The sequence below is a fragment of the Erwinia sp. S43 genome (assembly GCF_016624745.1).
Classification (GTDB): Bacteria; Pseudomonadota; Gammaproteobacteria; order Enterobacterales; family Enterobacteriaceae; genus Erwinia; species Erwinia coffeiphila.
Map to the genome: position 1 here is coordinate 1 of NZ_JACVTX010000001.1, position 57362 is coordinate 57362.

53 protein-coding genes, 1 pseudogene and 1 other annotated feature (1 of these 55 running past the window's edge) are annotated in these 57362 nt (G+C 54.8%); of the genes and pseudogenes, 27 read left to right on the forward strand and 27 right to left on the reverse strand.

Annotation, left to right across the window (positions count from 1 at the left end; genetic code table 11):
- Positions 1-414: 414 nt before the first annotated feature.
- Entirely contained in the window at positions 415-1092 is a 678-nt protein-coding gene (locus IBT47_RS00005; protein ID WP_200544554.1) for a gamma-glutamylcyclotransferase, read from the forward strand.
- A gap of 18 nt (positions 1093-1110) precedes the next feature.
- On the opposite strand, the gene IBT47_RS00010 is transcribed toward IBT47_RS00005, so the two are convergent.
- From IBT47_RS00010 to IBT47_RS00050, 9 genes are all read right to left on the reverse strand, one after another.
- Positions 1111-2553 carry a serine/threonine-protein kinase gene (locus IBT47_RS00010; RefSeq protein WP_200558565.1) on the reverse strand — a complete coding sequence of 481 codons (1443 nt, stop codon included), beginning with the start codon at positions 2551-2553 and terminating at the stop codon, positions 1111-1113.
- A gap of 35 nt (positions 2554-2588) precedes the next feature.
- Positions 2589-3542 (reverse strand): hypothetical protein, encoded by a 954-nt coding sequence (locus tag IBT47_RS00015; protein WP_200558566.1) that lies wholly within the window; start codon positions 3540-3542, stop codon positions 2589-2591.
- A gap of 14 nt (positions 3543-3556) precedes the next feature.
- Positions 3557-4333 carry a PP2C family serine/threonine-protein phosphatase gene (locus IBT47_RS00020; RefSeq protein WP_105594368.1) on the reverse strand — a complete coding sequence of 259 codons (777 nt, stop codon included), beginning with the start codon at positions 4331-4333 and terminating at the stop codon, positions 3557-3559.
- Positions 4330-5496: a type VI secretion system-associated FHA domain protein TagH gene (tagH, locus tag IBT47_RS00025; RefSeq protein WP_200558567.1), complete on the reverse strand. Its 1167-nt coding sequence runs from the start codon at positions 5494-5496 to the stop codon at positions 4330-4332. Before tagH ends, IBT47_RS00020 begins: the two co-directional genes overlap by 4 nt.
- 21 nt (positions 5497-5517) lie before the next feature.
- Positions 5518-6216: a type VI secretion system-associated protein TagF gene (gene tagF / locus IBT47_RS00030; RefSeq protein ID WP_200558569.1), complete on the reverse strand. Its 699-nt coding sequence runs from the start codon at positions 6214-6216 to the stop codon at positions 5518-5520.
- Positions 6200-8245 carry a type VI secretion system membrane subunit TssM gene (tssM, locus tag IBT47_RS00035; protein WP_200558966.1) on the reverse strand — a complete coding sequence of 682 codons (2046 nt, stop codon included), beginning with the start codon at positions 8243-8245 and terminating at the stop codon, positions 6200-6202. Before tssM ends, tagF begins: the two co-directional genes overlap by 17 nt.
- The gene (gene icmH / locus IBT47_RS00040) at positions 8245-9471 is read right to left on the reverse strand and encodes a type IVB secretion system protein IcmH/DotU (RefSeq protein ID WP_370569848.1); all 1227 of its coding nucleotides are present in this window, start codon (positions 9469-9471) and stop codon (positions 8245-8247) included. Before icmH ends, tssM begins: the two co-directional genes overlap by 1 nt.
- Positions 9472-9577: 106 nt before the next feature.
- Positions 9578-10066, reverse strand: coding sequence for a hypothetical protein (locus tag IBT47_RS00045; RefSeq protein ID WP_105594372.1), 489 nt, complete (start codon positions 10064-10066; stop codon positions 9578-9580).
- 396 nt (positions 10067-10462) lie between these two features.
- On the reverse strand, positions 10463-11011 hold the full coding sequence (locus IBT47_RS00050) for a YbhB/YbcL family Raf kinase inhibitor-like protein (protein ID WP_200558571.1): 549 nt from the start codon (positions 11009-11011) through the stop codon (positions 10463-10465).
- A 742-nt stretch (positions 11012-11753) separates the two neighbouring features.
- Between IBT47_RS00050 and IBT47_RS00055 the strand changes: the two genes are divergently transcribed.
- Both IBT47_RS00055 and IBT47_RS00060 read left to right on the forward strand, forming a co-directional pair.
- Positions 11754-13190, forward strand: a complete 1437-nt coding sequence (locus tag IBT47_RS00055) for a YchO/YchP family invasin (RefSeq protein WP_200558968.1) — start codon at positions 11754-11756, stop codon at positions 13188-13190.
- 144 nt (positions 13191-13334) lie between these two features.
- A complete protein-coding gene (locus tag IBT47_RS00060; RefSeq protein WP_200558573.1) occupies positions 13335-14240 on the forward strand; it encodes a bestrophin family protein in 906 nt (301 codons plus the stop codon).
- A gap of 43 nt (positions 14241-14283) precedes the next feature.
- Here IBT47_RS00060 and IBT47_RS00065 read toward each other — a convergent pair whose 3' ends face one another.
- Positions 14284-15351, reverse strand: a complete 1068-nt coding sequence (locus tag IBT47_RS00065) for a porin (protein ID WP_279355978.1) — start codon at positions 15349-15351, stop codon at positions 14284-14286.
- Positions 15352-16203: 852 nt separating this feature from the next.
- On the opposite strand from IBT47_RS00065, the gene IBT47_RS00070 reads away from it, so the two are divergent.
- The 6 genes from IBT47_RS00070 to spy all read left to right on the forward strand — a co-directional run bounded on the left by IBT47_RS00070 (position 16204) and on the right by spy (position 24007).
- Positions 16204-17424 carry an aspartate aminotransferase family protein gene (locus IBT47_RS00070; protein ID WP_200558574.1) on the forward strand — a complete coding sequence of 407 codons (1221 nt, stop codon included), beginning with the start codon at positions 16204-16206 and terminating at the stop codon, positions 17422-17424.
- Positions 17421-18455, forward strand: a complete 1035-nt coding sequence (gene astA, locus IBT47_RS00075) for an arginine N-succinyltransferase (RefSeq protein ID WP_105594378.1) — start codon at positions 17421-17423, stop codon at positions 18453-18455. The genes IBT47_RS00070 and astA overlap by 4 nt, the downstream gene beginning before the upstream one ends.
- Positions 18452-19921 carry a succinylglutamate-semialdehyde dehydrogenase gene (gene astD, locus IBT47_RS00080; protein ID WP_105594379.1) on the forward strand — a complete coding sequence of 490 codons (1470 nt, stop codon included), beginning with the start codon at positions 18452-18454 and terminating at the stop codon, positions 19919-19921. The genes astA and astD overlap by 4 nt, the downstream gene beginning before the upstream one ends.
- Entirely contained in the window at positions 19918-21243 is a 1326-nt protein-coding gene (gene astB, locus IBT47_RS00085; RefSeq protein WP_200558575.1) for an N-succinylarginine dihydrolase, read from the forward strand. The genes astD and astB overlap by 4 nt, the downstream gene beginning before the upstream one ends.
- Positions 21244-21314: 71 nt before the next feature.
- On the forward strand, positions 21315-22346 hold the full coding sequence (gene astE / locus IBT47_RS00090; RefSeq protein WP_200558970.1) for a succinylglutamate desuccinylase: 1032 nt from the start codon (positions 21315-21317) through the stop codon (positions 22344-22346).
- Between the two features lie 1169 nt (positions 22347-23515).
- The gene (gene spy / locus IBT47_RS00095; RefSeq protein ID WP_105595010.1) at positions 23516-24007 is read left to right on the forward strand and encodes an ATP-independent periplasmic protein-refolding chaperone Spy; all 492 of its coding nucleotides are present in this window, start codon (positions 23516-23518) and stop codon (positions 24005-24007) included.
- A 90-nt stretch (positions 24008-24097) separates the two neighbouring features.
- Here the strand turns inward: spy and cho are convergent, their stop codons facing one another.
- The 4 genes from cho to IBT47_RS00115 all read right to left on the reverse strand — a co-directional run bounded on the left by cho (position 24098) and on the right by IBT47_RS00115 (position 28006).
- Complete coding sequence (gene cho, locus IBT47_RS00100; protein ID WP_234471625.1) at positions 24098-24985, reverse strand: excinuclease Cho; 888 nt, start codon at positions 24983-24985, stop codon at positions 24098-24100.
- Positions 24986-25289: 304 nt separating this feature from the next.
- Positions 25290-26117 carry an ammonia-dependent NAD(+) synthetase gene (gene nadE / locus IBT47_RS00105; protein WP_200558577.1) on the reverse strand — a complete coding sequence of 276 codons (828 nt, stop codon included), beginning with the start codon at positions 26115-26117 and terminating at the stop codon, positions 25290-25292.
- Between the two features lie 123 nt (positions 26118-26240).
- Complete coding sequence (locus IBT47_RS00110) at positions 26241-27431, reverse strand: multidrug effflux MFS transporter (RefSeq protein ID WP_200558578.1); 1191 nt, start codon at positions 27429-27431, stop codon at positions 26241-26243.
- Positions 27428-28006, reverse strand: a complete 579-nt coding sequence (locus IBT47_RS00115; RefSeq protein WP_105595006.1) for a TetR/AcrR family transcriptional regulator — start codon at positions 28004-28006, stop codon at positions 27428-27430. The genes IBT47_RS00110 and IBT47_RS00115 overlap by 4 nt, the downstream gene beginning before the upstream one ends.
- Positions 28007-28210: 204 nt before the next feature.
- Between IBT47_RS00115 and osmE the strand changes: the two genes are divergently transcribed.
- The gene (gene osmE, locus IBT47_RS00120) at positions 28211-28546 is read left to right on the forward strand and encodes an osmotically-inducible lipoprotein OsmE (protein WP_200544587.1); all 336 of its coding nucleotides are present in this window, start codon (positions 28211-28213) and stop codon (positions 28544-28546) included.
- 116 nt (positions 28547-28662) lie between these two features.
- On the opposite strand, the gene IBT47_RS00125 is transcribed toward osmE, so the two are convergent.
- The 4 genes from IBT47_RS00125 to hxpB all read right to left on the reverse strand — a co-directional run bounded on the left by IBT47_RS00125 (position 28663) and on the right by hxpB (position 32366).
- Positions 28663-29040 carry a DUF6515 family protein gene (locus IBT47_RS00125; protein ID WP_200558583.1) on the reverse strand — a complete coding sequence of 126 codons (378 nt, stop codon included), beginning with the start codon at positions 29038-29040 and terminating at the stop codon, positions 28663-28665.
- 317 nt (positions 29041-29357) lie between these two features.
- On the reverse strand, positions 29358-30755 hold the full coding sequence (locus IBT47_RS00130) for an L-cystine transporter (protein WP_200558584.1): 1398 nt from the start codon (positions 30753-30755) through the stop codon (positions 29358-29360).
- A 165-nt stretch (positions 30756-30920) separates the two neighbouring features.
- On the reverse strand, positions 30921-31511 hold the full coding sequence (locus IBT47_RS00135; protein WP_200558585.1) for a metal-dependent hydrolase: 591 nt from the start codon (positions 31509-31511) through the stop codon (positions 30921-30923).
- Positions 31512-31694: 183 nt separating this feature from the next.
- Positions 31695-32366, reverse strand: a complete 672-nt coding sequence (gene hxpB, locus IBT47_RS00140; protein ID WP_200558586.1) for a hexitol phosphatase HxpB — start codon at positions 32364-32366, stop codon at positions 31695-31697.
- Between the two features lie 183 nt (positions 32367-32549).
- On the opposite strand from hxpB, the gene IBT47_RS00145 reads away from it, so the two are divergent.
- On the forward strand, positions 32550-33089 hold the full coding sequence (locus IBT47_RS00145; RefSeq protein WP_200558587.1) for a YniB family protein: 540 nt from the start codon (positions 32550-32552) through the stop codon (positions 33087-33089).
- A 23-nt stretch (positions 33090-33112) separates the two neighbouring features.
- Here IBT47_RS00145 and IBT47_RS00150 read toward each other — a convergent pair whose 3' ends face one another.
- A complete protein-coding gene (locus tag IBT47_RS00150) occupies positions 33113-34006 on the reverse strand; it encodes a fructosamine kinase family protein (RefSeq protein WP_200558589.1) in 894 nt (297 codons plus the stop codon).
- 102 nt (positions 34007-34108) lie between these two features.
- Positions 34109-34402 (reverse strand): type V toxin-antitoxin system endoribonuclease antitoxin GhoS, encoded by a 294-nt coding sequence (gene ghoS, locus IBT47_RS00155; protein ID WP_200558591.1) that lies wholly within the window; start codon positions 34400-34402, stop codon positions 34109-34111.
- Positions 34403-34950: 548 nt separating this feature from the next.
- Between ghoS and IBT47_RS00160 the strand changes: the two genes are divergently transcribed.
- The 10 genes and pseudogenes from IBT47_RS00160 to IBT47_RS00205 all read left to right on the forward strand — a co-directional run bounded on the left by IBT47_RS00160 (position 34951) and on the right by IBT47_RS00205 (position 44546).
- Positions 34951-35706: a YdiY family protein gene (locus IBT47_RS00160; protein WP_105594997.1), complete on the forward strand. Its 756-nt coding sequence runs from the start codon at positions 34951-34953 to the stop codon at positions 35704-35706.
- A 301-nt stretch (positions 35707-36007) separates the two neighbouring features.
- Complete coding sequence (gene thrS / locus IBT47_RS00165) at positions 36008-37936, forward strand: threonine--tRNA ligase (RefSeq protein WP_200544602.1); 1929 nt, start codon at positions 36008-36010, stop codon at positions 37934-37936.
- Between the two features lie 3 nt (positions 37937-37939).
- Positions 37940-38491, forward strand: a complete 552-nt coding sequence (gene infC, locus IBT47_RS00170) for a translation initiation factor IF-3 (RefSeq protein ID WP_072166329.1) — start codon at positions 37940-37942, stop codon at positions 38489-38491.
- A 92-nt stretch (positions 38492-38583) separates the two neighbouring features.
- Positions 38584-38781, forward strand: coding sequence for a 50S ribosomal protein L35 (gene rpmI / locus IBT47_RS00175; protein ID WP_010275699.1), 198 nt, complete (start codon positions 38584-38586; stop codon positions 38779-38781).
- Positions 38782-38822: 41 nt separating this feature from the next.
- A complete protein-coding gene (rplT, locus tag IBT47_RS00180; RefSeq protein ID WP_105594995.1) occupies positions 38823-39179 on the forward strand; it encodes a 50S ribosomal protein L20 in 357 nt (118 codons plus the stop codon).
- Positions 39180-39297: 118 nt separating this feature from the next.
- Positions 39298-39422, forward strand: a sequence feature (Phe leader region).
- Positions 39306-39347, forward strand: a pseudogene (locus tag IBT47_RS00185) (hypothetical protein). Its footprint overlaps the feature before it by 42 nt.
- A 78-nt stretch (positions 39423-39500) precedes the next feature.
- Complete coding sequence (gene pheS, locus IBT47_RS00190; RefSeq protein WP_105594994.1) at positions 39501-40484, forward strand: phenylalanine--tRNA ligase subunit alpha; 984 nt, start codon at positions 39501-39503, stop codon at positions 40482-40484.
- A 15-nt stretch (positions 40485-40499) separates the two neighbouring features.
- Positions 40500-42887: a phenylalanine--tRNA ligase subunit beta gene (gene pheT, locus IBT47_RS00195; protein ID WP_200558592.1), complete on the forward strand. Its 2388-nt coding sequence runs from the start codon at positions 40500-40502 to the stop codon at positions 42885-42887.
- A gap of 4 nt (positions 42888-42891) precedes the next feature.
- Positions 42892-43191, forward strand: coding sequence for an integration host factor subunit alpha (ihfA, locus tag IBT47_RS00200; RefSeq protein WP_017802142.1), 300 nt, complete (start codon positions 42892-42894; stop codon positions 43189-43191).
- Between the two features lie 99 nt (positions 43192-43290).
- A protein-coding gene (locus tag IBT47_RS00205) for an IS3 family transposase (protein ID WP_200558593.1) occupies positions 43291-44546 on the forward strand; the annotation gives its coding sequence in 2 pieces (ribosomal slippage) (positions 43291-43651 and positions 43651-44546; 1257 coding nt in all).
- An 11-nt stretch (positions 44547-44557) separates the two neighbouring features.
- Here IBT47_RS00205 and IBT47_RS00210 read toward each other — a convergent pair.
- Positions 44558-45346, reverse strand: coding sequence for a DUF6216 family protein (locus tag IBT47_RS00210; protein ID WP_234471626.1), 789 nt, complete (start codon positions 45344-45346; stop codon positions 44558-44560).
- Between the two features lie 254 nt (positions 45347-45600).
- On the opposite strand from IBT47_RS00210, the gene btuC reads away from it, so the two are divergent.
- From btuC to IBT47_RS00235, 5 genes are all read left to right on the forward strand, one after another.
- A complete protein-coding gene (gene btuC / locus IBT47_RS00215; protein ID WP_200558594.1) occupies positions 45601-46581 on the forward strand; it encodes a vitamin B12 ABC transporter permease BtuC in 981 nt (326 codons plus the stop codon).
- 42 nt (positions 46582-46623) lie between these two features.
- Positions 46624-47169, forward strand: a complete 546-nt coding sequence (locus IBT47_RS00220; protein WP_200558595.1) for a glutathione peroxidase — start codon at positions 46624-46626, stop codon at positions 47167-47169.
- On the forward strand, positions 47170-47910 hold the full coding sequence (btuD, locus tag IBT47_RS00225) for a vitamin B12 ABC transporter ATP-binding protein BtuD (RefSeq protein WP_200558597.1): 741 nt from the start codon (positions 47170-47172) through the stop codon (positions 47908-47910).
- 73 nt (positions 47911-47983) lie between these two features.
- Positions 47984-48442: a C40 family peptidase gene (locus tag IBT47_RS00230; protein WP_200544612.1), complete on the forward strand. Its 459-nt coding sequence runs from the start codon at positions 47984-47986 to the stop codon at positions 48440-48442.
- A gap of 168 nt (positions 48443-48610) precedes the next feature.
- Positions 48611-50050, forward strand: a complete 1440-nt coding sequence (locus IBT47_RS00235; RefSeq protein WP_200558598.1) for a YdiU family protein — start codon at positions 48611-48613, stop codon at positions 50048-50050.
- Here the strand turns inward: IBT47_RS00235 and IBT47_RS00240 are convergent.
- The 6 genes from IBT47_RS00240 to IBT47_RS00265 all read right to left on the reverse strand — a co-directional run bounded on the left by IBT47_RS00240 (position 50047) and on the right by IBT47_RS00265 (position 55946).
- Positions 50047-50826: a heme ABC transporter ATP-binding protein gene (locus IBT47_RS00240; protein ID WP_200558599.1), complete on the reverse strand. Its 780-nt coding sequence runs from the start codon at positions 50824-50826 to the stop codon at positions 50047-50049. The genes IBT47_RS00235 and IBT47_RS00240 overlap by 4 nt on opposite strands.
- A complete protein-coding gene (locus IBT47_RS00245; protein WP_105594986.1) occupies positions 50819-51820 on the reverse strand; it encodes an iron ABC transporter permease in 1002 nt (333 codons plus the stop codon). Before IBT47_RS00245 ends, IBT47_RS00240 begins: the two co-directional genes overlap by 8 nt.
- Positions 51817-52638, reverse strand: a complete 822-nt coding sequence (locus IBT47_RS00250) for a hemin ABC transporter substrate-binding protein (RefSeq protein ID WP_105594985.1) — start codon at positions 52636-52638, stop codon at positions 51817-51819. Before IBT47_RS00250 ends, IBT47_RS00245 begins: the two co-directional genes overlap by 4 nt.
- Positions 52635-53666, reverse strand: a complete 1032-nt coding sequence (locus tag IBT47_RS00255; protein WP_200558600.1) for a hemin-degrading factor — start codon at positions 53664-53666, stop codon at positions 52635-52637. Before IBT47_RS00255 ends, IBT47_RS00250 begins: the two co-directional genes overlap by 4 nt.
- Before the next feature lie 256 nt (positions 53667-53922).
- Entirely contained in the window at positions 53923-54969 is a 1047-nt protein-coding gene (locus tag IBT47_RS00260) for a 3-deoxy-7-phosphoheptulonate synthase (protein WP_105594983.1), read from the reverse strand.
- Positions 54970-55112: 143 nt separating this feature from the next.
- Positions 55113-55946 (reverse strand): pyruvate, water dikinase regulatory protein, encoded by an 834-nt coding sequence (locus IBT47_RS00265; RefSeq protein WP_105594982.1) that lies wholly within the window; start codon positions 55944-55946, stop codon positions 55113-55115.
- A 471-nt stretch (positions 55947-56417) separates the two neighbouring features.
- Here IBT47_RS00265 and ppsA point away from each other — a divergent pair, with 471 nt between their 5' ends.
- Positions 56418-57362 carry the start of a phosphoenolpyruvate synthase gene (gene ppsA / locus IBT47_RS00270; RefSeq protein ID WP_200558601.1) on the forward strand. It continues 1434 nt past the right edge of the window, so only the first 945 of its 2379 coding nucleotides appear in the window; its start codon is at positions 56418-56420; its stop codon lies off the right edge, out of view.

Consider the following 57362-nt stretch of genomic DNA (forward strand, 5'->3'; position numbering starts at 1 on the left):
CCCACACGGACGTGGGCAAAAGGCGCAGCCGCGCAGGACGCGCGTCTGCGGTGGTCCGTGAGGCTGACGAACGAAGTGAAGGTATCGCGAAGCGACGTGAGGACCTGCCCGGCAGGGAACGCTACCCGTCAGCGCAGACGCTTTGGCTGAAGACGATATTACCCAATTCAAATCGCAGACTTCGTTAATGAAGACAACACCTCCAGAATGCCGCCATCCCCGTTTCACATATCAATTTTCATCTGCCTGTCACCACCCGGTCATTTTTTTTCTTTTGTGATCCACCTCCAACTTGAAAGCTGCTGAATAAATGCATAAGGTCAGTAATAATGTTTGATAAAATAACTAAAAATAGTTAAATCGCGGACGGCGAAATCAGCAGGGTGTATTTTGAGCAGTGGCGTGGAGGTAAAAGTGTTAACAAGAGATTTCTTATTAAAAGCTGACTGTAAAACCGCTTTTGGTGATATCGAGGAATCACTGTTATGGAGTGCGGAGCAGCGGGCTGCTTCGCTGGCGGCGACCCTCGCATGCCGCCCTGACCACAGCCCGGTATGGATTTTCGGCTACGGTTCGCTAATGTGGAACCCGGTGTTTGAAGCCGATGAAGCCGCTACCGGTACGCTGGTCGGCTGGCATCGCGCTTTCTGCCTGCGCCTGACCGCCGGACGGGGAACGGCCAGTCAGCCCGGACGCATGCTGGCCCTGAAAGAGGGCGGTGAAACCACCGGCCTGGCCTTTTGCCTGCCGGAGGCAAAGCTGCACGAAGAGCTGGAGCTGCTGTGGAAACGCGAAATGATCACCGGCTGCTATCTGCCTACCTGGTGTGAACTGGCATTGGACGATGGCCGAAAAGTCACCGCGCTGGTGTTTATCATGGATCCGCGCCATCCGCTGTATGAAACCGACTCCTGCCCGCAGACCATCGCGCCGCTGATTGCTAAAGCCACCGGTCCGCTGGGAACGAATGCGCAGTATCTGTTCTCACTGGAAAAAGAACTTAACCAGCGCGGCATCAATGATGACTGCCTGACTGACCTGGCAAGTAAGGTGCGCGAACTCCAGCAGTGCCACAGTGGACTGGCGGGATAACCCCGCCGGATCTGCACATTAATGCGCCGGGTTAATCAACCAGGTTCCGGCGCGGTCGATTTTCAACTGCTGACTGTAGTCGCCTTGCGTACTGTGTACCTGAAGCAAATAGTCACCTGCCGCAAGATTCAGCACGGCGTAGCCACTGTTATTTGGCGTCACCGTCATCGCGTTATTGTTAAGCAACAGCGTATCCCCATTGCTTAGTTTCAGATACACCGTTGCCAGCGCTGGCGCGTCGGCAGCGGCTGCTGTGGCGTCGGCTACGGGAGCGGTTGGTGAAACCTCGTTTACCGGTTGCGCGACGTCAGACTGCGGAGTGCGGTTTAGCATCCACACCACCGTGCCCACGGCAAGAACGGCCAGGGCGCTCAGCAGCAGCAGCGGCTTTGACAAGCGAAGTGGGCGCTTTGCCGCAATGAGTGGTTCAGCGGCGCTGGCTGCCGGGTTTATTGCTGCCACAGGCGCTTCGGTCTCTGTTGCCGGAGCGGGGTCCGCTTCGGGCTGCGCTGTCGGCGAAACTGGCGGTTCGCCAATTGTGCTGAGCAGATCTTCAACGTCAGTCACCGGCAAATTAATCAGCGACGCCAGCTCATCTATCGACTGCGGGCGCTGCGTGGCATCCATCATCAGCGAGCGGTCAATGGCGTTGAGCAGCGGCAGCGAATATCCCTCAGGGCGAAGATCGCTCAGCGGCTGATAGCTGTCCTCAATGCTGCGTACAACGCTAACCGGAGGAGGGGTTCCGATAATCAGCGTATGCAGCACCGCACCCAGGGCATAAATATCGGTCCACGGCCCCTGTTCCGCATCGCTTTCTTCGCAGTACTGCTCCAGCGGCGCAAAGCCCGGTTTGAGCATAATCTCGGTTTCGTCAGAGAGGTTTCCAATCTCCTTGCGGGCAGAACCAAAATCAAGCAGCACCGGCAGCTGGTTTTCCTGGATTTGAATATTATCCAGCGAAATATCCCGATGCAGGAAGCCTGCGCGATGGATGGTGTTGATGGCACCAAACAGCGGCGGTAGCAGTTGACGGATCAATGCTTCGTTAATCGTCTGCGGCTGGCTGGATTGCCATGCTTTAAGCGTCATCCCGCTATAGAACAACGTCCCCATATAGGCGGTGCCATTACCTTCCCAAAAGCGCAGAACGTGCAGCAGTCCGGGGTGGTTAAAACGCGCCAGCAGCCGGGCTTCCTGCACGAAACTGTTCATCCCGGCGTTAAACAGCCGCTGATGACGCTCGGCCCGAAGCATAACGGACAGATCCTCGCTGCGAGTCGCCAGCGAGTTCGGCATAAATTCCTTAATAGCGATAGTGCGTTCCAGCAGATGGTCCCAGGCACGATAAACAATGCCGAAGCCACCGCCGCCAATCACTTCCTGAATTTCGAATTCATTGAAGCGATAGCCCGGCGGAAGCGCTTTGGTCGCATTTTGTTGCTGCTCGTTTGCCGACATAATAAAACTCTCCTAACGTACGCTACGCCAGATACTTAATTAACGGTGCGCCAGGCACCTGTTGCCGGGTCGGCAAGATCGGCATGCAGGGCATCAACCAGCAGCACGTTCACTTTCACTTTGGGATCGATCGTCGCTGACCATGTCTGGCGCAATTTCTCAACCCGCTCTTTAATTTCTGCGGCGTTACTGGCGTCGGTTTTGTCCATCTTAATCAGCAGCGTTCCTTCAAAAGACCAGACGTGAAGCTCAGGAATGAATGGCAGTACCAGCCAGCTGTCCGGCGCATCAGGGCGGCTCACCACCATGCGCTGATTATTCACTGTAACAACGTCAAGTTCGCCCGGGGCAGGATGCAGGTCCCGCAGCGGGTAACCCTGATAAAAAGTGACTTCCAGCGGCAGCGCAGGGTTTTGACCATTCATCAGGCTCATTTCACTGCTGCCCTCCAGCCAGCCGTCGGAGGTACAGGTCATCGATTTCGTTTCGGGGATAAACAGCGACGAGCCGCGATCGTCCCACCACGTACGGAAGTGGCAGCCGCCGGGCAGATCGAAGTAGTGAAGCGGTACGGTGTTTGCCGGGCGGGAGATATCCAGCGGTGCGGCGTTATCGGCGGTGGCTGTGGCGGTGGCATCGGCGGTAATGACCGGCTGCCAGCCACCGCTCTGCAGGGCATTGCCCACGGCCAGTACTGAGCCACGACTGCTGGTCATCTGCCACGGCAGCTCTTTCAGCTTGCCGCACTGGTTGTGCAGAAGCTTTCCGACCTGCGGCAGGAACTTATCGAGTACGACGGATTCAGTGGCTTTTGCGGAAACAATGCGCAGGTTGATCGTTTCCTGGCACCAGGACTGCGGAGCACTGCTGGTAACATTATCAATAAATACGTCCAGCGAAAGGCTGGGAGAGGATACGACCCGGTAATCTTCCGCCCGCGCGCTGGCGGCAGCCATCAGGCTCAGGACAACTGGCAACCAATATTTCATAGCATTCCTTGAAATTAATCGCGCGGTGGTAAAAACCGGGCTGAATCCGTCAGAGAAAAAAGCAAAGTAGTGTCCTGCGGTGACCCATACCAGACGGCCACGGCGCTAAGATTATCCTTTTTTTCACTGCGGTCGATAGCTTTCTGCATTAGAGCCAGCCATTCCTGCGGTGAGTTTACCATTCTTAGTGCCTGTTCCATCTCGGCAGGTGTCAAATTATTCCAAAAACCATCGCTGCACAGCAGAAAAACATCGCCATCTTCCAGCGGCAATACGGCGCTGTAATCGTGGGGCTGAACGCTGTCGGTGCCCAAAGCGTTATACAGTAAATGACTGTTTATTCCCGTATTATCATACCCGGCGTCATGAAGTTGTTGCACCAGACTATGATCGCGGGTCATGTCATGAACCACACCGCGACGAAAATGATAAACGCGCGTGTCTCCGGCGTGGCACCACCAGGCCCGCCGCCCGGGACGATCGATAAATAGTGCGGCAAGGGTGGTACTCATTTTCTTCAGTGCGGGTTCTGCCCGCTGCGCCGCACGGATGGCCTGTTCACAGGCGGCAATCATCTCTTCCGTCTGCAAAGGTGAAAGCGCGTTTTGCCCGGCAGTCTGCGAAAGCAGCGTATCGCGTGCAATGATGGCGGCCCGTTCACCGCCCGGGCTGCCCGCCACGCCGTCGCAGACGACGAACGTACCGAATTGCTCGTTAAGCTGTGTACCGGTGGCGTCCTGATTACTGACGCGTCCACCAATCTGTGACGTGCTGCAAAAGGTGATATTCATCGATCCTCCTCGGCGCTTTGAGAATCTTTGTACTGGTTGACTTCCATTTCATACGCCTGCAAAAACGCCTCGCCAAACAGCGAGTGAAAGTCATCCTCAATATCTCCGGATGTATTCTGATAGTGGCGTAAAAAGTAGTCCCACAGAGCCGCCTTGCGTGATGTGCTGAGGGCCAGTCTGGGGATAGCGCTGTCCTGCCGGGCGTGTTCTTCCAGCCGCTGCGGGTTAAACGACTGGAGCATTGCGGCAATAATTGCCCGAATCCCGGAGGTCATCCCCAACTGATGGGCCTGTAAATCAACCAGCGCGTCGCGCACCGCCTGCTCCGGCGGCATAAACCCCGGCATCTGGCTTTGATAAATCTGCATCAGTACCGTTTTACCGCTGGGCAGAATTTTAAACGGATTGTTTGCCTCATTGAGGATCATGGTCATTTCGGCTTTGACCCCGCGTTTGAGGATTGAACGAGAGGAGAGCAGGGCGACCGTGCCCTGTGAGAACAGGCTCAGCATGCGGCCGGTCAGGCGCATCTGCTCTTCGCTGAGTTCAGCGGTCTGACCGGCCGCTGGCTCCAGACCCATACCTTCCAGTAGTGCATTGAGCAGCCGCTGCTCATGACTGCCATCCCTTGCCGGATCGCCGTTATCACTGTAGCTGGTGGGCAGAGGGTTTATCGCCAGCCTGGCGGCAGCATCGCGTGCGGCGCGCAGTTCAAGCTCTTCCGCACTCGGTTTTTCCTGAACGCTATCGGGTAACATAGCCGGGTTAAGAATCCCCAGTGGATCTTCCGTGCTGCTGCTTTCACCATTAAACAGCAGCAGTGGATCGTCCAGTACCGTACTGTCGTCGGTCCTGTGGGGATCGGTAACCATAATATGATAGTGACCAATCGTTAGCGTATCGCCATGCATCAGCCTGACCTGTTCACCGCGAGCAAGGGAGCGTTCATTATGTATCACCGCGATAACGCTACCTTGGCTGGTCAGACGACATTCCCCGGCGGGGGAAACATGAACCAGCGCCTGTAAACGAGAAATGGTGCGTTCAGGGTCGGGAAGGACCAGATTGTTATCCGCGCTGCGGCCGATGGTGCCACCAGGCGGTGCGAAATCACAGCTTACGGAGACGTCCTGCTCCAGATGGTTTAAAAGAGTAAGTCGCATACTTCTGTTTTCGCCCCCGGATCAGTCAGCCTGGTCAAACATGGGTGGATAAAGTCCGTGGCGGCCCGGATTTTCGGCCAGAGTCGGATGAAATAATTGTGTAAACAGCTGCGCGGTTAAATTACCGCTGTGCTTGTGCGTTACCAGCGGGCAGCCATCATACTGATTCGTCCACCAGTAGCTGGTGTACTGTAGCGGATCGAAACGACGCGAAACCTCCGGCCATGCGAGAGTCGGACTATCGCGATAGCCAATAATCGTGCTGGCGTCGAGTTTTACAGTCTCAGGCAGCGGGTCAAGGTTAGTTATCGCCAGCTCGGTCTCATCGACGCTTTTCTGCTGGTGAACGGCCTGTTGCAGCGCGGTGCCCAAAGCGTTAAACCACTCTCCGGCCATTGCCAGTTGAACCGGGTGCCACTGCGACACCGCGATCTTTTGTGCGGCCATCAGCGCCCAGACGCGACCCACCCGATCCCGCGACGGCATCAGGCAGCCAATTTGTACCTGCTGTACGCCAAGTGTGGCAGGCAGCGCAAAATTCCAGATCGGCGCACGCGCGAAGGCTTCAGTACAGTTATTGTGCAATTGTTGCCACTGTACTACGCCGGATTTAAACCAGTTTGACCACTGGGCAAGCTGCGATTCGGGCATCCGGCGATGGACAAAATCCCCTGCTGCCGGGAGTTTGCCATACCATCCCAGTTCAGTGCTGGTTGCCATTTTGTTTTCTCATTATCAATACGCCGTCACGCGCGTAGGGTGAGCTTTGGATCTGTTTATCGAGAAGCTGGCTTAAATGCCAGTCCAGTTGCTTAAGCTGGGCATCGGTAATATCCGGTGGCGGATTTTTTGACAGATTCTGCATCACCCAGCCCCGCAGAAAACGCCCATCGTATGTCCGCGGCTGGTAAAGCATCTGATAAGCGCGGATCGCGTCGCGGGTGAAAGATTCATCTGCGCCGTTATCTTCCTGTAGCGTGAACGTGATCGCCTGGGCAACGCGCGGTAGCAGCAGGGATTTCAGGGCATTTTGATACAGGCCCCAGCTGGCGTTATACAGTTGCTCACCCCGATACAGCCCCGCTCGCATTAACGTCGGTGGAGAGGAGAGCGAAAAGTCCGGTGCTTCAGGCAGTGCCACCAGGCTGTTTAAAAACGGCAGCAGCCCGGTGATATCGCCACTGTTGTTATCGCTCAGCGTATGGGCCTGCTGCTGAATTTCCGGTAACCTGGCGTCAATTTGTTGCAAATAACGCTGATTCTTATCATAGCTGGTGTACCACAGCCCACAACACGCCACTAATGCAGCAGCTGTGGCGGCATACCCCATGCGGTGCAGGCGCTTGTTACGTAACTCCCAGCGGCTGTCGCTGCCGGCCAGCGCACTTTCACGAAACACCACTTTACTGAGCAGGTCGTGAATAAAATAGCTTTGCCCTTTATTGGCCGGAATGGGCGAAGTACGGCTGACGCTGTTCCAGCTGGCAATTGACTGCCCCTGCGACTGCGGCAGCTGGAGTTTACGCGCCAGTTCGCCCATCACGCGATCGAACGGCAGACCTTCCTGCGTGCCGCTGGTAAAGAATAGTCCACGTATGGACCAGGCCGGTTCACCCTGTCGGGGCGAGAAAATGGTGGTCAGATATTCTGCCAGCAGCGGGCGTAAAGACGCGAATTCCTGTGGAAAAAGGAAGCAGTCTGCGCGCTGCTGTAAATCAGTTTGCCTTGCCATATTGCAGGCGAGATCGTTCATCAGCTGGTTGCAGAGTTGATGGAAATGGTGCTCAAACTGGGGCAACAGCGGGTCGTGTTCAACCGCAGTGGACTTTAGCGGGAAAGTGAAGCCAAAAACCTGCTCCCTCTGGCTTTTGTCGCACTGGGCAAAATAGCTCATAAAGCCTTTAAGCAGATCGCTTTTCGTCACCATGATATAGACCGGGAAGTGGATACCCGTTTGCTGGTGAAGTTCTGCCATGCGGCTGCGTAGAGCTGTCGCCTGCGCCTGGCGCATCTCCGCCGAGTCACTTAACAGGTCGGCCACGCTGAGCGTAACGATCACGCCATTGATTGGCTGACGCGGACGATAGCGTTTAAGCAGGGCGATAAAGGTCTGCCATTCACTGGCATCACGTGTACGCTGGCTCTCCTGAAGGGTATATCTTCCCGCAGTATCAAGCAGCACGGCCTGTTGTGTGAACCACCAGTCGCAGTGGCGCGTGCCGCCCACACCTCGCAGTGCGCCTTTATTCAGGCTGTCGGGTAGCGCAAACTCCAGTCCGGAGTTCAGCAACGCGGTAGTTTTACCCGCACCCGGCGCGCCGACAATCAGATACCACGGCAGCTGATAGAGGTAGCGGGCGCTGAAAAAGCGCAGCCAGCGGCTACGGCGCGATGGGGAACTATTCGGAAACTGGATCTTTTTTAACAGTTGAGTTGCGTCGTGAAAGCGCATATCCAGCATTTCACTGGTAGCCTGCAACTCATTCTGTTCGTGGCTGTTCAACTGTAATCGCGTTAGCATCCGTCGGTTATACCAGGCGCGATAGAGCTGGGGCAGCAGCATAAACAGCCCCCACAGTAGATAGCAGCTGGCGATCAGCAACTGACGGTTCAGATCGCTATCAAGTAACTGAAACTGACTGAGGGCCAGTAAAGGCCCGAGCATCCAGATCAGGGCGCAGAGGGCGCTGACGCCGAGCAGGCCCCATATCGGTCGGCAGGTAAGCAGGGCGAAAATTGTTTTCAACATCATGATTTTCCGGTGCTGTTGCTGCGGTCATCGTTTTCAGGCGCGGCGAACAGGGTAATCTCTACACGCCTGTTCTGAGCCCGATTCTGAGCGCTGTCGTTGGGCATCAGTGCACCGCTGTCGCCCCGCCCCTGGGTGCGAATAGATACACCGGGCTGGGCAATCAGCTGCTGCATCAGGCTGGCGATGGCGGATGCCTGCGCCTGGGAATATTCATAGCTTGAGGGGAAACGTTCTTCACGCCGTGGTCTGTCATCGCTGAAAACGCTAATCAACAGCGTTCCGTGAACAGCTTCCAGCGCCGTGGCAACGCGGGCGATAAGCGCGCGTCCCTCGGCTGAAAGTACCGTACCAGAGGCATTGAACAGGCCGTCTACCGGCAGGATAACCCGGCTGCCACTGCTGGTATCCACCACATCCAGCTGATGAGCGGTAATCAGATCGCTAAGCCGCAAACGCAGGTCGGTTAACGCCTGTGGAACGGGGCCGCGTTGGCCAGCGACCGTTTCCGGTAGCGGGGTTTGCCAGATTTGCTGTAGCAGGGTGGTGGCGGTGTTGCCCAGGCGCCAGTTCAGGCTGGAGAAGACCAGGCAGGCGATAAACGCGGCAATTGATATGCAGGCCCAAAGTGGCACCGGCGCGCGCCATGGCGCACCTTCATGCGGCAGCTCGACCGGGGGAGAAATACGGCTGTGATGCGGCGTATCGCGGACATTAGCAATGAGCGTGGCAAGACGATCGCGAATGGCATCGTGCTGGCTGCGACCGTTTTCCATTGTGCGGTAGCGGCCTTCATAACCCAGTAGCAGACAGTAGTTAATGACTTCTAACAGCGAAAGATGCTGATCGGGATTCTGCGACAGTCTGGAAAGCAGCTGAAAAAACTTATCGCCGCCCCAGGCTTCGTTATGAAATGTTACCAGCAGTCCGTTACCTGACCAGACGCCGCGATTGCCCCACGGCGTTTGCGCAGCTGCCTCATCGAGTACCGTACACAGGCAGTAGCGGGCGCCGATAATCGTCTCAAACGGCAGTTCCACCTTGCGGCAGCGACTTTCAAACAGGCGGATCTCATCAACCAGCTGCTGGCGTAAACCTGCCGGATCGTCATGGCTGATGGCCTGGCGGATCTGCACCACGGCGTTCAGCAAGGGAAATGCTGCTGCCAGCAGAGGATTATCAAGGGCCGCGTAGCTCTCTGTCGCCGGAGAAAGTTCTGGCATCATCAGGATTCGAGGATCTCAGCTGTGTGCTGCAGCCAGGAAAAGGCCCGCAGCCGCATAAATTATTTTATCCATTCACCGGCAGTATGGCTGCCGCATCGGGTTCGGGTTATTGCAAGATCCAGGTCGCCGTATCGCCGCTGCGACAGGCTTTGCTCTGCCCACCCACGTCAACGCACTCTTTTTTACGCGCTTTGCGCGGGCGAGGGCGATCGTTGCGCAGCGTAGCGTCATACAGTTCGCTTTTTACACCGGCCTTGAGCGGAACATATCCTGCCAGCTGTTGCGGATCGTCGCCGGCAATGGCCAGCCAGTGGTCCGCTTCACCCAGTACGGTGAAGGGTTTTCCGGTTTCCAGGTAACGAACAATCTTGCCGCTGTAGTCGGGCCGGGTCATCACCGAGGCTTTATACAGCGCACGATATTGCTGGTTTACAGGTGTAAAAGAGGTGGGGGCCTGTACTGCATATCGATGGACCAGCTTCACGCCATTGACCTCACTGGTCACCAGAGTGTCATCATCCGGCTGTGACGGGGCCGTTTTGCATCCTGCGAGGGAAAACACGGCCAGCAAGATTAACGCGCTGCTAATTTTCACTTTGATCCCCGTGAATATGTTCAGAATATCTGGCTTTAAAACGCGACAGCGCCGCGCCAGCCACGCTCCATTGCAACCAAAATGAATGTGTTGGCACATTTTTCGGTTGAGAGGAATAAAATTGCCCGGTTTGACATCAGGATAAATCGTTAATGGTCTTACCTGACGTTTTTGGGAATAGAATCCATTGCAGGCGCTGAATGAACATGCTAGCAGTCGCCTTATTTGCCAGATTTTGCCTGAAAGGAGTGATAACGGCAATTTGATTAGCGCTAAAAATGCTAATTTTCCTTATCTGCTGCATAGTTGGCGTGAAAACAGGCGTTTGGCGCGGTCCGGTGATGCGCAGGGCATCACCGGACGAGTGATTAGCTGAAGGCGTAAAATGAAATCGCTTTAGTCGTTGCCATAGCGGCCGATGATTCCGGCACCGGCCAGCGCGTGGCCTTTCAGTGCGTTGAGCAACTGGTCGCGGGTCAGCCCGGAAGGAAGTGCATCTGCCGCCAGATCGCTGGCGATAAGCGTAAAGATATAATGGTGCGCGCCGCTGCCTGCCGGAGGGCAGGGGCCGTGGTAACGATCGGTTCCCGGGCTGTTTTTTCCGCCGGTGAATCCGTTGCCGCTGGTCAGGTCGCCTCGGGCAAACTGGGTACGGCTGGCGGGGATGTTGTAGGCCACCAGATGTGAGACGCCGAGTCCTTTCGCACCTTCAGGGTCAAAGACCATCAGCGCAAAGCTTTTGGTTCCTGCGGGAGCGTGGTTCCAGCTAAGTGCCGGGGAGACGTTTTTACCCGTGCAACTGACGTTACCCGGGGTCGCACCGGCGAACTGTTTGTCCAGCAGGGCATTGTCGGTAAAGTCGGGTGAACTGAGGGTGAAGATTTCCTGTGCGCCAGCGCCGAGGCTGGCTAACAGGAGTGAGGCGGCGAGTAGCGTTTTTTTCATTGACGTTCTCCGTTTTAAAGTGGTGCTGATTATCTGATGGTTGATATTGTCACCGGCTGGCCTGTCATCGCGCTGCGGATGGCCCCAACGGTGGACCGGCCAGCCTGCTTTGTTTATTTCCTTACTGTCTGAAGAAACGGACCAGAGGCCGGGTTTCAGTATGGTCGGCGTTAGCGATGGTGCTGGCTGGGCGACTTCTTATATTTCAGTATGGTCTGAGAATGGAGAGCTGCCAGTTTGTTGATTCTGTTCAGGCAATTCAACGGTTGGACTAAATCAAATAGCGAGCAGAATGGTTAAAGGGGGAACAGCCTCTGCGGCTGCCGGGTAATCCGCAGCGCTGAGATGAAAGCATCAGGCCAGGATACGCCAACAGGACGTTGGCGTAAGGCTGCGTCGTGTCAGGGACGACGCGTCGCAGGCGGTCCGACAGGACGGATGCTGGAATCGAAGGCACCGGGCGAAGCACGGCGCGAGGACCGCCCGGCAGCCGCAGAGGCTGTTCCCCTGACACACAGGCACCAGCGACTATCCAGACACACAGTTAGTCAAGTAGCCGCTACAGTCCCGGAATCTGTGCACCAACTGGTTAACGATCCACGAGTTCACCTGAACGACGCATCTGTCCCCGGCGATTTTCACCGACCAGCCGAATCTGTGTTAAGGTTATAACTCGCCAATTTTGTGAGGCACCACACATTTAACCCGCTATAAAAACATTGCTTTTGCTATTTTAATGCCTATGAACCGATTTATCCGCCGTTACCCCATCGTACTTTCTCTGCTGGTCATGCTGTGCGGACAGTTGACCCAGCGCGTATGGGCCTTTGACGCTGAAAATCAGGTTGCCGAAGCCCCCTTTGACGACCCCGCCCGCTTTAGTCATATGCTGCAACACCTACCCGAGCTGAACAGCAGGACAGGCGACGATGTAATAGAAAAACGCATCGCCGAAGCGGTGAAAAGTATTGGGGAAGCCAGCATGGCCAGCGACAGTGATAAGCCGCTGCGTGAACAGGCCGAGCTGTGGGCATTCAACCGCTTTCGCGATTTTGCCGCCGAGCGCGCGGCCAGAGAAGGGGAACAGCTGCTGTCGCCTTACGGGCGTGCCAGCGTCTCGCTGGCGGTTGACGATGCAGGTAGCTTTAACGGGACGTCGGCGCAGTTGATTACCCCCTGGCAGGATAACTACCAGTATCTCACCTTCAGTCAGCTGGGCCTTGAGCAAACCGAATACGGAGCGGTGGGTAATGCCGGACTGGGGCAGCGTTGGATAGCCGGAAACTGGCGGCTGGGCTATAACGCTTTTATCGATGATTTGCTGACCGAAAACCAGCAGCGCGGATCGCTGGGTACCGAAGCATGGGGCGAATATCTGCGTTTTTCCGCCAACTACTATCATCCCCTTAGCGGCTGGCGTAATCGCGGGAGCACCAGCCAGATGCGTATGGCGCGCGGCTATGACATTACCACTCGCGGTTACCTGCCGTTCTATCGCCAGCTTGGCGTTTCCCTGAGTTACGAGCAGTATCTGGGGCGCAATATCGACCTGTTCCACAGCGGAAATATGATGGACAACCCCACGGCGGTGACGTTGGGAATCAACTACACGCCGGTTCCGCTGTTTACGTTCAGCGCCAATCACAAAGAGGGCGACAGCGGCGAATCCCAGGATCAGTTTGCCCTGAAGATGAACTACCGCATCGGCGTGGCGCTGAGTAAACAGCTCTCTGCCAGTAATGTCGATGCCGCGCAGTCGCTGAGCGGCAGCCGTTATGATGCGGTGAATCGTAATAATTCTCCGGTGATGGCCTTCCGGCAGCGGAAAACGCTGTCGGTGTTTCTTGCCACGCCGCCGTGGCAGGTGCAGCCGGGAGAAACGCTGCCGTTGAAATTGCAGATTCGCCACAGCAATCCGATCAAAGCAGTGAGCTGGCAGGGAGATACTCAAACACTGAGCCTGACGCCGCCCGCTGACAGCAGCGATCCGCAGGGATGGAGTATCATTATTCCCGTCTGGGACAGTTCGTCAGGGGCGAGCAATGAGTATCGTCTGTCGGTGACGCTGGAAGACAGTAAGCAGCAGCGCGTCACCTCAAACTGGATCACATTGAAACTGGCTCCGCCGGTAGCATTGCAGGACCCGCGTGCGGAAAATTACGATTTTCTAACCCCCTGAGGATGGGAAAGATGGCCTCGCTGAAATGCAAAAAGTTGTCAAGATAGCGCCCGAAAATATATGTGATTAAAGTCACAAAATACTCCTTCCCAACGTCAGGGTTTTTCTGCACAATCTGCGAAAAATTCTACTCACCTGCTCATCATGATCATCCGTCCGCATCGTCACTGGTTTGTTCGCCTTTTCGCCTGGCACGGCTCTGTGCTACCCGGAATCTGGTTTCGCCTGACACTCAATTTAATGATGTCAGTGATCGCGATTTTGTGTCTTGACTGGTATGAAACGCTGGGGATTAAGTTGACCCTTGCCCCGTTCAGCCTGCTCGGGGTGTCGATCGCGGTATTCCTTGGTTTCCGCAACAGCGTCTGCTTTGGCCGTTTTATCGAAGCGCGCATGTTCTGGGGTAACCTGCTGATCGCCTGCCGTACGCTACAACGCCTGGCGCTGGCCATCTCCCCGGCTGAAGCGCCGCGCGTGATGTCGCTGCTGCTGGCTTTCTGCTACAGCCTTAAGCACCAGTTGCGCCGTACCGATGCCCATGAGGACATGCGCCGCTATCTTGGCGATGAGGCCGATGAGATCCTGACCCGGCGCTCACCGACCAACTTTATTGAGCTACAGCTTTCCAACTGGCTGGCGGTACAGCGTCGCAACGGTAATCTTTCTGACATTCTGTATGCGCATATGGATGACAGCATCAATCAGCTGTCACAGGTTCTGGGAGGATGTGAGCGGTTGGCGAGTATGCCGATTCCGTTTGCCTACGGCCTGCTGCTGCACCGTACGGTGTATCTGTTCTGTACGCTGCTGCCGTTCGCGCTGGTGCCGGATTTGCACTACATGACCCCGCTGGTATCGGTGTTTATCGCCTATACCTTCCTGTCGCTGGATACCCTGGCGGAGGAGCTGGAGATGCCGTTTGGCCTGGCCAACAACCATCTGCCGCTGGATGCCATGTGCACCAACATTGAGATCAACCTGCGGGAAATGAATCTGGAGCAGGAACTGCCGGATACGCCTCAGCCTGACAGACATTATCGTTTAACCTGATATGACAAAAGGGCGATCTTAACGATCGCCCTTTGTTATCCCATCAGAACTGGTAGTTCAGACCGACGCCGGTGACGTCGTCGTTCGCCAGCCCCAGCGGGTTGTTGTCGCTGAGCAGGTTAACTTTGTATTCGGCGTACGCCAGGAAGTTTTTGTTGAAGTAGTAGTTCGCACCGAAGGAGACGTACTTCACGATATCCGCATCACCGATGTTTTCAATGTCCTTACCGCGTGATGACACGTAGGCCAGAGACGGACGGAAACCGTTCAGGAACTGGTATTGCGCTACAGCTTCAAAATTCACCGCTTTGTTAGCAAAGCCGCCGCTGATTGGCGTCGCGTTATGGGTGTTGCCGTACACCGTTGCCAGATAGATCTGGTTAGCGTCGTACTTAATCGCCGTTGCCCATGATTCCGCACGGTCGCCTTCACCACGCGCTGCGTTATTTTGTGCCTGAGTACGGCCGAGGTTGGCATAGGTGCCCACCACGCTCAGACCCCAGTCCGCATTGTAGCTGACGGATGTCGCGTAGCCGTCACCGTTGCTACGACGCACGGCATCGGTGCCGGTACGGTCGTTTTTACCCTGGTACTGCAGCGCCACATTCAGGCCATCAACCAGGCCGAAGAAATTGCTGTTACGCCAGGTTGCCACGCCGGTTGAGCGCGTAGAGAGGAAGCCGTCCGCGTAACCGGAGTCGCCGCCGAATTTCGGCAGCATATCGGTCCAGGCCAGCGCGTCATACACCAGACCATAGTTACGGCCGTAATCGAATGAACCCCACTTGCCAAACTTCAGACCGGCAAAGCCCAGACGGGTTTTGTCGCCGCTCAGCGCATCAGCGCCTTCGGTTTTGTTCAGCTGGAAGTTGTACTGCCACTGGGCGTAGCCGGTCAGATCTTGCGCAATCTGCGTTTCGCCTTTAAAGCCAAAACGGGCATAGGAAACATCGCCATCGTTGCCCGTATCATCGGAGAAGAGGTGGCCAACGTTAATCTTACCGTTCAAATCCACCTTGTTGCCGTCTTTGTTATAAATCTCTGCTGCCTGCACGCCGCCAGTGGCCAGAAGAGCCGGTATCAGTAATGCCAGTAAAGAACGCTTCATCATGAGTAACCCTGTTTTAAAATTATATTTTCTTTGCATTTAGTGCGGTGGTGAAGGTGACATAAAAATATGTTTCATGAAAATTGAATATATGTAACAAATTATTTCATGGTGATTTTTGACAAGGTGTTTATAAGTTATTCCTTATGATGCAATACGTATTAGCTATGCATCTTTTAAGGGTTTGTGGAATTTAATTGAGTTAATTGCATGATTTAATTGTGTAAATTAATATTTCATTTTTATGAAAAACAATATTTATTTATCGCATTATGATTGATTATTGAGCGATTTTGGCGGTTTTTGTTTTATGGTTAATTATCAGAATTGGGTTAATGCTATTTATCGTAAAGCTTTTCTATTAATACAAAATGTCCATATGTAATATCTGTGTTTTTGGGTTTTTTAATTAATATATCTAAATAATACAGGACGGGATTATAAGGCTGAGTGTTAAAAAAATGATTTCTTCAGCGAGTTTACGCTGAAGAGGTGGTGTGCACGGTTCTGGTGCGCGCCTGCTGCATTATGGTGCGTTAACCTCCTCTTTTTACGACCAAATTCTATCGGCGATCACATAAACAATATTTTATTTTACCAATGCATAATTCCTCTTTTTTTTGTGTGGCGAAGCCGGGGATTTACATTGATATTCACTTTTTATGCATTTATGGTGAATAACAGACTGTTGTAAGTTATTGATATTTAGTTGTTGAATTTGGTTTATGCATTTTTTTGCTGGCTGGCACGCTCTGTGCAATTTACAGTAGAGCTGCAATGAATCATTTCATTAACATTTAATACATCTTTAGTTCACCACAAAAACTAAAGGTTTAAGCGATAAACGAGGCCGCTATGCAACCGTCAATCACCCGTGAAAATTTCGATCAATGGATTGTTCCAACTTACGCTCCTGCCAGTTTTATTCCGGTGCGCGCGGAAGGTTCAACGCTGTGGGACCAGGAGGGCAAGTCCTATATCGACTTCGCCGGGGGAATTGCGGTGAATGCACTGGGCCATGCACACCCCGATCTGCAGCTGGCCCTGCAACAGCAGGCTGCGCTGCTGTGGCATACCGGAAATGGTTATACCAATGAGCCGATCCTGCGCCTGGCAAAGCAGCTGGTGGATGCTACCTTCGCCGACCGCGCGTTCTTCTGTAACTCCGGTGCGGAAGCTAACGAAGCGGCGCTGAAGCTGGCGCGTAAGGTGGCTCACGATGGCGGCAATCTGCAGAAAAACGGCATCGTGGCGTTCAATAACGCGTTTCATGGTCGCACGCTGTTCACCGTTTCCGCCGGTGGCCAGCCTGCCTATTCGAAAGATTTCGCGCCGCTGCCGGGTGGCATTCAGCACGCGGTTTACAACGATTTGGATTCCGCAGCCGCACTGATCAACGACCAGACCTGCGCAGTGATTGTGGAGCCGATTCAGGGGGAAGGTGGGGTCGTTCCGGCTGAACCTGCCTTCCTGCGCGGGCTGCGTGAGCTCTGTGACAAGCATCAGGCGCTATTGATTTTTGATGAGGTGCAGAGCGGCGTGGGCCGTACCGGTTCGCTGTATGCCTACATGCATTATGGCGTGACGCCGGACGTGTTGACCACCGCCAAAGCACTCGGTGGTGGCTTCCCGATCGGGGCCATGCTGACGACCGAAAGCCTTGCGGCGCATCTGAATATCGGCAGCCACGGCACCACCTACGGCGGCAATCCGCTGGCCGGAGCGGTCGGTGGCAAAGTGATGGAACTGATCAACCGCCCGGAAATCCTGGTGGGTGTGGCAGAGCGCCATCGCTGGTTTGTTGACGGCCTGAATGAGATTAACCAGCGTTTACAGCTGTTCAGTGAAGTCCGTGGGCTCGGTCTGCTGATTGGTTGCGTGCTGAATCAGGATTACAACGGTAAAGCCAAACTGATTAATCAGGCCGCTGCACGCGAAGGGCTGATGGTACTGATTGCCGGAGCTAACGTTGTACGTTTTGCTCCGTCGCTGATTATCACTAAACAGGAAGTCACGGAGGGGCTGGCACGCTTCGAACGCGCCTGCCGCGCCGTCATTGAAGGAGCCGCCGTATGATGTTTATTCGTCCCGTTGAACGAGACGATCTGGCTCAGCTGATGTACCTCGCCGGCAAAACCGGCGGGGGACTGACCTCTCTGCCCGTTGACAGCGATACGCTGTCAGCGCGTATCGAACGTTCATTAATGACCTGGCAGGGAAAACTGCCGCGGGCTGAACAGGGATACGTTTTTGTGCTGGCAGATGGAGATACCGGTAAAGCCGTGGGGATCTGCGCCATTGAGGTGGCGGTGGGTTTACAGGACCCCTGGTACAACTTTCGTGTCGGCACGCAGGTGCACGCCTCGAAAGAATTGAATGTATACAACATGTTGCCCACGCTGTCGTTAAGCAACGATCACACCGGCAGCAGCGAGCTGTGCACGCTGTTCCTTGACCCGGACTACCGCAACGGAAAGAACGGCTATCTGCTGTCCAAATCGCGCTTTTTATTTATTGCGGCGTTTCGTGACCGCTTTATGCAAAAAATTGTCGCGGAGATGCGGGGTGTCAGTGATGAAAATGGCCATTCGCCATTCTGGGATAGCGTCGGCAGCCGCTTTTTTTCGATGTCATTCAGCGATGCCGACTACCTGAGCGGCACAGGGCAAAAGGCGTTTATCGCCGAGCTGATGCCTAAACATCCTTTATATATTGATTACCTGTCGCCGGAAGCACGGGCGGTTATCGGCGAAGTCCATCCGCAGACGGCTCCTGCACGTGCGGTGCTGGAGGCTGAAGGTTTCCGCTTCCAGAACTATGTCGACATTTTCGATGGCGGACCGACCCTTGAGTGCGATATCGACCGCGTGCGCGCTATCCGTAAAAGCCGCGAGCTGGTGGTTGAGTTGAGCGAGCAGCCGGATCAAACCCTGCCGCTGTGCCTTGTGGCGAATCAACACTATCAGCAGTTCCGCGTGATGCTGCTACCGGCCAATATGCAGAGCGGCACGATTGCTGTCACCGCCGCGCAGGCTGAAATTTTACATTGCCGGGCAGGAGAGAACCTGCGGGTAGTGACACTTTGTCGTGAGGAGAAAACAGCATGACGCACTGTATTAATGGTCAGTGGCTGACCGGCGGTGGTGAGACCATCGCTAAACTGGACCCGGTAAAGGGCGAACTGCTTTGGCAGGGCAAATCGGCCACTGCTGCGCAGGTTTCCGACGCTTCTGAAGCCGCCCGGGCGGCATTCTCCAGCTGGGCACGCCGGCCGTTTGCCGAGCGTCAGACGATCGTAGAAAAGTTTGCGCAGCAGCTGGAAAAGAATAAGCGCGAGCTTAGCGAAACGATTTCTCGCGAAACCGGCAAGCCGCGTTGGGAAACGCTGACCGAAGTGCAGGCGATGATCAATAAAGTGGCGATTTCTCTGCGCGCTTATCATTCCCGTACCGGAGAGCAGGCTGAAGGTGAAAGCTCACTGCGGCATCGCCCGCATGGTGTGATGGCGGTCTTCGGACCTTATAACTTCCCCGGGCACTTGCCTAACGGCCACATTGTTCCTGCGCTGCTGGCCGGGAATACCGTGGTCTTTAAACCGAGCGAACTTACGCCGCTGACGGCTGAACTGACTGTCAGGTTATGGATCAATGCCGGGTTGCCTGGGGGCGTAATCAATCTGGTGCAGGGCGGCCGCGACACTGGTCAGGCGCTGGCGCAGGATAATCAAATCGACGGCGTGCTGTTCACCGGCAGCGCTGCCACCGGCTACCAGCTGCATCGTCAGTTGGCGGGTAAACCGGAAAAAATGCTGGCGCTGGAGATGGGCGGCAATAACCCGCTGATCGTCGAAGATCCTGACGATATCGATGCCGCCGTGCATATCGCCGTGCAGTCTGCCTTTATCAGCGCGGGACAGCGCTGTACCTGTGCCCGCCGACTGCTGGTGAAAAAAGGGGCCGCCGGAGATGCCTTCTTACAGCGTCTGGTTGACGTGTCGGCGCGAATTCGCGTTGGCGGCTGGGATGATGAACCGCAGCCGTTTATGGGCAGCGTGATTTCATTGTCTGCGGCGGAAAAAATTTATGCCGAATGGCAGTCACGGGTGGATGCCGGTGGCCGGGTGCTGCTGCCGATGCAGTGGCCGCAGCGCGACAGTGCGATCCTGACGCCGGGCATCATTGATGTGACCGGTTTGCAAAATCTGCCGGACGAAGAGGTCTTTGGTCCACTGCTGGCGGTGATCCGCTACGATGATTTTGATGCGGCTATTCGCATCGCCAACCACACGCGCTATGGCCTTGCCTGCGGTTTGATCTCCCCACAGCGTGAGAAGTTTGAACACCTGCTGATTGAAGCGCGGGCTGGCATTGTTAACTGGAATAAACCGCTGACCGGTGCCGCCAGTACCGCACCGTTTGGCGGAATAGGGGCCTCGGGCAATCATCGTGCCAGTGCCTGGTACGCGGCTGACTACTGTGCGTGGCCGATGGCAACGCTGGAATCGGCGGACTTGAATCTGCCTGCAACCTTATCACCGGGGCTGGACTTCAGCACGGAAGGAGAGACGCGATGAGCGCCCGTGAAGTCAATTTCGATGGTCTGCCGGGATTAACCCACCATTACGCAGGCCTGTCGTTTGGTAATGAAGCCTCAACCCGTAATCAGCATCAGCTGTCTAATCCCAAACTGGCCGCGCAGCAGGGTTTGGTGAAGATGAAAACCCTGGCGGATCTGGGTTTTGCCCAGGGGGTGATCCCGCCGCATGAGCGGCCAAACGTGGAAGCACTGCGGCAGATCGGTTTCAGCGGCAGCGATGCGCAGGTGGTGGCTCAGGCGGCAAAACAGGCACCCCAGCTGCTTTCCGCCGTCAGTTCGGCCTCTTCGATGTGGGTAGCGAATGCTGCCACGGTGTCACCCTCCGCTGATAGCGCCGATGGTCGTGTGCATCTGACGGTGGCTAACCTGAATAATAAGTTCCACCGGGCGATAGAAGCACCGACCACGGCGAATCTGCTGCGGGCAATTTTCCGCGATGGAAACCATTTCTCCGTGCACGATGCGCTGCCGCAGGTGGCGATGTTCGGTGATGAGGGGGCGGCCAACCATAACCGTTTCAGCCACGGTTACGGCACACCGGGCGTGCAGATGTTTGTCTATGGCCGCAGCGAACGTGGTGGCGTAGCCCCGACCCGCTATCCGGCGCGCCAGACGCTGGAGGCCAGCGAGGCGGTGGCGCGTTTGCACCAGCTCGATCCGGCCCGCACGGTGTTTGCCCAGCAGAACCCTGCGGTGATCGACCAGGGCGTTTTCCATAATGATGTCATTGCCGTCAGCAATCAGCGGGCGTTGTTCTGCCATCAGCAGGCGTTCCTCAACCAGCCGCAGCTACTGGCCGAACTGGCTGAAAAACTGCCGGGCTTTACGGCGATTGAGGTGCCGGATAATCGTGTCAGCGTGGCCGATGCGGTGGCTACCTATCTGTTCAACAGCCAGTTGCTCAGTAAACCGGATGGCAAAATGTTGCTGGTACTGCCGGAAGAAGCGCGCCGCCATGCGGGCGTCTGGGGCTGGCTCAATGAGCTGGTCGCCAGCGGCAGTCCGATTGATGAGCTGAAGGTGTTCGATCTGCGTGAAAGTATGTTCAACGGTGGTGGTCCGGCGTGCCTGCGCCTGCGGGTGGTGCTGGACGATGCACAGCAGGCGGCAGTGAATCCTGCGGTGATGATGAACGATCGGCTGTTCCAGACGCTGAACGGTTGGGTAGAACGCCACTATCGCGATCGCCTGTCGCAGGCCGATCTTGCTGACCCGCAGCTGTTGCTGGAAGGGCGTGAGGCACTTGACGAACTGACTAAGCTGCTAAACTTAGGCAACGTATACCGTTTTCAGCAGTAACGCGATCGTTGCAGGGCCGGGGCATGTCCCCGGTCCCTCAGGGCTGAGCGGCGATGCTTGAAGGAGTAATGATGCAAGATTTTCTCACCTTAACCCTCGCCGGAGACCGCCCCGTTGCCGTTGCCGGGCAAAACGCCCAACTGAGCTGGCGATGGATTGATGAAGGTATTCTGGAACTGACGCCGCATCACCCGGCGCAAATGGCCCTGGTGATCTCCACCGGCATCCACGGTAACGAAACGGCTCCCGTTGAAATTGTCGACCGGCTGTTGAATTCGCTGCTGAGCGGTGAGACACCGCTGGTGGCGCGCCTGTTGGTGATTTACGGCAATCCGGCGGCGATGCGGCAGAATAAGCGCTATGTGCATGGCGATATGAATCGGATGTTCGGCGGCAGGTGGCAGCAGTACGAAGACTGCCCGGAGGCGCGCCGCGCATGGCGTCTTGAGCAGGCAATGGAGAATTTCTGGCAGGTCAGCGAGCATGACGAGGTGCGCTGGCATATTGATATGCATACGGCGATTCGCGGTTCGTATCATCCACGCTTTGGCGTGATGCCGCAGCGTGAAACGCCGTGGCCGGAAGATTTTCTTCACTGGCTGGGGGCCGCAGGGCTGGAGGCGCTGGTGTTCCATCGTGCGCCAGGTGGAACCTATACGCATTACAGTAGCCATCATTTCCATGCGGCCAGCTGTACGCTGGAGCTGGGTAAAGCGCTGCCGTTTGGCCATAACGATCTGACGCAGTTTTCCGCAGCCGACAGGGCGCTGAGTGCGCTGGTTAGCGGCGGCACGTTGCCTGCGGTGGGGGTTCAACCGCTGCGCTATCGCGTTTCGCAGCAGATCACCCGGCATTCAGACCGTTTTGTGCTGCATATGGGGGGAGAGACGCTGAACTTTACCGCGTTTGCTCAGGGGACGCTGCTGGCCGAGGACGGTGATACGCAGTATTACGTTCAGCAGGCGCGGGAGTATGTTTTGTTCCCTAACCCGAATGTGGCTGAAGGTTTGCGGGCGGGTTTGATGCTGGTGGCGGAGGATGCCAGCGAGGTGATTGATGTGTCTGAGTCTGAGGGCGCCAGCGTTTTTAGTCCTCCGGCGTAAGATGTGTTAATCAGTTGGAGTACGTTGCTGAATAATCCGGATCGTTAATATTGTTTGGCTGGTTGGTATCGCGGTGGCATTGGTGGCTGGCTGAGCCTCTGTGGCTGCGGCCGGGCGGTCCTCGCGCCGTGTTTCGCCCGGTGCCTTCGATTCCAGCATCCGGCCTGTCGGAGCGGCTGCGACGTGTCATCCCTGACCCGACGCAGCCTTACGCCAACGTCCTGTTGGCGTATCCTGGCCTGACGCTTTCATCTCAGCGCTGTGGATTGCCCGGTCGCATCCGCAGAGGCTCTGCCTGTAGTATCTCCGTTGCTGTTTAAATCGCTAATCTGTTGAGAACGGGTCGGTAACGTCGTTGTTGCTTTGGGAGCGGGGTGGTGCTGAGCCTCTGTGGCCGCGGTCGGGCGGTCGGGCGGTCCTCGCGCCGAGCTTCGCCCGGTGCCTTCGATGCCAGCATCCGGCCTGTCGGACCGGCTGCGACGTGTCATCCCTGACCCGACGCAGCCTTACGCCAACGTCCTGTTGGCATATCCTGGCCTGACGCTTTCATCTCAGCGCTGTGGATTGCCCGGTCGCAACCACAGAGGCTCTGCCTGTAATATCTCCGTCGCTGGCTTTTAACAGGCAATTCTGGATTCCAGGAGCATGCTGGCGGTTCCCCAGGCTGGCAATCCGCAGCGCTGAACGCAGAAAGGAAGCCAGGATGTGCCCGCAGGACGCGGGCACAAGGCTCGGTCGGCGCAGGGACGCGACGTCTGAGCCGGTCCGGCAGGCTGACGAACGGAGTGAAGGTACCGCGCAGCGGCGCGAGGACCCGCCAGACGGGGGAACCGCCAGCGTGCTTATCCCCCTTATCGCTACAAATCTTACCCTCAAATTTCCAGCAGCGGGCACCCGCAGAAAAGTGTAAAGAGCTTAACTTTTTCCTTCCGAAATCCCACCTGGAGGATTACACTCCTCCATATTCCCTGCATAAATCCCTTCAAATTCATATTCTTTTGCAATTCTTCACCATAATCTTCTCATTCTCTCCATGATTGGCTTCAAATTGTCTTTTATGCTTTCAGGCCTTTACCAACCCTCTGAGTACTTGACGTTGGGCATCGTAAACTGGCTCCCGACAACGCGACAACCGGGTCGCCATAGAAATGAAACATAAGGACAATACTATGCGTAAATTAACTTCCCTGATTGTTGCTGCCACGCTGGCAGTGGGTGCAGCAAATATCGTTCATGCTGCAAACGACAACCTGACTCCACCTCCTGCCGGTGGCGACAAACCAATGATGCATAAGCCACCTCGTCACGGCGGCGGTATGCACGATATGTTTAAAGGTCTGAATCTGACCGATGCGCAGAAGCAGCAGATTCGCACCATCATGAAAGAGTCGCACAAGGACATGAAACGTCCTTCGCTGGAAGAGCGCCGTGCAATGCACAGCATTATCGCTTCCGATACCTTCGATCGGGCTAAAGCGGAAGCGCAGGCAACGCAGATGGCCGCCAACGGTAAAGAGCGCGCCCTGTCTATGCTGGAAACGCAGAACAAGATGTATAACGTGCTGACGCCTGAGCAGAAAAAACAGTTCAACCAGGATTTTGAGAAACGTCTGACTGAAAAACCGAAGCATGAAGGTAAAATGCCTCCTGCAGACGACTAATCCTCGTTAAACGTATTTGAAACCGCCGGTGTTGCTCACCTCCGCCCTCAGGGCAGTGGGCAACACCGGCGGTTTTGTTTGGTGATGAGTTCAGAGTGACACGATCGGCAGTTTGCCGGCCATTAGCGGTTTACTGAGGATCTTATAGCCATCGCTGTCAAAACCCGGCAGTGTGGTGCAGAGCGATGCTGCTTCCGCGATATCGCTGACCGAGCCCAGATAGAGCCAGTTGTTAATGATGTGGATTTGCTTCCGGTCAACCCCTTCTTCAATCACGCCAACGGCTCCCTGCCACGGCCAGCACTGTACACGCACCGCTTCCAGAGCGGCTAACAGCCGCTGCTGATGCGCTTCCACGCTCTCTTTACCGCAGCAGGCCCCGCCACAGCGCCGTAGCGCCGAACGGAAACAGCCGCGACCGGCGGTCAGCGGTTCCATACCCAGCAATCCGTAGCAAAGCTGCTGCTCGTCGGCAATTTTTTGTAAATGCTGAAGAGCAGCGCGGCGGTTGGCATACAGACCGAACAGGTTTGGCGTGTGTGAGAAATCAACCTCTTTGGCGTAGACCACCTGCGGGCGTTGATTCACCAGCTGCAGCGCGCACAACTGACGGTTTTTGCGCAGACGTTTGTTAAACAGCGGCTGCTGGATCTTAATCATCTGCGCTTCAAGCAGCAGCGCGCCCAGCTCGCCGGCAGTAGTAATAAAGCTGATACGCGTTGACTGACGCAGCATTTTTGCTTCATCGGCGGTACGCAGGTGCGACATCACCCGGCTGCGGATATTGACGCTTTTGCCGATATAGAGCGGCAGGCTGTCACTTTCACCATGAAAGGTGTAGACACCAGGGAGGTTGGGGAGATCGTCTATCCACGGGCGCAGATGCTCTGGATATTGATAAATTGCCGCCGCTTCAAACTCCAGACGGTGGCTGACGATTTTTTTGACCACTACGGACTCCAGTTGCTGGTTGTTCATACAGTATAGCGAAAATATCTATCAGCGGTTAGTTGTGGACAGCTGCGCGGAACCAAAGACCAGGGGGAGTAGAAGTAGTAACAGGAATAAGTGAATCAGAAGCAATAAGTTGGAGGCAGGCAGTGGGTGGTTGGAAATCGGCAGAAGAAAGATCATCCAGCTGGCAATAAAAGTCGCCGCCAGCCAGATGATATGAGATTCCTGAGTAAACCAGCGGCTCGCGGTGAGCCGCTTTATTATCGCACTGGGCGATGGCCTTAACGGCTATTTTTAATACCGGGCAGTCACAGTGGCATTTACCGGTTTATTTTTTCCAGAAATCATCAAACACGGTAATCGGCGTACGGCGCTTGTGCTCGGTTTTCTGATACCAGCCTTCAATGATTTTCGCTGCGGCAGGATCGATAGTTTCACCTTCCAGGTAACGATCGATCAGCTCATAGGTAACCCCAAGAGCAACTTCATCCTGCAGGCCGGGGCGATTATCTTCCAGGTCTGCGGTTGGCTGCTTCAGATAGAGGTGTTCCGGGCAGCCCAGCGCTTTCAGCAGCTGTTTTCCCTGTCCCTTATTCAGTCGGAAAATCGGGTTGATGTCGGTGCCGCCGTCGCCATATTTGGTGAAGAAACCGGTCAGCGCCTCGGCCGCATGGTCGGTACCCACAACGACGCCCGCCGTCATGCCTGCGATGCTGTACTGGGCTTTCATGCGTTCACGCGCTTTTTCATTGCCGCGAATAAAGTCAGACAGCGTAATACCGGCATCGTGCAGCGCCTGCTCGCTCGCCAGCACCGCCTGCTTGATATTCACCGTCAGGACGCGGTCCGGCTGGATAAAACCAATCGCATCCTGACAGTCCTGTTCATCCGCCTGCACGCCGTAGGGCAGACGCACGGCAATAAACTGATAGGCGGTGTCAGTGGTTTCTTCGCGCAGTTCGTTAATCGCGGTCTGGCACAGCTTTCCGGTGAGCGTTGAGTCCTGACCACCGCTGATGCCCAGCACCAGGGTTTTCAAAAACGGATACGTTTTCAGGTAGGACTTAAGAAAATCAACGCTGGTGCGAATTTCTGTATGTGCATCAATCACCGGTTTCACACCCAGTGCCGCAATAATGTCCTGTTGCAGAGCCATTTACCTCTCCTCAGATTCAGCGCCGACGGACGGCAGCCAGTAAAATTATGTCTGTTTAAGCTAACGCGCCCGGCGCGAAACAACAATCTTCATCCGCGATGTTTATCACCGACTGCTGACAAATCAGACTTTTTTCGGCTTTTGCGCCAGCAGCGTAAACATCACGATAGCCAGCATGTAGCAACCAAAGATGGTTGCCGCCATGGTCATCACTGACGTTCCACCTATACCGGTAACCGGCACGCTGATGCCGCCGAGGGTAAACATTGCCACGCCCAGCACCGCCGACGCGCTACCTGCCCGATGCCCCTGGCTTTGCATCGCCAGCGAGGAGGCGGTGACCGAAATCACCCCGTTGCTGGCCACGCTAAAGAACAGGGCAATCAATACGATCGGCAGCGCAGCGCCGCTGAGTCCGGCCAGCAATAGAGTACCCGACGAGATAAAGGCGAGTATCAATCCCCCTTTTAGCACCCGATATTCCCCCCACAACGGGCAGAGACGCGCGCTAACCTGAGAAGCAATAATCAGGCCGATACCGTTAGCCGCGAAGCAGAAGCTGAACGCCTGGGGTGAAAGATGATAAATCTCCTGCAGGACGAACGGTGATGCACCGATGTAAGCAAACATCCCTGACATCATAAAGCCCTGAGTCAGGCAGAAGCCCATAAACGGACGATGGGTGATAACCTGGCCCAACGCCGCCCAGGCGGAAAGTATGCTGCCCTGGCTCCGGCGTTCAGGAGCCAGCGTTTCATGCAGCTTCAGCTTAGCCAGAATAAATAGCAGCACGGCGATAACCGCCAGCGCCATAAACAGCCCGCGCCAGTTAAGGAAGGTCATCAGCGCACCGCCCATCACCGGAGCGGCAATCGGCGCAAGACCATTCACCAGCATCAGCAGGGCAAAAAAGCGCGTCAGCTCATGGCCGGTATACATATCGCGAGCAATGGCGCGCGACAGTACGGCACCACCTGCACCCGCCATTCCCTCGAACAGTCGCGCCAGCAGCAACTGGTGGATATCCTGTGCGAGCGCGCAGCCAATGGAAGCAATCAGCAGCAGGACCAGCGACAACAGTAGCGGGCGAATGCGGCCGTATTTATCGCTGAGTGGGCCAAAGAACAGCTGGCCGAGACCCAGACCAAGCAGACCCGCGGTGAGGCTTAACTGAGCGGTGGCTGTTGGGGTTTGTAAATCGCTGGCAAGTTCCGGCAGCGCCGGCAGATACAGGTCTATGCACAGCGGGCCGAGCGCTGCCAGAAGGCCGAGCGTGATGGCGTAGCCAAGACGGTTTGGAGATGCAGGTGTCATGAATCCTCTGAATGAAATAGCAGTTGGTGGATCTGTTGGTAGAGCGGGTAGAGCGTTTCGGCTGACGCTTTCTGCGGCGTCAGGCGGCGATAAGCAGTGCCTTCAACCAGCACGGCAAGGACTTCCACACAGCTGCGGATTTTCTCGTTGCTAAAGCCGGGGTACTCTTGTTTAACGTTTTCGCAGGCCCGATCAAATATGCGGGTATCGGCTTCCTGCATCATCAATGCAACACGAGGATTGCGGGTTGCTTCTGCAGCAACCTCCAGCATTAACGCCTCATCATCTTCATTCAGCACATGACGCCAGGCCAGGAGCTGGGGTAGATGATGACTGCTACTGGTATCGATCATCTGCTCAATTCGCCGGTCGATAATGCGCTTTATCATCTCTTCGATAATCGCGTCTTTATTGGAAAAATAACGATAAATCTGCCCAACGCTGAGTTGGGCTTCCGATGCCAGGTGCGCCATGCTTGCAGCATGAAAGCCGTACTGACGAAAACAACGGCGTGCGGCGGTGATGATTTCATCCTGACGCAGGCGATGTCTGGCATCACGCGCTTCGTTATGCATGATGAAAAGCCCTCCGCGACCGGGTATTTTTACCCGGTATTGCATATGAAACGGGTTAAAACTGGAATGTGAACGTTCATTCTCATTAATGGCAGTATAAAGCCCGCGGCGGCAGAAATGTAATAATTTCGCCAGTTAAAGTTGAAAATGCAGCACTTATATTCCAGGCTTATATCCACATGGACAATAAATGAGGAATAACATATGCGTAAATTAACGGGATTGATTGGTGCTGCTGTGACTTTGGCCGTTCTTTCTGGCTGTACCGCTTACGATCGTGCCGAAAGCTATGTCACCAAGCCCGTGGTACAGGATGTGAAAAAAGGCATGACCCGCCAGCAGGTCCGTGATATTGCGGGTCCACCGTCTACGGAAATCACCATGGTGCACGCGCGTGGCACCTGTCAGACCTACGTTCTGGGTGAGCGAGACGGTAAACAGCAAACCTACTTTGTGAGCTACAGCGACACGGGGAAAGTGATGAATTACGGCTTCCAGAGCTGTAAAGAATACGATACCGATCCGCAGGCCGGGCAGTAATCCCGCAAAGGGTTGAGTTAGTACAGCCTGGATCGCGAAAACGAACGGCAACGCTAACATGCAGCGTTGCCGTTTTACTTTGCAGATAGCTATTCTTTTCTGCGCCTTGTGACCGGTCATAGCCCCGGTGGACGAGGAACTTCCAGGTACTCACCGTTGATATTGCGGCGGTAGTAGTGGCCGTCCTGAACGTAGTAGCGTTCACCGTTATAATCCAGCGCACGCATATCCGTCACCCGGTCAACGGGGCGATCAACCACCACATAGGTATTGTCGTTTTGCCGCTGATAGTAGTTACCGTTAAGCACATAGTAGGTCAGCCCGCCGATCAGTACCGCTGCTGCCGCATCAGGCAGTAACGATAGCCTTCCTGGCCCGCCGCCGCCGTGCCAGCCAGGACCAGGCCCCGGTGGGCCCCAGCCTCCTGGATGGGCGGATGCCAGCGCGGGTGCCAGCAGGGATAAGGCGAGCAGGGTGGTCATCACCTTTTTCATAAGCAGTTCTCCAGGTTCTTTGCGCTAGCATCGCCCCAGGCGTGGTGAAATACAAGCGGCTCCCGGCCGCTATTAGCGGCTGCTTACAGCGCTTAACGCTTCCTTAACCTGAGGACCACGATCGGGGGGGAATATGGGCAAGGCCAGCGACATTTTGAGGGAGCCGACGGCAAGGCTGCTGGAGAATGAGATTGCTGGCGAGGGAATCAACGCGTTCGTAAAAGGGCTGAGGTTGAATGAGCGGGGAGCGTAACAGAGAGTATGGCTGCTTAACCCGATGCCCATCAAGGCACCGGGTTAAAGCGAACGGCTAGCGATCAGCGGTGAGCGAGCTCGGCGTCGTTTTCCGCATCTGTGTTCAGAATCTGCTTGTCGGTCTGCTTAAGCCACTGGCTGGTCAGCGTACCGGCAGTCATTGAACCGTTGACGTTAAGCGCGGTGCGGCCCATGTCAATTAGAGGCTCGATGGAGATCAGCAGGGCCACCAGTGTGACAGGCAGACCCATGGCTGGCAGCACGATCAGTGCAGCGAACGTTGCACCGCCGCCCACGCCTGCAACGCCCGCAGAGCTCAGGGTAACGATACCGACCAGAGTGGCGATCCATACCGGGTCAAACGGGTTAATGCCGATAGTTGGCGCGACCATGACCGCCAGCATTGCCGGATAGAGACCGGCACAGCCATTCTGACCGATGGTGGCACCGAATGACGCCGCAAAGCTGGCGATGGATTCCGGCACGCCAAGGCGACGGGTCTGTGCTTCTACGCTCAGTGGAATGGTTGCAGCGCTGGAACGGCTGGTAAAGGCAAAGGTAATTACCGGCCACACTTTGCGGAAGAAACGCAGTGGGTTTACGCCGTTTACCGACAGCAGCAGAGCGTGCACTGCAAACATGATTGCCAGTCCAAGGTATGACGCCAGCACAAAGCTACCCAGCTTGATAATGTCAGCGACATTCGAAGTCGCTACCACTTTGGTCATCAGTGCCATGACGCCGTAAGGAGTCAGCTTCATAATCAGGCGCACCAGCTTCATTACCCAGGACTGCAGGGTATCGATGGCTTTCAGCACGCGCTGGCCTTTCTCTGCATCATCCTTCAGCAACTGCAGCGCTGCTACCCCGAGGAAGGCGGCAAAAATCACCACGCTGATAATCGACGTTGGATTCGCGCCGGTCAGATCCGCAAACGGGTTTTTAGGGATAAAGGAAAGCAGCAACTGTGGGGCGCTCAGATCGGCAACTTTACCCACGTAGTTGTTCTGAATCGCCGTCAGGCGCGCGGTTTCCTGCACGCCCTGCACCAGACCGCTGGCGTTCAGCCCGAACAGCCAGGTAACCAGCACGCCAACCGCCGCTGAAATTGCGGTAGTAAACAGCAGCACGCCAATAGTCAGTACACTAATTTTACCCAACGATGACGCGTTGTGCAGGCGAGCAACGGCGCTGAGGATCGAGGCGAAAACCAGCGGCATAATGATCATCTGCAGCAGCTGGACGTAACCGTTACCGACGAGATTGAACCAGCTGACGGATTGTTTTATCACGTCACTGTTTTCACCATAGAGGGTGTGCAGCACCAGGCCAAACAGCACACCAACCACCAGGCCTGCGAGGACCTTTTTCGACAGGCTCCAGCCGCGGCGGCCGGTTTTTGCCAGCAGCAATAACAGGGCGACGAAAGCCACCAGGTTAATAATGAGCGGGAAATTCATTAAGGCATTCTCCAAAAGTGACGGCGCGAAAGCGCCGCCGTAGCGGTCGACAGTTAATTTCTGTCGCGCAGCAAGTAGGTCAGTGGCGAAATGGTAACAGTTTGGAATGGTGCAGGTTTATATCCAAAAGGAATTATTTATAACTTTTTGGTGTTACTTGCTTAATTATCGCTCTGGTTGCGCATTAATTATTCTGCTGATGCTGTTTTGTACGGTATTTATCACGGAACTGGTCCATCCGCCCGCACCAAAATGCTGCATGCCGGGTGGGAAGAACATTGCATAGCCGACCAGCGCCAGGCATAACATGCGTTCCAGCTGATTGCCTTTCTGGCTATTGAGCAGCGGAAGCCGAAAACGCCAACGGCACGGCCAAAGCAGCGGCACGCCTGCGGGCGTGAGCATATCGGCAACAATATGGCTGAGGTAGCCCAGTACCATTCCCTGGAACGCGTCGGCGGGAATAATCCAGCCCGCGGGGAGTTTCATCTGTAACAGCGCTACGCCACCGGCCACGGCCAGCAGGCTGTGGGTAAACCCCCGATGGCCAAAAGCGCGGGCAATGGGCTGCGACAGCCATTTAAGCCGCTGACCGAGCAGCGATTTTGGGTGATCGATATCGGGTAGCAGGCAGGTCAGCAGCGTGGCCGGAATAATGTGCCACCAGTCCGCGCTGGCCAGAACCGGGGTCAGTTCGGCGCGCTTGGCAAAAATTGCGCTGGCAATGGCGAAAATAAGATGGCCTTCGGCCGTCATGGGAAGTACCTGGCTGCATAGCTGTCAATGCATCCAGTATAGGGAATATATACAGTAGAATAAATATGTGACGCTGTAACGAAAGATAAATATTTTTAGCCCGGATTAACATTTAAGCAACGAAGGTGAAAACAGCATCGCTGCGTTAGCTATCCGGGCAGTAAAAGTGAGCGAGTGGACCTTTTAGCGGCCGAGTAAATGCTGGCCGGTCAGCTCGGTCAACGACGTGAGCTTAACGTCCGCCAGCGCCCAGCGCGGATCGGCAGCGTACTCTGCATCAGGTACGACAATGGATCGCATACGCGCGGCTTTGGTGGCAACCATCCCGTTGAAGGAATCCTCGAGCGTGACGCAGTTAAGTGGATCAACGCCCAGACGTGCTGCGGCATCAAGGTAAACCTGTGGGTGCGGTTTGCTGTAGGGCAGGGATTCAGCAGAGGCGAGGATCTCGAAGTAACTGCGGATGTTAAACATCTCCAGTACCCGCTCAAGCATAAACAGTGGAGAGGCGGAAGCTAACGCAATCTTTAACCCCGAGCGCTGGCAAAGCTGCAGAGCGTTTTCCACGCCGGGCAGCAACGGGCGTGTTTCTTCCACCAGACTGAGTGCACGGTCGATAACACGCTTTGTAACTTCCTGCTGCGTTGGTCCGCTCCACGGCAGCGTTTCATACCACATGCGTACCACCTGATCGATGCGTAAGCCCAGGGTGTCGGGCAACTCTTCACGGCGGCTCAAATCGATGTCAAGCGTGCTGAAAATATCCAGTTCTGCCTGTTCCCAGAGTGGTTCGGAGTCGATCAGCAGGCCATCCATATCGAAAATGGCGGCAACGACGGGGCGGTGATAGGACATTTTGTGGCTCCATTAAACGGTTTATGTCATTTTAACATGAACATGGTATCGACCAAAAATCGCTGCAGGCCGTGACATGAGGTGAACGCAGGCATAAAGCCGCCCCGCGGGCAGCATTTAGCAGGCACTTTTCTTTCAGTACAGGTAGACTGTCGGCGAAATATCATATGGACGGGAGAAAGCATGACTTATCAACGGGCTGGCCAGATCGCAATCGTCAAGCGTATCGCAGGCTGGATTATCTTTATTCCTGCACTGTTATCCACGCTGATTTCGCTGATGGGTTTTCTGGAAAAAAGCCAGGAACAGCGGGACGGCATTAACGCGGTAATGCAGGATTTTACCCATGTGATGATCGATATGATCCGCTTTAACACCGGTTTTTTGCACAGCTTCTGGACGAATTCTCCGGTGCCAAACTTTAACGGCGGCAGCAATCTTCAGTTTTGGGCGATCTACATTCTGATTTTCGTCGGGCTGGCACTGCAGGCTTCCGGCGCGCGTATGTGGCGCCAGTCGCGACATCTGCGCGAAGGGATTGAAGACCGTATGATTCTGGAGCAGGCAAGAGGGGATGAAGGCCTTAGCCGCCAGCAGCTGGAGGAGAAAATTGTGGTGCCACGGCACACCATTTTCCTGCAGTTTTTCCCGCTCTATATTTTGCCGCTGATCGTTGCCGTGGCCGGGTATTTTGTGCTGAAACTGCTCGGTTTTATTGTCTGATCGCTGCGCGCGCAGGCTGGCATTCAGGCCAGATGCGCGCGCTTCCTACCTGATTCATCCTCGTCCAATAGCGCAACGACTGCACGCTGCGCCTCACCCAACCAGCTACCGCCAAAGACATTTGCCCTGTTAAGCAGATAGTAAAGCTGATAAACCGGCTGTCGTTGAAGGTAGTCCTCCGGAAGCGGCCATACCGACTGGTAGCCAGCCAAAATCTCTGCGGGAAGATCGGGATACCAGGCCAGCATTGCCAGATCGCACTCCCGGTCGCCCCAGTAACAGGCGGGGTCGAAGATCCACGGCCCGCTGCTGCTGCCTGCACAGTTGGCCGGCCACAAATCACCGTGAAGCAAGGAAGGCTGCGGATGATGCGATGCCAGAATGCTCTGCGCGCAGCGAGTGATTAGTTCGATGTCACCGTACTGAATCCCTTTCTCCGCCGCCAGCTGCAGCTGCCAGCCGATACGCTGTTCCGCAAAGAACAGTGACCAGCGGCGAAGCCAGCTGTTGGGCTGCGGTGAGGTGGTGATATTGTTATCGAAATCGAGGCCAAACTGCGGCTGCTCGCTCCACTGATGCAGACGCGCCAGCTGTTCGCCGAGCGTTCGGGCTGTAGAGGAATTTAACGGGCAGGGTTGGGTATATTCCAGCAGAAGGAAGCTGGCTTCACGAACGCTGCCGACGCCGTAGACCTTCGGCACGCGCACGGTTCCGCTGCGAGCCAGCAACTGAAGCTGATCGGCTTCCCAGGTGAACAAATCCAGCATCTCTCGCTGATTGCACTTAACGAACACCTGCTGCTCGCCATAATGCAGAAGCCAGGCAGGATGGACGTCCCCGCCCGGTAGCTCCGTACGGTGGGTGATTTCTCCGGGACCAAGCTGTTCATTCAACAAACGACTGATGGCTGACCACATAGGAAGCTCCTCTTTTGTACGCCGTGAACAGGGTTACCGTATCGCTTAAAGGATAACCAGTCTGCGCGTGAATGCACGTTAATCGTACATTTTTACAAAAACTTAGCTTTGATCCTGCTTATTAAATGATTCCAAAGTCCGGACTTCGACCTCCGGTTGTTTTCCCAGAACCAGTTCACCAATACTTTGTGCCTGCTCCCTGAGTTCTTCGAGAGACAGGGCACTGACGATACCGAAATTGTTGGTGCCCAGTTCATGCGGGTGCCCATCAGAGTCGTTGAGAGTGGTTGAAAACCCGGCATTTGCCATGGTGCTGTTAAGTTCAAGCAGATTAGCGAGCCCGGTTTCATGGTAGCGAAAGGTCACAACGTATTGGGTTACGGGAGAAGAAGTCATAGCTTACCTCGTTGTCTGAAAACTCATTTCATCATAGGACATGACCAGACCATGAAGGATGATCGGGTGATGGCTTGTGGAGAAATTTTATTAACATCCCCGGAGCGTATTAACATCCCCCTGTGCGTATTGACAGCGTCAGGGCAGGGTGCCGCACGTGTTGCAAATTTTGTTCGGTATTAATACCCGCACGAAGAGTGATTAACTGATGATTTTTTATTCACTTAACGCAGCCTGAATCAGCCAGGAAATGTGGAGTGCAGGATAACCTGTAATTAATATTTTGTTACATTACTGCTTTTTCTAAGTGCCGTTTCTGACCTGGCTAGAGATATTTCTTATTTACAGGCTGATGTTTTCCCGCCAAATACCCTCTATAATGCGCGCCGTTAATGAGATTGTTCTCATTCATAGAGTAGTTTCGTCATGATGCTTGTGAAAAAGAGTGATTTAACAAATTGTTACGTTTATTACCGTAAATTGCGTTGATCGTCCTTCAAAAGGCTTCAGACTTAATCTTTTCAAAACTGCCGTACGGGTCACATTAAATGAAAGCGCTTAGTAAACTGTCTGTCGTTCTGCTGCTCTCCGGGGGAGCACTGTGTCAACAAGCCCTGGCTGATAACAACGTATTTACGGTTATGGATGACCCGAGCACAGCCAAGAAACCATTTGAAGGGAATGCTGCTGCGGGCTATCTCGCTCAGAGCGGCAATACCAAAAGCTCATCGGCAACGGCAAATACCAATATGACCTGGTATCAGCCAAGCACCGCTTATAGCCTGTGGGGAAATGCGAGCAACACCTCCTCTAATGATGAGCGCTCTTCCGAAACCTACCAGGTGGGTGGACGTACACGTTATAACATGAACAGTGCAGACTACCTGTTCGGTCAGGCCAGCTGGCTCAGTGACCGTTTTAACGGCTACGACGGACGTTCCATTCTGGCCGCCGGTTATGGTCGCCAGCTGCTGAATGGTCCGGTGCACTCTCTGCGTGTGGAAGCCGGTCCTGGCGTGCGTTATGACGACTTCCATGAAGGCGGCCATGAAACTCAGGCCCTGGCCTATGGCGCATTCAGCTACCAGTGGCAGCTGACCGACAGCACCAAATTCATTCAGGGTGTGTCCGTGCTGGGTAGCGACGATACTACCGTCAACTCTGAAACCGGCCTGCAGGTAGCCATCAACGATCACTTCGCGCTGAAACTGGCTTACAACGTGACCTGGAACCAGAATCCACCAGAGTCCGCGCCGGAAAGAACCGACACCAAAACGTCGGTATTACTTTCCTACGCAATGTAATGCTCAACGGGCCGATAATTCGGCCCGTTATTCTTTTGGCACACAGTCAGATCTCTGGCGACACTTAATTCCCCTGCCGCAATTTAATCCCGCACCGTGCAATTACCCGACATGACGTGTAAGATACTACACCTTCAAAGGTTTCTCTGAATTTGAGTCGCTTTTGAGTCTGTGTACCAAACCGTGTACCAAACCGGCAAATGTGAGCGGGTTTTAAGTACTAAGGGTCTGGTTTATAAAGTAAAACCAATGTTTGTATGTAGCCTTGCGTATGGGTTACCACTGCAATTAAGGATGTTACATGCCAGTTATTACTCTTCCTGATGGAAGTAAGCGTTCGTTTGACCACGCGGTAAGCGTGATGGATATTGCCCTGGATATCGGTCCTGGCCTGGCGAAAGCCTGTATTGCCGGACGGGTAAATGGTGAACTGGTGGATGCGGTTGATCCGATCACCGAAGATGCCAATGTAGCCATCATCACCGCCAAAGATGAAGCCGGTCTGGAAATTATTCGCCACTCCTGTGCTCACCTGTTAGGTCATGCGATCAAGCAACTGTGGCCTGATACGAAAATGGCTATCGGTCCGGTGATCGACAACGGATTCTACTATGACGTAGACCTCGATCGTACCCTGACGCAGGAAGATATCGAACAGCTGGAAAAGCGTATGCACCAGCTGGCCGAAACGAATTATGACGTCGTCAAGAAGAAGGTCAGCTGGCAGGAAGCGCGTGACGCCTTTGCTGCACGTGGGGAAACCTACAAAATGACCATTCTTGATGAGAACATCAGCCATGACGATCGTCCTGGTCTGTATCATCACGAAGAATATGTCGATATGTGCCGTGGTCCGCACGTACCGAATATGCGTTTTTGCCATCACTTTAAGCTGCAGAAAATCTCCGGTGCCTACTGGCGCGGCGACAGCAATAATAAAATGCTGCAGCGTATCTACGGTACGGCATGGGCCGATAAGAAACAGCTCGCCGCGTATCTGCTGCGTCTGGAAGAAGCGGCAAAACGTGACCACCGCAAAATTGGCAAGCAGCTCGACCTGTATCATATGCAGGAAGAAGCACCGGGTATGGTGTTCTGGCACAACGACGGCTGGACTATCTTCCGCGAGCTGGAAGTGTTTGTGCGTACCAAGCTGAAAGAGTACGACTACCAGGAAGTGAAAGGTCCGTTCATGATGGACCGCGTGCTGTGGGAAAAAACCGGCCACTGGGAAAACTACAAAGAAGCCATGTTCACCACCTCTTCGGAGAACCGTGAATACTGCATTAAGCCAATGAACTGCCCGGGACACGTGCAGATTTTCAACCAGGGGCTGAAATCGTACCGCGATCTGCCGCTGCGTATGGCTGAATTTGGTAGCTGTCACCGTAATGAGCCGTCAGGCGCGCTGCATGGCCTGATGCGCGTACGTGGCTTTACTCAGGACGACGCCCATATCTTCTGTACGGAAGAGCAGGTGCGTGATGAGGTGAACAGCTGCATCAAGATGGTGTACGACATGTACAGCACCTTTGGTTTTGAAAAGATCGTGGTGAAACTCTCCACGCGTCCGGAAAAACGTATCGGTAGTGACGACCTGTGGGATCGCTCCGAGGCCGATCTGGCCGCCGCGCTGAAAGAGAACGAGATTCCGTTCGAATATCAGCCGGGTGAAGGCGCTTTCTACGGTCCTAAAATTGAATTTACCCTGCATGACTGCCTGGATCGTGCCTGGCAGTGCGGCACAGTACAGCTCGACTTCTCTCTGCCGGGCCGTCTGAATGCCTCTTATATAGGTGAAAGTAATGAACGTCAGGTGCCGGTAATGATTCACCGTGCAATCCTGGGGTCCATGGAGCGCTTTATCGGGATTTTGACCGAAGAATATGCCGGCTTCTTCCCGACCTGGCTTGCTCCGGTACAAGTTGTGGTAATGAATATTACCGATGGTCAGTCCGAATATGTTGCAGAATTGACTCGAAAATTGCAAAATGCGGGCATTCGTGCAAAAGCGGACTTGAGAAACGAGAAGATTGGCTTTAAAATTCGCGAACATACTTTACGTCGTGTCCCGTATATGTTGGTCTGTGGTGATAAAGAGGTGGAATCTGGCAAAGTGGCCGTTCGCACCCGCCGCGGTAAAGACCTGGGCAGCATGGACGTAAACGAAGTGATAGCGAAGCTGCAGAATGAAATTCGCAGCCGCAATCTTCATCAATTGGAGGAATAAAGTATTAAAGGCGGAAAACGAGTTCAACCGGCGCGTCCTAATCGAATTAACAGAGAAATTCGCGCCACTGAGGTTCGTCTGACAGGCGTCGATGGCGAACAGATTGGTATTGTCAGTCTGAATGAAGCTTTAGAAAAAGCTGAAGAAGCAGGCGTTGATCTCGTAGAGATCAGCCCTAACGCCGAGCCGCCCGTTTGCCGTATTATGGATTACGGCAAGTTCCTTTATGAAAAAAGCAAATCTTCTAAGGAACAGAAGAAAAAGCAAAAAGTTATCCAGGTTAAGGAAATTAAATTCCGTCCTGGTACCGATGATGGCGACTATCAGGTAAAACTACGCAACCTGATTCGCTTTCTGGAAGATGGCGATAAAGCTAAAATCACACTGCGGTTCCGTGGTCGTGAGATGGCGCACCAGCAGATCGGTATGGAAGTGCTTAACCGCGTCCGTAAAGACCTGTGTGAAGATATTGATCTGGCAATTGTCGAATCCTTCCCTACGAAGATCGAAGGTCGCCAGATGATTATGGTGCTCGCTCCCAAGAAGAAACAGTAGGCCCTAAAGTAATCTTGCCGTGCGTTTCGGCGTGCGGCGTGATTCGCCTGTCTGGTTCATTTTATTAACAATGCGAAGTGGATATTTTTTAAATGCCAAAGATTAAAACTGTACGTGGCGCGGCCAAGCGCTTCAAGAAGACCGCTTCTGGCGGCTTCAAGCGTAAACACGCTAACCTGCGTCATATTCTGACTAAAAAATCTACTAAGCGTAAACGTCACCTGCGTCCGAAAGGTCTGGTGTCTAAAGGCGATCTGGGTCTGGTTATTGCCTGCCTGCCGTACGCATAAGTATTTTTTTTAAACTTTCAGAATATTAACAGGAGAGCTAAATGGCTCGTGTAAAACGTGGTGTAGTTGCTCGCGCACGTCACAAAAAAATCTTAAAACAAGCTAAAGGTTACTACGGAGCACGTTCACGTGTTTACCGCGTTGCCTTCCAGGCAGTTATCAAAGCTGGTCAGTATGCTTACCGCGACCGTCGTCAGCGTAAGCGTCAGTTCCGTCAGCTGTGGATCGCGCGTATCAACGCAGCAGCCCGCACTAACGGTATTTCTTACAGCCGCTTCATCAATGGCCTGAAAAAGGCTTCTATTGAGATCGACCGTAAGATCCTGGCTGACATCGCTGTATTCGACAAAGCAGTATTCTCTGCTCTGGTAGAAAAAGCGAAAGCAGCTCTGGCGTAAGCCAGATTTGAAGAGGGGAGCCTGTCTCCCCTTTTTTATTGCTTGTAACCTAAGCAAAAGATTGACTTTTTTGCCTCCGGGCATTTCAATAGAACGGTTTCCGCAAGCAACCAGGTAACATTAAGCATGAACGCTAATTTTCGTTTCTTTTTTTACTTTAGCACCTGATTCTCGGGGGCTTTTGCGCAAAGAAAAGAAACGAAAAATCGCGCTAAAAGCCTCCCCCGTGGAGGCTTTTTTCGTTTCTGCACTGAATACATAACGATGTTATCGTAAAGTCTAAAAACAGACCGGCCACGGTGGCTGGAAGAAGAGGAAAGCATGTCACATCTCGCAGATCTGGTGGCGCAAGCGAAAGCCGCCATCAATGATGCTCAGGATGTCGCCGCGTTAGATAACGTTCGCGTCGAATACCTGGGGAAAAAAGGGCTTCTTACCCTGCAGATGACTACCCTGCGTGAACTGCCAGCGGAAGATCGCCCGGCAGCCGGTGCGGTAATCAATGAAGCTAAACAGCAGGTGCAGGATGCGCTTAATGCGCAAAAGAACGTGCTGGAATCTGCGGAGATGAACGCCCGTCTGGCCCAGGAAACTATTGATGTGTCCTTGCCAGGTCGTCGCATTGAAAATGGCGGTCTGCATCCGGTTACTCGTACCATCGATCGTATTGAAACCTTCTTCGGCGAACTGGGCTTCTCGGTAGAAACCGGACCGGAGATCGAAGACGACTATCATAACTTTGATGCGCTGAATATTCCTGGCCATCACCCAGCGCGCGCGGACCACGATACATTCTGGTTTGATGCCAAGCGCCTGCTGCGTACTCAGACTTCCGGCGTGCAGATCCGCACCATGGAAACCCAGCAGCCGCCGATTCGCGTCATTGTTCCGGGCCGCGTTTATCGTAATGACTACGATCAGACCCACACCCCAATGTTCCATCAGATGGAAGGCCTGATCGTTGATAAAAACATCAGCTTCACCAATCTGAAAGGCACGCTGCACGACTTCCTGAATAATTTCTTCGAAGCCGATCTGCAGGTTCGTTTCCGTCCTTCCTACTTCCCGTTCACTGAGCCTTCGGCGGAAGTGGATGTGATGGGTAAAAACGGCAAATGGCTGGAAGTGCTTGGCTGCGGCATGGTGCACCCGAACGTATTGCGTAATGTCGGCATCGATCCGGAAGTGTATTCCGGCTTTGCCTTCGGTATGGGTATGGAGCGTCTGACCATGCTGCGCTATGGCGTTAACGATCTGCGCGCCTTCTTCGAAAATGATTTACGTTTCCTCAAACAGTTTAAATAAGGGCGGGTAAAACCAATGAAATTCAGTGAACTCTGGTTACGTGAATGGGTCAATCCGGCCATTGACGGTGAAGCCCTGTCCGATCAAATTACCATGGCCGGTCTGGAAGTTGACGGTGTCGATGCTGTTGCCGGTGCTTTCAATGGCGTGGTGGTGGGTGAGGTGGTTGAATGCGGCCAGCACCCTAACGCGGATAAACTGCGCGTCACCAAAATCAACGTAGGCGGCGATCGCCTGCTGGATATCGTCTGCGGTGCGCCAAACTGCCGCCAGGGCCTGAAAGTGGCCGTTGCCACCGTCGGTGCCGTACTGCCAGGCGATTTCAAAATCAAGGCTGCCAAACTGCGCGGCGAGCCGTCTGAAGGGATGCTGTGTTCCTTCTCAGAACTGGGTATTTCCGACGATCACCAGGGCATCATTGAACTGCCGCTGGATGCGCCCGTCGGTACCGATATCCGCGAATACCTCAAGTTGGACGATAGCACCATTGAGATCAGCGTGACGCCAAACCGCGCCGACTGCCTGGGCATTATCGGCGTAGCGCGCGACGTGGCGGTGCTGAACAAACTGCCGCTGGCTGAGCCGGAAATTTTACCGGTAGCGGCAACGCTGGCCGATACCTTCCCGATTAGCGTGTCTGCGCCGGAAGCCTGCCCGCGCTATGTGGGCCGTGTCGTTAAAGGCGTTAATGTCAAAGCAGCCACCCCGCTGTGGATGAAAGAGAAGCTGCGTCGCTGCGGCATCCGTTCTATCGATCCGGTAGTGGATATCACCAACTTTGTGCTGCTGGAGCTCGGTCAGCCGATGCACGCCTTCGATCTGGATCGCATCAATGGTGAAATCATTGTGCGTCTGGCAGAACAGGGCGAAAAACTGACTCTGCTTGACGGTAGCGAAGCCACGCTGAACAGCGATACGCTGGTGATTGCCGATGCCAAACAGGCGCTGGCGATGGCCGGTATCTTTGGTGGCGATCACTCAGGCGTTAACGAAGAGACGCAGAATGTGCTGCTGGAATCCGCTTTCTTCAGCCCGCTGTCAATTACCGGCCGCGCGCGCCGTCACGGCCTGCACACCGATGCGTCTCACCGCTACGAGCGCGGCGTTGACCCTGCGCTGCAGTACAAAGCCATTGAACGCGCTACGCGCCTGCTGCTGGATATCTGCGGTGGTGAAGCCGGTCCTCTGATCGATGTCACCAGTGAACAGCACCTGCCGAAACGCGCCACTATCACCCTGCGTCGTGAGAAGCTGGATCGCCTGATTGGCCATGTGATTTCCGATGCGGACGTTACCGATTTCCTGACCCGTCTGGGCTGCGAAGTGACCGTCGGTAACGGCGAGTGGCAGGCGAAGGCACCGAGCTGGCGTTTCGATATGGAGATTGAAGAAGATCTCGTTGAAGAAGTCGCCCGCATTTACGGCTACAACAATATTCCACACGTTCCGGTCCAGGCATCTCTGGAGATGACCAAACACCGCGAAGCGGATCTGTCTCTGAAACGCGTTAAATCTCTGCTGGTCGATAAAGGCTATCAGGAAGCGATTACCTACAGCTTCGTTGACCCGAAAATTCAGGCGCTGCTGCATCCGGGTGAAGAGAGCCTGCTGTTGCCGAGCCCGATTTCCGTAGAAATGTCGGCGATGCGTCTGTCATTATGGAGCGGACTGCTCGGAGCTGTGGTGTATAACCAGAATCGCCAGCAGTCTCGTGTGCGTCTGTTCGAAAGTGGCCTGCGCTTTGTTCCTGATACACAGGCAAACCTGGGTATCCGTCAGGAGGTTATGCTGGCTGGCGTGATCACCGGTAATCGTAATGAAGAGCATTGGGATCTGGCGCGTCAGGCCGTTGACTTCTATGATTTGAAAGGTGATTTAGAGTCTCTGCTGGAATTAACTGGCAAGCTCGATGAGATCCAGTTCGTAGCAGAAGCTAATCCGGCGTTGCATCCGGGGCAGAGCGCAGCAATTTATTTACGCGGCGAAGCCATCGGATTCATCGGTGTGGTACACCCGGAACTTGAGCGAAAACTGGATCTTAACGGTCGTACGGTGGTGTTCGAACTGCTGTGGGATAAGGTCGCAGACCGCGTCCTGCCTGATGTCAGCGGTATTTCGCGCTTCCCGGCAAACCGCCGTGATATTGCCGTTGTAGTGGCAGAAAACGTCCCTGCAGCAGATATCATCACAGAGTGTAAGAAAGTTGGCGTAAATCAGGTAGTTGGCGTAAACTTGTTTGACGTGTACCGTGGTAAGGGCGTAGATGATGGTTTTAAGAGCCTCGCTATCAGCCTGATTTTGCAAGATACCAGCCGGACACTCGAAGAAGAGGAGATTGCCGCTACCGTTGCAAGATGTGTAGAGGCACTGAAAGAGCGATTCCAAGCATCCTTGAGGGATTGAACCTATGGCGCTTACAAAAGCTGAAATGTCTGAATATCTGTTTGAGAAGCTTGGGCTTAGCAAACGGGATGCCAAAGAGCTGGTAGAACTGTTTTTTGAAGAAGTGCGTCGTGCTTTGGAGAACGGTGAGCAGGTTAAGCTGTCAGGATTTGGCAACTTCGACCTTCGCGACAAGAATCAACGTCCGGGACGTAACCCAAAAACCGGGGAAGACATCCCGATTACGGCCCGTCGGGTAGTGACTTTCCGCCCTGGTCAGAAGTTGAAGAGCCGGGTAGAAAACGCTTCACCGAAAGAAGACTGATATTCGCAATTCAAAAAGGCCGCGCAAGCGGCCTTTTTCATGTCATTGACCCGTCCTGAATAGCGTTGACACGTTTCCGACTTAAATACGGAGAACGTGATGATGACTGAGTTCAAACGCACCCAACGTGATTATCCTCTATCCTTTAAAATAGCCGTTGTTGAGCAGGTCGAAAAAGGCGAGATGACCTATAAACAGGCCCAACAGCGATATGGCATTCAGGGGCGCTCCACCGTGCTTGTCTGGCTGCGTAAATATGGCCGGCTCGACTGGCGTCCCGGACTTCCTGACCTGGCGAAGAGGAAACTGCCTGTGGCTCAGACAAATATCCCGCTTACACCCGAACAAAGAATCAAGGAACTTGAAGAGCAGCTTGCGCTGGCTAACCAGAAAGCTGAATTTTTTGAGTCTGTTATTAATGTCCTGAAAAATGATTACGGGGTGAGTGTCGTAAAGAAGCGGCCCGGCAAGTCCTCGCGCAAGGTCGGACCTCAAAAGTAACCGTTACGCGGGCATGCCAGTTTCTGGGGCACAGCAGACAGGCCTGGTATCAGTACAACGCAAGATACAATAAACGACAGCAACATAATGCACAGATTATTGATTTTGTTGCCCGTATCCGGTGCCGTCAACCACGTATCGGTACGCGTAAACTGCACTACCTTCTGAACAGTCAGTCAGATAACAAGTTGAATATTGGGCGTGACCGTCTTTTTAGCCTGCTGGGTGAACACAGGCTTCTGGTTCCTGTAAAACGGGCTTATCACAAAACCACCAACAGCCATCATCGCTTTTACCGGCATCCCAATCTGCTGAAACCCGGCCCCGGACAGGTAACAGCCCTCGAGCCAGAACAGGTCTGGGTCGCCGATATTACTTACCTTCCGCTACGCAGCGGCGTGGCCTATCTGAGTCTGGTCACGGATGCCTGTTCCAGAAAAATTATGGGTTACCATGTGGGGGAAAATCTGCAGACTGACAATGTGATAAAAGCGTTCAGAGAAGCGCTGCGGAGGAGAAAAACGGCAGGTCCCCTGATACATTATTCAGACAGAGGGCAACAATACTGTTCAGCGCTTTACCAGTCGGTTCATGAGAGAAACGGGATAACCTGTTCAATGACAGATGGTTATGACTGCTATCAGAATGCGCTGGCTGAGCGAATAAACGGAATCCTGAAAAATGAGTTTTTACTCACACGCCCGGCAGATCTGGCGCAGGCGAGGAAGATGGTAAAAGAATCGGTGGCAATCTATAACCACGAGCGGCCGCATCTGGCCCTGAAATACAAAACGCCCGATGAGGTTCATCGGGCGTTTTACAGGCAGAACGTTGTCAACCTAAATCAGGACTAGTCACATTTATGTTATTCAATCTCTTGATAGATGGCATAAACACCCGTCGCAGAAAAATCCCCATGGGCGCAGTAAATGGCCTTCTTTTGTTCCATAAGAATAAATTTTCTGACTTTTTTCGTGTAGTAAATGGTGAAGATAAAACCCAGGAGAAGCCACAAAATGACCGCTAAGGTAAACGGAATCATTGACGTGACGAAGAGCTTTTCCTTGTTAAATTTAGCGATCGCATTTTCCAGATGAGACTGGCCCTCGGCTGTTGTCAGCAGCGTGCATAAGTCCTGTCGGTTCCTGGCGCTGATTACCCCCTGGCTTTCTGTTGCGGATAACGTGTTCTGCCGGCACTCCTCCACCGTTACAGACCAGCTGGAAGGCAGGAACGTCGTGGCTTCCGACGCTTTTTTTTCGGATATGTAGAAGGGTTTTCCGGATTCTTTCCAGATCAACAGCGTTGAGTCTGGTGGGGTTCTCAATGTCTGAATCAGAGCGGGAATCAGAAACCAGGACGCCAGCAACAAAATAATGAAAAAAACAAACGTAATGACTTTCTCAGGTTTGCCGATCGCGGGTAGCTTCTTTAATGGAATTGAGATGATAAAGAAATTCAGCATGAATGCCGGGACGCCACCCTTTTTCAAAATCTCACTGTGTCCTTTTTTATAGGTGAAAATTCTGTTGGCAATTTTAATCGCTGGTTTGATGAGCAAGGCCAGAATGGTGATTAACGCAACCGTCGTTCCTAACGGGGCATTGGTGAATTCAGCGTTGACCATATTAAGTGAGGGGGTGATATTCTGCATTTCTGCACCTTAATCTGCTGTTCTGTAAGCCAATTATTATCACCTCTGATGGCGTTGATAAAGTCCAGGAAAATAACTACCAGGGGTCGATTCCCCGATTTATCACTGTAACTTCTGCTGCCAAACGGCGCGAATACGGGGGTTGATAGCACGGTTACAGAGTGAATAACACATCCGCCGCTTTCAGAGGACGCTTCCATTTTTCAGATTTCCCTCTAAAATTAACTCTCTGTTTTCACTCCAAAACGTCGCTTATGACCCTGCTTAACCAACAGATTACGCGTGCAAAACGGCGGTCAGGAATATGGCTGAGCGCGCTGGCGATGTTTTGCCTGGTCCTGGTCCTGCTCAGCCTGTGTGTTGGCGATCGCTGGGTGCCACCGACGCGCTGGTTAACGGCTGATGCCGAACTGTTCGTCTGGCAGCTGCGCCTGCCGCGCACTCTGGCGGTATTGCTGGTAGGGGCTTCGCTGGCAGTCGCGGGCGCGACGATGCAGGCGCTGTTTAACAATCCGTTGTCGGAACCTGGCCTGCTGGGTGTCTCCGCCGGAGCGGGCGTCGGTCTGGTGCTGGCGGTATTTGCAGGGAACGGCGACCCGTGGGTGATGAGCGTCAGTGCTATTGCCGGTGCGCTGTTTATCACACTGTTGCTGCTGCGTTTTGCCCGCTGGCATCTTTCCGGCAGCCGCCTGCTGCTGGCCGGGGTGGCTCTGGGGATCGTTTGTAGCGCGATCATGACCTGGGCGGTCTATTTCAGCAGCAGCCTCGATCTGCGTCAGCTAATGTACTGGATGATGGGCGGTTTCGGTGGTATCGGCTGGAACGAACGTTGGCTGATGCTGGCGCTGCTGCCGGTGTTACTCTGGCTGACGACTCGCTCAACGGCCCTGAATCTGCTGGCGCTGGGTGAAACGTCAGCCCGTCAGCTGGGGCTGCCGTTGGTTCTGTGGCGCAATCTTTTGGTGCTGGCGATTGGCTGGCTGGTGGGCGTCAGCGTTGCGCTGGCCGGAGCGATAGGCTTTATTGGCCTGGTGATCCCGCATATTTTGCGCCTGAACGGTCTTAGCGATCATCGGACGCTTTTACCCGGCTGTGCTCTTGCCGGCGCGGGTGTGCTTTTGGCCGCTGATATTATTGCCCGCGTGGCGCTGAATTCCGCCGAACTTCCGGTGGGCGTGGTGACCGCCACGCTGGGTGCACCGATCTTTATCTGGTTATTATTGAGCAACCGTTAGCCGCTAAAACGGCTATCCATCCACGTTAAACAGGAAAATTCAATGAGCATTTATGCAACAGAGCTGACTACGCTGGACGGTGAGAAAACCACGCTGGCACAGTGGCAGGGGGATGTCCTGCTGGTGGTGAATGTCGCCTCAAAATGCGGCCTGACGCCGCAGTATTCTCAGTTAGAAAATCTGCAAAAGGCCTGGCACGATAAAGGCCTGACGGTGCTGGGTTTTCCCTGCAACGCATTTCTTGAGCAGGAACCGGGTACTGAAGCGGAAATAAAAACGTTCTGCAGCACCACCTACGGCGTCACCTTCCCGATGTTTAGCAAAATCGAGGTAAACGGGCCGGAGCGCCATCCGCTCTATGCTCAACTGGTTGCCGCGCAGCCGCAGGCGCTGGCCCCGCAGGGGAGCGGCTTCCTTGAACGCATGACCAGTAAAGGCCGCGCGCCGAAGCAGCCGGGCGATATCTTGTGGAATTTTGAAAAATTCCTTATTGGTCGCGACGGTCGCGTCCTGCAGCGCTTCTCACCGGATATGGAGCCGGAAGATGAAGTCGTAGTCAGCGCAATTAAACAGGCGCTGGAAGGATAAGTGCTGCTGGATATTCGCCAGGCCGCCGTTGACCAGCGTCTGTTTCCCTTTAGCGCCGAGGTCGACAGCGGCCAGCTGATCCATCTGGTGGGGCCAAACGGCGCGGGGAAAAGCTCGCTGTTAGCCTCGCTGGCCGGCCTGCTTGACGTAAAGGGAGATATTCTGCTCAATGATGAGCCGCTGGTGGCATGGGCAGCGCCGCGGCTTGCCAGGCATCGCGCTTATTTGCCGCAGCAACAGCGGCCTTCAGAGCAGATGCCTGTCTGGCACTATCTGTTAATGCACGATGTACAGCAGACTTCGGCCAGCGAGCAGCAGCTGATGTATTTTACCGATGCGCTACAGATCAGCGATAAGCTGCATCGCCCGCTGGGCCAGCTTTCCGGCGGTGAATGGCAGCGGGTCCGGCTTGCTGCCGTCTTTTCGCAGGTCAGCCAGCCGCAGGGGCAGCTTCTGCTGTTAGATGAACCGATGACCGGGCTGGATATTGGTCAGCAGGCGGTGTTTGATCGCCTGCTTCCTGAGCTGCTTGAACGAGGCGTGACGGTTGTCATGAGCAGCCACGATCTGAATCACACGCTGCGACATGCCGATATCGTGTGGCTGATGCGAGCTGGGCAGCCTGCGCTACAGGGCAACCCGCAGCAAATCCTGACGCCTGAGCACCTGTCTGCGCTGTATCAGGTGCCTTTCCGCCAGCTGCAGGTAGAAGGGCGCTCTTTTCTGACCACGTTCGCGTAACCGGCCGCTAACGCTGTCAGCGCGGCGAGTTTGCCGCTAAAGTTAATATTCCGACTCCAGAGGATGGTGTGCTATGCGTTACTGGTTTGTGCTCATGATCGTGATTCTTGCCGGCTGCAGCAGCCATGCCCCTCCGCCAAAAACGCAGCTTGCCGACCGGATAATGGTGATTGCGCAGCTCGACGATCAGCTTTCTCAGTGGCACGGAACCCCTTACCGCTACGGTGGCATGAGCCGAGGTGGCGTTGACTGCTCGGGTTTTGTTTATCTGACCTTCCGCGATCGCTTTGATTTGCAGCTGCCGCGCACCACCTCCGCGCAAACTGATATTGGCACACGCATCAGCAAGGATGATCTGCTGCCCGGCGATCTGGTGTTCTTTAAAACCGGCAGCGGCGAAAACGGCCTGCATGTGGGCATTTATGACACCGACAATCAGTTTATCCACGCCTCGACCAGCCAGGGGGTGATGCGATCCTCACTGGATAATGTTTACTGGCGCAAAGTGTTCTGGCAGGCGCGACGGATTTAAACGGACGAACGCAGCGTTGACCGCTTTTGTCAGGCCTGTTTATCCGATGATGCGGGAAGAAAGCAGAATAACCCTTCACAGTCTCCGTGTTTTATCCACGCTCCGCGATTTACACTAGGTCCGGCACCTGCCTTCGGGGATGTTCCCGCGGGCACTGATGGAGACAGCATGCAATTTAATAATACCTGGTTCCAGGAACTGAGCGGCTGCTACAGCGCCGTATCGCCCACACCGTTAGCGAATCCGCGCCTGCTGTATCGTAACGCAGCGCTGGCGCGTGAACTGGGGCTGGGCGACGAGCTGTTCAACGCGGAGAACGTTGGGCTGTGGAGCGGCGACCGCCTGGCGGATGGCATGCAGCCACTGGCGCAGGTCTACAGCGGACATCAGTTCGGCGTCTGGGCCGGACAGCTCGGTGACGGGCGCGGACTGCTCCTGGGTGAGCAGCAACTGGCCGACGGGCGTAAAGTTGACTGGCACCTGAAGGGAGCGGGGCTTACGCCTTATTCGCGGATGGGGGACGGGCGTGCGGTTCTGCGCTCCACGCTGCGCGAGTTTTTGGCCTCAGAAGCGATGCACGCGCTGGGCATCCCGACTACCCGGGCGCTGACTATTGTTGCCAGCGACGAACCCGTTTACCGCGAAACAACCGAACGCGGTGCGATGCTGCTGCGCGTGGCGGAGAGTCACCTGCGCTTTGGCCACTTTGAGCATTTTTACTACAGCGGCAATCAGCAAAAAGTCAACGAGCTGGCCGACTACGCCATTCGTCATCACTGGCCGCATCTGCAACAGGAAGCGGATAAATACCTGCTGTGGTTCAGCGACGTGGTGAAGCGCACCGCGCGGCTGATCGCCAGCTGGCAGAGCGTAGGGTTTGCCCACGGCGTAATGAATACCGATAACATGTCGATTCTCGGCCTGACGCTGGACTACGGCCCTTATGGTTTTCTGGATGACTACCAGCCGGAATTTATCTGCAACCATACCGACCATCAGGGGCGCTACAGCTTTGAGAATCAGCCAATGATTGGGCTGTGGAACCTGAACCGCCTTGCGCATTCGCTCTCTGGCCTGATGACTACCGAGCAGCTTAAGCAGGCGCTGGTGAACTACGAACCGGAGCTGATGCGAGTCTGGGGCGAAAAAATGCGGGCGAAACTGGGGCTGATGACCGCCGACAGGCACGATAACGATATTCTTACCGGGCTGCTGTCGTTAATGACGCGTGAGGGAAGTGATTATACCCGTACCTTCCGGTTACTTAGCGACAGCGAGCAGCAGCAGTCCCGTTCACCGCTGCGCGATGAGTTTATCGATCGCGATGCGTTTGACGGCTGGTATAACGTCTGGCGTCAGCGGGTCTTGCAGGAAGAGCGTAGCGATGAGGATCGCCAGCGGGCTATGAAACAGGCTAATCCGGCGGTAGTGCTGCGTAACTATCTGGCTCAGCAGGTCATTGAGAAGGCGGAACAGGACGACACCAGCGCACTGGCAAGACTGCACCAGGCGCTGTCACATCCGTTTGAAGACATCGAAGAGTTCGGCGATCTGGCACGTCGACCGCCGGACTGGGGTAAGAAAATCGAGGTCAGCTGCTCCAGCTAGCGGCGCAGAGCCACCTGTGGCACCCCTTCGATCTGATGCGGGTGCACCATCACGTCGGCGTGATACCAGCGCGTCAGCGTCTCTTCATCCAGCACGTCGGCCGGCGAGCCTTCGGCTACCAGTTTCCCCTGCGCCAGCAGTATCACACGGTCCGACCACAGCGACGCAAGATTCAGATCGTGCAGCACGCAGCAGACGCTGAGCGGATGCTGTTGGGTCAGCTGCGACAGCAGGCGCAGCAGGTGCTGCTGGTGATAGAGATCCAGCGCCGAGGTGGGTTCATCAAGGAACAGCCAGCCGCGCGGCCCGTCCTGCTGCCACAGCTGCGCCAGCGCGCGGGCCAGCTGTACCCGTTGCTGTTCACCGCCGGAAAGCTGCAGGAAGTCGCGATTAGCCAGATTCACACAGCCGGTCAGCGCCATCACTTCCTGAACGATCGCTTTTTGCGGTTGTCCAGGCCAGGGCGCGCGGCCCATCGCCACCACATCGGCTACGCTGAGCGGGAAGCTCATATTGCTTTGCTGACGCATTACCGCCCGCTGCTGCGATAATTTTGCCGGTGACCAGGCCGCCAGCGGCTTGCCGTTAAGCGTGCACTGCCCGCGTTGTGGCGTGTAGAAACCGGTCAGCAGACGCAACAGTGTCGATTTACCGGCCCCGTTTGGCCCAATCAGCGATACCAGCTCACCGGGACGCAGAGTGAGGGAGATATCTTCAAGCAACCAGCGCTGGCCCGGGTTATAGCCCAGCCCGCTGGCCGTTAATGACTCATCCATTCATACCTCCACGGCGGCGCAGGATCAGCCACAGGAACCACGGACCGCCTATCAGGCTGGTGAGCAAACCAACGGGCATTTCTGCAGGAGCCACCAGCGTGCGAGCCAGCGTGTCCGAAATCAGCAGCAGGATGGCACCGCTGAGCAGCGAAGAGGGCAGTAGCCAGCGATGATCGCCGCCGAGCCAGAAGCGCATCAGATGCGGCACGACCAGGCCGATAAAGCCGATAATACCGCTGACCGATACCGCAGCGGCGACCAGCAGCGCGCTGAGCACCAGCAGATAGCGCTGGGTGCGCGGCACGTCGACGCCGAGATAGTGCGCTTCTTCCTCGCCCAGCTGTAGCAGATTCAGACGCCCGGCAAGACGCTGAACCAGCACCATCGCCGGTAACACCACCGAGGCGCAAACCAGTACGGTTGGCCACTGCGCGGAACCCAGACTGCCCATGCCCCACAGCGATAGCTGGCGCAGCTGCTGGTCGGTGCTGACCCACGACAGCACGCCCACGGCCGCTGCACAGAGGGCGTTGATCGCAATCCCCACCAGCAGCAGGCGGCTCAGTCCGCTAAAACCCTGGCGGCTGAGCAGGAAAATCAGCACCGTTACCGCAATGCTGCCGATAAACGCCGCAAACAGCGGTACATACAGCGCGAAAATTCCCGGCAGCGAAACAGACATAACGATGGAGAACGCCACCGCCAGCGCCGCACCGCTGCTGATCCCCAGCAGGCCAGGATCGGCCAGTGGGTTACGGAACAGACCCTGCATGACGCAGCCGGAGAGCGCCAGAGCACCGCCAACGATGACCGCCAGCAGTACGCGGGGCAGGCGAATAGTAAACCAGATTTGCCACAGGCTGCTGTCCGTTCCGGCGTGCCACAGCATCGGCAGCGATAGCTTCATCGCCCCGATATTGGCTGCGCTGACGGCGAGCGTCAGCAGCAGCAGCAGTAAAATGCCCAGCCAGCGTAAGGCGCGTGCTGACATCACTTAATGGTTTCCGCGGTCTGGCGCAGCTTCAGAATAGCCGCAGGAGTATCGATACCGAAGCCCAGCAGCGCCATGTCATCGACCACCAGCAGCTGCTTGTTTTTCGCCGCCGGAGTCAATGCCAGACCCGGCAGTTTCCACAGGTTTGCTTCACCGCCGACGGTTTTCAGGCCATCGGTGGTGATCACAATCAGCTGTGGCGCACTGGCAACCACGCCTTCCTGCGACAGTGCCTGATAACGGTTTACCGAAGCCATGGCGTTTTGCAGACCTGCCGCCTGGATAGCGCTGTCGGCAGACGTGCCGCTGCCCGCAGCCATAGTGCCCATGCCCTGGTGGGCGAGGATAAACAGCACCTTCACCGGCAGCTGAGTTTTAGGAATGCTGGCCAGCTCGCTGGAGATCTTCGCCTGAAGCGCTTTGCCTTCCTGCTCGCGATGCAGGGCGACGGCAACAGTTTCAATTTTCTGATTGATCGCAGAGACGTCGGTCTTACCGGTGACATCGACCACTTTCACGCCGTTTTTCGCCACCTGTTCCAGCGCAAGCGCCGGTTTAGCCAGCTCAGTGGTCAGCACCAGCGTCGGTTTCAGCGCGAGAATGCCTTCAGGGTTCAGCATACGCATATAGCCAACGTCGGGCAGTTTCTTCACTTCTTCCGGGTGCAGACTGGTGGTGTCACGTGCGACGAGGTCTTTCTGTCCGTTAAGGGCATAGATGATCTGCGTTACATCACCACCGATGCTGACGATGCGCTCAGCGGCCAGGGTTGAAAACGACAGCGGTAAAACGCAAAGCGCGGCTAACCATGATTTCATGCTGAAACTTCCTCGCTGCTGAGGGTTGCTAACTGTTCGCGCCACTGGCTCTGTTCCGGTTGACCTTCGCTACGCTGACCGTAAAGCTGGGCGATCTGCGTGCCGTCAGCGGCGAAAAGCTCAAGGCTGGTAACAATGCCGTCGGCGGTCGGTTTACGGGTGATCCAGGTTTCGGCAATTTCCAGCTCCTGCAGGTGCAGAGTGAACGCCGGGTTAAAGATATTCAGCCAGTTGTGCATCGGCATCAGTTTCTCAATCACGCCGGTGAAAATCTGGGTGCAGGCGCGGTTGCTGACGAAAATCATGATTTCGTTACCGTCGCGCTTAACGGTTTCCAGCAGCGTCGCCAGTGACGTATTGCTGACGCGGGTCGCCAGATCGTCGGCAACGGCGCGGAAAGCCTGCTGGCGGGAGACGTTATGGCGCTTCAGCAGACGGAAGAACTGGTGCACGTCGGTCATTGCGCGCCACTCGCTTTCCAGCACTGCGGCATCCACGCTGTCAGCAAAGCTGGCAGGTTCTGCGGCGGCTACGCTGAATTCAGCGGCCGGTTCGGCTTTGAATTCTTCCAGCACGGCCTGCCAGGCATCCATATCGGTTTTATCGGTCGCGTAGACTTTCAGCACCGCATCGCCCTGGCGATCGAAGAACTGAATGCTCTGGCGTTCGCCGTGGCCGGTCATTTCCTGCAGATGGAACACGCTGGCCCACTGATTCACAAACACGCGCAGATCCAGGGCGCGCGGATTCAATACGATCCCGGCATGTTCATTGATATGGATATTGTTAAACGTACCCAGCTGTTCATGAACTGCATATTCGTTGCGGGTAATACATTTAGTTTCACCCACTTTTTCCAGCGCGTGCAGCAGTTCGCGCATTGCAGGGCGCAGTGGAGCAGCCTGATGGCCAACGCGTGCAGCGGTCAACTCGGCTTCGCTGATCCCCATCAGCGCAGCAATATCGCGGGCATATTTTTTCGGATGCTCTTCTTTTAATTCGGTGTAACGTTGGTATTGCGCTGTCATTGCTGCTCCTCACAAAGTTCATCCACTGACAATCGTCAGTGACAATCATTACCACTGATGGCTCGTAAATTCATGGCTGCCGATCGCATACTCGGGAGCGATCACACAGAATAGCCGTTGATAGAAAAAGGATATTCATTATCAGAATGATAATCATTATCAGGGAAAGGTGGCGGTAATCAAGCAGAAATTCAGCTTATTGACGAGGGAGAGCATAGAAGTTGAAAGACTGGCCATAAAATGGCCAGCCAGAAGATTAAAAACGACTGTCGATAGCGTCAGCCAGCTGCGCCAGAACGGCGGCGCTGTCATCCCACCCGAGGCAGGGATCGGTGATGGACTGGCCCCAGGTCAGCGGCGTATCCGGCAGAACTTTTTGCGCGCCTTCCTGCAGGAAACTTTCAATCATCACCCCGGCAATCGCCGTTGAGCCGTTGCGGATCTGCCCGGCGATGGAGGCTGCAACGTCTTTCTGTCGACGGTGCTGTTTCAGGCAGTTACCGTGACTGAAGTCGATCACCATCTGCGTCGGCAGGCGATGTTCGGTAAGTGCCGCGGCGGCTTCAGCAATGTCCTGCGCATGGTAGTTAGGCTGCTTGCCGCCGCGCATAATGATATGGCCGGAAGGATTTCCGCTGGTCTGGTAGATCGTCATCTGCCCCTGTTTGTCAGGAGAGAGGAACATGTGACTGACGCGGGCCGCACGGATAGCATCCACGGCGATACGGATGTTGCCGTCGGTGCCGTTTTTGAAGCCGACCGGGCAGGAGAGCGCAGAGGCCATTTCACGATGAATCTGACTTTCAGTGGTGCGCGCGCCGATAGCGCCCCAGCTAATCAGATCGGCAATAAACTGCCCGATCACCATATCGAGAAATTCAGTGGCGGTGGGCATGCCCAGTGCATTGATATCCAGCAGCAGCTTGCGCGCCACTTCCAGCCCGTGGTTAACGCGGAAACTGCCGTCCAGATCCGGGTCTGAAATCAGTCCTTTCCAGCCCACCACCGTGCGCGGCTTTTCAAAATAGGCCCGCATCACGATTTCCAGCCGGGACTGATACTTATCGCGCAGTTCGTTGAGGCGTGAGGCGTACTCCAGTGCTGCAGCGGGATCGTGCAGCGAGCAGGGACCGATGACCACCAGCAGACGCTTATCCTCGCCCGAAAGAATACGGGCAATACGCTGGCGTGAGGTCATCACATTTTCGGCTATGGCGGCGGTAATAGGCTGTCTGGCAAGCAGTTCGGCAGGCGTTATCAGGCTGTCGATGCGCGCGGTCCGCAGTTCATCTGTTTTATTCATGGTCTTCTCTAAATTTTTGTCTTCGCAACGGCAGGAATACCGGGAAGTAATGGCGATCACCTTAAAGCAAACGGCGATGATTTCAACCATCGCCGAAGGATAAATGCCATAAAAAAACCGCAGACCCGCCTGTTCGCCGGGCGTCAGTACATGCGTCGCGCCAGTCCCATGATATCGAGGATCTTGGTAGCGATTTCTTCTACCGAATAGTTGGTACTGTTGAGATAGCGGATCTGATTGGTGCGGAACAGCGCTTCAACTTCACCTACCTCCAGTCGGCACTGGCGCATTGAGGCATAACGCGTATTCACCGCGCGCTCCTGGCGAATCGCCGCCAGACGTTCCGGGTCGATGGTCAGGCCAAACAGCTTGTTCTGGAACGGCTTCAGCGCAGGCGGCAGCTTCAGGTTATCCATATCGTCGGCGATAAACGGGTAGTTCGCCGCTTTGATGCCAAACTGCATCGCCAGATAGAGGCTGGTAGGGGTTTTACCGCAGCGCGATACACCCAGGAGTATCACCTGCGCTTCCTCCAGCCCGCGCAGAGAAATACCGTCATCGTGGGCCAGTGTGTAGTCAATGGCGGCAATGCGGGCGTCGTATTTGCCCAGGTTGCTGGCGGTCAGTCCGTGGGTTCGGTTAGCGACCGGCGCAGGCGCAACGCCCAGCTCCTGCTGGAGCGGTGCCACCAGCGACTGAACGATGTCCTGGCAGAATCCGTCACTTTGTAAAATGATCTCGCGTATTTCCGGCGTAACGATAGAGATAAACACCAGCGGGCGAATACCGCTGTGCTGATAAATGGTGTTGATTTGCGCTTTCACCGCCTGTGCCCGCTGCACGTTCTCCACGAAGGGCAGCGTCACGCTGTTGGTTTCCACCGGGAACTGGGAAAGTACGGCATGACCCAGCACCTCGGCGGTTATTGCCGTACCATCTGAAATATAGAAAACACTGCGTTCGGCATTCACGTCCATTTTATCTCCAGAATGAGCTATGCGGGCAGACTAAATTATTTCCGATACGGAAAGCAAACTGTGATTTCATCGACAAAACAAAATGAAAAATCCAAATAAAAGATGATTTGAAATTTTTATTCTTATAAACTTTGCATTATCATTTCATTCTGCAAAATTGAAATGACGTTTCTATTTACTATTCAATTAATACCCCCTTTTTTATAAAATCATTCTTAAATGGAATCCTGTTTTTGTTGCGCAAACAAATTTGTGCGATTTAGGAGTGATTTTTTAACTTTATGAAAATTAACGCATTTGTTTTTTAATTTGATTTCTTTCAGTCATTATCCTGCGCAGAGTTGTCTTAAAAACGCCGCCGCCGAGTTGCTTGAACGATTCAACACTTTCTCAACCCTTCGATGTTGTGACAGTCTCACTAAGCAATGCTGTATCCCTTATTCCTAATTAAATCTTACAAGGATTGCTTCAATGTCCAATAAAGGCCAATTGCCGCTCGTGCTCTGGTATAACGAACTTGGCATGCACGATGTCGATCGGGTGGGAGGCAAAAATGCTTCTCTGGGTGAAATGATTACTAACCTGTCATCACTGGGTGTGTCCGTGCCGAACGGCTTTGCGACAACCTCTGATGCTTTCAACCAGTTCCTTGATCAAAGCGGCGTTAACCAGCGTATCTATGAACTGCTGGATAAGACCGATATTGATGATATTGATCAGCTGGCGAAAGCGGGTAAGCAGATCCGTCAGTGGATTATTGACACGCCTTTCCAGCCGGAGCTGGAACAGGCTATTCATCAGGCCTACGACCAGCTGTCTTCTGACGATGCTGAAGCGTCGTTTGCCGTGCGCTCTTCGGCGACCGCTGAAGACATGCCGGATGCGTCGTTTGCCGGGCAGCAGGAAACCTTCCTGAACGTGCAGGGTTATGACGCGGTGCTGGTGGCGGTGAAGCACGTCTTCGCCTCACTGTTTAACGACCGCGCGATCTCTTACCGCGTGCATCAGGGCTATGACCACCGTGGCGTGGCGCTCTCTGCCGGTGTTCAGCGCATGGTGCGTTCTGATCTGGCGTCATCGGGCGTGATGTTCACCATTGATACCGAATCGGGCTTCGATCAGGTGGTCTTTATCACCGCGGCGCTGGGCCTGGGTGAAATGGTGGTGCAGGGTGCGGTTAACCCTGATGAATTCTACGTGCACAAACCGACGCTGGCCGCGGGCCGCCCGGCGATTGTGCGCCGCAATATGGGATCGAAAAAGATCCGTATGGTCTACGCCGATTCGCAGGAACACGGCAAGCAGGTAGCGATCGAAGACGTTCCGGAAGCCGAGCGCGACCGCTTCAGTCTGACCGACATAGAAGTTGAAGCGCTGGCGGTGCAGGCGGTGCTGATTGAGAAACACTACCAGCGC

What these genes read in the sequence shown, in the direction of transcription:
- thrS (WP_200544602.1), top strand. Translation starts at nt 36,008, where the DNA reads ATGCCAGTTATTACTCTTCCTGATGGAAGTAAGCGTTCGTTTGACCAC.
- IBT47_RS00130 (WP_200558584.1), bottom strand. Translation starts at nt 30,755, where the DNA reads ATGAATTTCCCGCTCATTATTAACCTGGTGGCTTTCGTCGCCCTGTTA.
- IBT47_RS00145 (WP_200558587.1), top strand. Translation starts at nt 32,550, where the DNA reads ATGACTTATCAACGGGCTGGCCAGATCGCAATCGTCAAGCGTATCGCA.
- IBT47_RS00260 (WP_105594983.1), bottom strand. Translation starts at nt 54,969, where the DNA reads ATGAATAAAACAGATGAACTGCGGACCGCGCGCATCGACAGCCTGATA.
- pheS (WP_105594994.1), top strand. Translation starts at nt 39,501, where the DNA reads ATGTCACATCTCGCAGATCTGGTGGCGCAAGCGAAAGCCGCCATCAAT.
- tssM (WP_200558966.1), bottom strand. Translation starts at nt 8,245, where the DNA reads ATGTTGAAAACAATTTTCGCCCTGCTTACCTGCCGACCGATATGGGGC.
- IBT47_RS00110 (WP_200558578.1), bottom strand. Translation starts at nt 27,431, where the DNA reads ATGACACCTGCATCTCCAAACCGTCTTGGCTACGCCATCACGCTCGGC.
- tagF (WP_200558569.1), bottom strand. Translation starts at nt 6,216, where the DNA reads ATGGCAACCAGCACTGAACTGGGATGGTATGGCAAACTCCCGGCAGCA.
- astA (WP_105594378.1), top strand. Translation starts at nt 17,421, where the DNA reads ATGATGTTTATTCGTCCCGTTGAACGAGACGATCTGGCTCAGCTGATG.
- btuC (WP_200558594.1), top strand. Translation starts at nt 45,601, where the DNA reads ATGACCCTGCTTAACCAACAGATTACGCGTGCAAAACGGCGGTCAGGA.
- ghoS (WP_200558591.1), bottom strand. Translation starts at nt 34,402, where the DNA reads ATGACTTCTTCTCCCGTAACCCAATACGTTGTGACCTTTCGCTACCAT.
- astE (WP_200558970.1), top strand. Translation starts at nt 21,315, where the DNA reads ATGCAAGATTTTCTCACCTTAACCCTCGCCGGAGACCGCCCCGTTGCC.
- IBT47_RS00230 (WP_200544612.1), top strand. Translation starts at nt 47,984, where the DNA reads ATGCGTTACTGGTTTGTGCTCATGATCGTGATTCTTGCCGGCTGCAGC.
- IBT47_RS00125 (WP_200558583.1), bottom strand. Translation starts at nt 29,040, where the DNA reads ATGAAAAAGGTGATGACCACCCTGCTCGCCTTATCCCTGCTGGCACCC.
- spy (WP_105595010.1), top strand. Translation starts at nt 23,516, where the DNA reads ATGCGTAAATTAACTTCCCTGATTGTTGCTGCCACGCTGGCAGTGGGT.
- IBT47_RS00265 (WP_105594982.1), bottom strand. Translation starts at nt 55,946, where the DNA reads ATGGACGTGAATGCCGAACGCAGTGTTTTCTATATTTCAGATGGTACG.
- IBT47_RS00060 (WP_200558573.1), top strand. Translation starts at nt 13,335, where the DNA reads ATGATCATCCGTCCGCATCGTCACTGGTTTGTTCGCCTTTTCGCCTGG.
- IBT47_RS00250 (WP_105594985.1), bottom strand. Translation starts at nt 52,638, where the DNA reads ATGAAATCATGGTTAGCCGCGCTTTGCGTTTTACCGCTGTCGTTTTCA.
- IBT47_RS00065 (WP_279355978.1), bottom strand. Translation starts at nt 15,351, where the DNA reads ATGATGAAGCGTTCTTTACTGGCATTACTGATACCGGCTCTTCTGGCC.
- IBT47_RS00115 (WP_105595006.1), bottom strand. Translation starts at nt 28,006, where the DNA reads ATGCATAACGAAGCGCGTGATGCCAGACATCGCCTGCGTCAGGATGAA.
- IBT47_RS00055 (WP_200558968.1), top strand. Translation starts at nt 11,754, where the DNA reads ATGAACCGATTTATCCGCCGTTACCCCATCGTACTTTCTCTGCTGGTC.
- icmH (WP_370569848.1), bottom strand. Translation starts at nt 9,471, where the DNA reads ATGATGCCAGAACTTTCTCCGGCGACAGAGAGCTACGCGGCCCTTGAT.
- IBT47_RS00150 (WP_200558589.1), bottom strand. Translation starts at nt 34,006, where the DNA reads ATGTGGTCAGCCATCAGTCGTTTGTTGAATGAACAGCTTGGTCCCGGA.
- IBT47_RS00050 (WP_200558571.1), bottom strand. Translation starts at nt 11,011, where the DNA reads ATGAAAAAAACGCTACTCGCCGCCTCACTCCTGTTAGCCAGCCTCGGC.
- rplT (WP_105594995.1), top strand. Translation starts at nt 38,823, where the DNA reads ATGGCTCGTGTAAAACGTGGTGTAGTTGCTCGCGCACGTCACAAAAAA.
- hxpB (WP_200558586.1), bottom strand. Translation starts at nt 32,366, where the DNA reads ATGTCCTATCACCGCCCCGTCGTTGCCGCCATTTTCGATATGGATGGC.
- IBT47_RS00020 (WP_105594368.1), bottom strand. Translation starts at nt 4,333, where the DNA reads ATGAATATCACCTTTTGCAGCACGTCACAGATTGGTGGACGCGTCAGT.
- astD (WP_105594379.1), top strand. Translation starts at nt 18,452, where the DNA reads ATGACGCACTGTATTAATGGTCAGTGGCTGACCGGCGGTGGTGAGACC.
- IBT47_RS00070 (WP_200558574.1), top strand. Translation starts at nt 16,204, where the DNA reads ATGCAACCGTCAATCACCCGTGAAAATTTCGATCAATGGATTGTTCCA.
- osmE (WP_200544587.1), top strand. Translation starts at nt 28,211, where the DNA reads ATGCGTAAATTAACGGGATTGATTGGTGCTGCTGTGACTTTGGCCGTT.
- cho (WP_234471625.1), bottom strand. Translation starts at nt 24,985, where the DNA reads ATGAACAACCAGCAACTGGAGTCCGTAGTGGTCAAAAAAATCGTCAGC.
- IBT47_RS00235 (WP_200558598.1), top strand. Translation starts at nt 48,611, where the DNA reads ATGCAATTTAATAATACCTGGTTCCAGGAACTGAGCGGCTGCTACAGC.
- astB (WP_200558575.1), top strand. Translation starts at nt 19,918, where the DNA reads ATGAGCGCCCGTGAAGTCAATTTCGATGGTCTGCCGGGATTAACCCAC.
- IBT47_RS00135 (WP_200558585.1), bottom strand. Translation starts at nt 31,511, where the DNA reads ATGACGGCCGAAGGCCATCTTATTTTCGCCATTGCCAGCGCAATTTTT.
- pheT (WP_200558592.1), top strand. Translation starts at nt 40,500, where the DNA reads ATGAAATTCAGTGAACTCTGGTTACGTGAATGGGTCAATCCGGCCATT.
- IBT47_RS00160 (WP_105594997.1), top strand. Translation starts at nt 34,951, where the DNA reads ATGAAAGCGCTTAGTAAACTGTCTGTCGTTCTGCTGCTCTCCGGGGGA.
- ihfA (WP_017802142.1), top strand. Translation starts at nt 42,892, where the DNA reads ATGGCGCTTACAAAAGCTGAAATGTCTGAATATCTGTTTGAGAAGCTT.
- tagH (WP_200558567.1), bottom strand. Translation starts at nt 5,496, where the DNA reads ATGCGACTTACTCTTTTAAACCATCTGGAGCAGGACGTCTCCGTAAGC.
- IBT47_RS00015 (WP_200558566.1), bottom strand. Translation starts at nt 3,542, where the DNA reads ATGAAATATTGGTTGCCAGTTGTCCTGAGCCTGATGGCTGCCGCCAGC.
- IBT47_RS00210 (WP_234471626.1), bottom strand. Translation starts at nt 45,346, where the DNA reads ATGCAGAATATCACCCCCTCACTTAATATGGTCAACGCTGAATTCACC.
- IBT47_RS00010 (WP_200558565.1), bottom strand. Translation starts at nt 2,553, where the DNA reads ATGTCGGCAAACGAGCAGCAACAAAATGCGACCAAAGCGCTTCCGCCG.
- IBT47_RS00240 (WP_200558599.1), bottom strand. Translation starts at nt 50,826, where the DNA reads ATGGATGAGTCATTAACGGCCAGCGGGCTGGGCTATAACCCGGGCCAG.
- rpmI (WP_010275699.1), top strand. Translation starts at nt 38,584, where the DNA reads ATGCCAAAGATTAAAACTGTACGTGGCGCGGCCAAGCGCTTCAAGAAG.
- IBT47_RS00255 (WP_200558600.1), bottom strand. Translation starts at nt 53,666, where the DNA reads ATGACAGCGCAATACCAACGTTACACCGAATTAAAAGAAGAGCATCCG.
- IBT47_RS00220 (WP_200558595.1), top strand. Translation starts at nt 46,624, where the DNA reads ATGAGCATTTATGCAACAGAGCTGACTACGCTGGACGGTGAGAAAACC.
- nadE (WP_200558577.1), bottom strand. Translation starts at nt 26,117, where the DNA reads ATGGCTCTGCAACAGGACATTATTGCGGCACTGGGTGTGAAACCGGTG.